Annotated in this window: 53 protein-coding genes, 1 tRNA gene and 2 pseudogenes (2 of these 56 cut by a window edge); 24 read left to right on the top strand and 32 right to left on the bottom strand. The window is 71.3% G+C overall.

Annotated features, from left to right (window positions below; all coding sequences use genetic code 11):
• A protein-coding gene (locus tag WAB14_RS11450; protein ID WP_340269901.1) for an MFS transporter crosses the window boundary here: on the bottom strand, positions 1-774 show its 5' portion. It extends 666 nt beyond the left edge of the window; 774 of the gene's 1440 nt are visible here — the first part of the coding sequence; it begins with the start codon at positions 772-774; its stop codon lies beyond the left edge, outside the window.
• Entirely contained in the window at positions 771-2168 is a 1398-nt protein-coding gene (locus WAB14_RS11445) for an MFS transporter (RefSeq protein ID WP_340269898.1), read from the bottom strand. Before WAB14_RS11445 ends, WAB14_RS11450 begins: the two co-directional genes overlap by 4 nt.
• Before the next feature lie 178 nt (positions 2169-2346).
• Between WAB14_RS11445 and WAB14_RS11440 the strand changes: the two genes are divergently transcribed.
• The gene (locus WAB14_RS11440) at positions 2347-2691 is read left to right on the top strand and encodes a cupin domain-containing protein (protein WP_340269896.1); all 345 of its coding nucleotides are present in this window, start codon (positions 2347-2349) and stop codon (positions 2689-2691) included.
• A 645-nt stretch (positions 2692-3336) separates the two neighbouring features.
• Positions 3337-4821, top strand: coding sequence for a mannitol dehydrogenase family protein (locus WAB14_RS11435; RefSeq protein ID WP_340269894.1), 1485 nt, complete (start codon positions 3337-3339; stop codon positions 4819-4821).
• On the opposite strand, the gene WAB14_RS11430 is transcribed toward WAB14_RS11435, so the two are convergent.
• The 4 genes from WAB14_RS11430 to uxaC are packed head-to-tail and all read right to left on the bottom strand — an operon-like array spanning position 4746 to position 10799.
• Entirely contained in the window at positions 4746-6299 is a 1554-nt protein-coding gene (locus WAB14_RS11430; protein WP_340269892.1) for a glycoside-pentoside-hexuronide (GPH):cation symporter, read from the bottom strand. The two genes, WAB14_RS11435 and WAB14_RS11430, sit on opposite strands and share 76 nt — an antisense overlap.
• Positions 6300-6349: 50 nt before the next feature.
• Positions 6350-7942, bottom strand: a complete 1593-nt coding sequence (locus tag WAB14_RS11425) for a gluconokinase (RefSeq protein ID WP_340269890.1) — start codon at positions 7940-7942, stop codon at positions 6350-6352.
• A complete protein-coding gene (locus WAB14_RS11420) occupies positions 7939-9339 on the bottom strand; it encodes a mannitol dehydrogenase family protein (RefSeq protein WP_340269888.1) in 1401 nt (466 codons plus the stop codon). Before WAB14_RS11420 ends, WAB14_RS11425 begins: the two co-directional genes overlap by 4 nt.
• Positions 9336-10799: a glucuronate isomerase gene (uxaC, locus tag WAB14_RS11415; protein WP_340269886.1), complete on the bottom strand. Its 1464-nt coding sequence runs from the start codon at positions 10797-10799 to the stop codon at positions 9336-9338. Before uxaC ends, WAB14_RS11420 begins: the two co-directional genes overlap by 4 nt.
• Positions 10800-10900: 101 nt before the next feature.
• On the opposite strand from uxaC, the gene WAB14_RS11410 reads away from it, so the two are divergent.
• A complete protein-coding gene (locus tag WAB14_RS11410; RefSeq protein ID WP_340269884.1) occupies positions 10901-12178 on the top strand; it encodes a lactate racemase domain-containing protein in 1278 nt (425 codons plus the stop codon).
• On the opposite strand, the gene WAB14_RS11405 is transcribed toward WAB14_RS11410, so the two are convergent.
• Entirely contained in the window at positions 12079-13182 is a 1104-nt protein-coding gene (locus WAB14_RS11405) for a LacI family DNA-binding transcriptional regulator (RefSeq protein ID WP_340269882.1), read from the bottom strand. The two genes, WAB14_RS11410 and WAB14_RS11405, sit on opposite strands and share 100 nt — an antisense overlap.
• Positions 13183-13293: 111 nt before the next feature.
• On the opposite strand from WAB14_RS11405, the gene uidA reads away from it, so the two are divergent.
• The gene (gene uidA / locus WAB14_RS11400) at positions 13294-15111 is read left to right on the top strand and encodes a beta-glucuronidase (RefSeq protein WP_340269880.1); all 1818 of its coding nucleotides are present in this window, start codon (positions 13294-13296) and stop codon (positions 15109-15111) included.
• 365 nt (positions 15112-15476) lie between these two features.
• Positions 15477-15905, top strand: coding sequence for a CBS domain-containing protein (locus tag WAB14_RS11395; protein WP_340269879.1), 429 nt, complete (start codon positions 15477-15479; stop codon positions 15903-15905).
• A gap of 108 nt (positions 15906-16013) precedes the next feature.
• On the opposite strand, the gene WAB14_RS11390 is transcribed toward WAB14_RS11395, so the two are convergent.
• The 4 genes from WAB14_RS11390 to WAB14_RS11375 form a co-directional block, all read right to left on the bottom strand.
• On the bottom strand, positions 16014-17300 hold the full coding sequence (locus WAB14_RS11390; protein WP_340269878.1) for an APC family permease: 1287 nt from the start codon (positions 17298-17300) through the stop codon (positions 16014-16016).
• 271 nt (positions 17301-17571) lie between these two features.
• On the bottom strand, positions 17572-18093 hold the full coding sequence (locus WAB14_RS11385) for an aldo/keto reductase (protein ID WP_340269877.1): 522 nt from the start codon (positions 18091-18093) through the stop codon (positions 17572-17574).
• 114 nt (positions 18094-18207) lie between these two features.
• Positions 18208-18600 carry a DUF302 domain-containing protein gene (locus WAB14_RS11380; protein WP_340269876.1) on the bottom strand — a complete coding sequence of 131 codons (393 nt, stop codon included), beginning with the start codon at positions 18598-18600 and terminating at the stop codon, positions 18208-18210.
• 323 nt (positions 18601-18923) lie between these two features.
• Positions 18924-20489 carry a methyl-accepting chemotaxis protein gene (locus WAB14_RS11375; RefSeq protein WP_340269874.1) on the bottom strand — a complete coding sequence of 522 codons (1566 nt, stop codon included), beginning with the start codon at positions 20487-20489 and terminating at the stop codon, positions 18924-18926.
• 342 nt (positions 20490-20831) lie between these two features.
• Between WAB14_RS11375 and WAB14_RS11370 the strand changes: the two genes are divergently transcribed.
• From WAB14_RS11370 to WAB14_RS11355, 5 genes are all read left to right on the top strand, one after another.
• Positions 20832-21593, top strand: a complete 762-nt coding sequence (locus tag WAB14_RS11370) for a helix-turn-helix domain-containing protein (RefSeq protein ID WP_340270114.1) — start codon at positions 20832-20834, stop codon at positions 21591-21593.
• Positions 21594-22008: 415 nt separating this feature from the next.
• Positions 22009-23277: a hypothetical protein gene (locus tag WAB14_RS11365; RefSeq protein WP_340269872.1), complete on the top strand. Its 1269-nt coding sequence runs from the start codon at positions 22009-22011 to the stop codon at positions 23275-23277.
• Positions 23274-23879: a hypothetical protein gene (locus tag WAB14_RS11360; RefSeq protein ID WP_340269871.1), complete on the top strand. Its 606-nt coding sequence runs from the start codon at positions 23274-23276 to the stop codon at positions 23877-23879. The genes WAB14_RS11365 and WAB14_RS11360 overlap by 4 nt, the downstream gene beginning before the upstream one ends.
• A complete protein-coding gene (locus WAB14_RS18250) occupies positions 23873-24751 on the top strand; it encodes a S1 family peptidase (RefSeq protein ID WP_422665462.1) in 879 nt (292 codons plus the stop codon). The genes WAB14_RS11360 and WAB14_RS18250 overlap by 7 nt, the downstream gene beginning before the upstream one ends.
• Positions 24752-25144: 393 nt before the next feature.
• Positions 25145-25786, top strand: coding sequence for a phosphotransferase (locus tag WAB14_RS11355; RefSeq protein WP_340269869.1), 642 nt, complete (start codon positions 25145-25147; stop codon positions 25784-25786).
• 41 nt (positions 25787-25827) lie between these two features.
• Here WAB14_RS11355 and WAB14_RS11350 read toward each other — a convergent pair whose 3' ends face one another.
• The 4 genes from WAB14_RS11350 to WAB14_RS11335 form a co-directional block, all read right to left on the bottom strand.
• On the bottom strand, positions 25828-26583 hold the full coding sequence (locus tag WAB14_RS11350; protein WP_340269867.1) for a class I SAM-dependent methyltransferase: 756 nt from the start codon (positions 26581-26583) through the stop codon (positions 25828-25830).
• A gap of 296 nt (positions 26584-26879) precedes the next feature.
• Positions 26880-27083, bottom strand: coding sequence for a hypothetical protein (locus tag WAB14_RS11345; RefSeq protein WP_340269866.1), 204 nt, complete (start codon positions 27081-27083; stop codon positions 26880-26882).
• 63 nt (positions 27084-27146) lie between these two features.
• On the bottom strand, positions 27147-27419 hold the full coding sequence (locus tag WAB14_RS11340; RefSeq protein WP_340269865.1) for a hypothetical protein: 273 nt from the start codon (positions 27417-27419) through the stop codon (positions 27147-27149).
• Positions 27420-27424: 5 nt separating this feature from the next.
• Complete coding sequence (locus tag WAB14_RS11335; protein ID WP_340269863.1) at positions 27425-27625, bottom strand: hypothetical protein; 201 nt, start codon at positions 27623-27625, stop codon at positions 27425-27427.
• Positions 27626-28040: 415 nt separating this feature from the next.
• On the opposite strand from WAB14_RS11335, the gene WAB14_RS11330 reads away from it, so the two are divergent.
• Positions 28041-29423: an ISL3 family transposase gene (locus WAB14_RS11330; RefSeq protein WP_422665461.1), complete on the top strand. Its 1383-nt coding sequence runs from the start codon at positions 28041-28043 to the stop codon at positions 29421-29423.
• 163 nt (positions 29424-29586) lie between these two features.
• On the opposite strand, the gene WAB14_RS11325 is transcribed toward WAB14_RS11330, so the two are convergent.
• Positions 29587-29670 (bottom strand) — tRNA-Ser (locus WAB14_RS11325).
• Positions 29671-30220: 550 nt separating this feature from the next.
• Here WAB14_RS11325 and WAB14_RS11320 point away from each other — a divergent pair.
• The 3 genes and pseudogenes from WAB14_RS11320 to WAB14_RS11310 all read left to right on the top strand — a co-directional run.
• Positions 30221-31288: pseudogene (locus tag WAB14_RS11320) on the top strand (IS256 family transposase); the annotation flags it as partial.
• A 171-nt stretch (positions 31289-31459) separates the two neighbouring features.
• Positions 31460-32587 carry an IS110 family RNA-guided transposase gene (locus WAB14_RS11315; protein ID WP_340270112.1) on the top strand — a complete coding sequence of 376 codons (1128 nt, stop codon included), beginning with the start codon at positions 31460-31462 and terminating at the stop codon, positions 32585-32587.
• A 12-nt stretch (positions 32588-32599) separates the two neighbouring features.
• Positions 32600-32806, top strand: a pseudogene (locus WAB14_RS11310) (hypothetical protein); the annotation flags it as partial.
• 134 nt (positions 32807-32940) lie between these two features.
• Here WAB14_RS11310 and WAB14_RS11305 read toward each other — a convergent pair.
• A complete protein-coding gene (locus WAB14_RS11305; RefSeq protein ID WP_340269859.1) occupies positions 32941-33543 on the bottom strand; it encodes a TetR/AcrR family transcriptional regulator in 603 nt (200 codons plus the stop codon).
• 85 nt (positions 33544-33628) lie between these two features.
• Here WAB14_RS11305 and WAB14_RS11300 point away from each other — a divergent pair, with 85 nt between their 5' ends.
• The 5 genes from WAB14_RS11300 (at position 33629) to lgt (ending at position 37432) form a co-directional block, all read left to right on the top strand.
• Positions 33629-34024, top strand: a complete 396-nt coding sequence (locus WAB14_RS11300; RefSeq protein WP_340269857.1) for an SRPBCC family protein — start codon at positions 33629-33631, stop codon at positions 34022-34024.
• Entirely contained in the window at positions 34021-34281 is a 261-nt protein-coding gene (locus tag WAB14_RS11295; RefSeq protein ID WP_340269855.1) for a YgaP family membrane protein, read from the top strand. Before WAB14_RS11300 ends, WAB14_RS11295 begins: the two co-directional genes overlap by 4 nt.
• A gap of 135 nt (positions 34282-34416) precedes the next feature.
• Entirely contained in the window at positions 34417-35796 is a 1380-nt protein-coding gene (locus WAB14_RS11290) for a dihydrolipoyl dehydrogenase family protein (RefSeq protein ID WP_340269853.1), read from the top strand.
• A gap of 81 nt (positions 35797-35877) precedes the next feature.
• On the top strand, positions 35878-36432 hold the full coding sequence (locus WAB14_RS11285; RefSeq protein ID WP_340269852.1) for an RNA polymerase sigma factor: 555 nt from the start codon (positions 35878-35880) through the stop codon (positions 36430-36432).
• Between the two features lie 115 nt (positions 36433-36547).
• Entirely contained in the window at positions 36548-37432 is an 885-nt protein-coding gene (gene lgt / locus WAB14_RS11280; RefSeq protein ID WP_340269850.1) for a prolipoprotein diacylglyceryl transferase, read from the top strand.
• A gap of 53 nt (positions 37433-37485) precedes the next feature.
• Here lgt and WAB14_RS11275 read toward each other — a convergent pair whose 3' ends face one another.
• From WAB14_RS11275 to WAB14_RS11255, 5 genes are all read right to left on the bottom strand, one after another.
• A complete protein-coding gene (locus WAB14_RS11275; protein WP_340269849.1) occupies positions 37486-38748 on the bottom strand; it encodes a DUF3179 domain-containing protein in 1263 nt (420 codons plus the stop codon).
• 23 nt (positions 38749-38771) lie between these two features.
• Positions 38772-39668 (bottom strand): cytochrome c biogenesis CcdA family protein, encoded by an 897-nt coding sequence (locus WAB14_RS11270; RefSeq protein ID WP_340269848.1) that lies wholly within the window; start codon positions 39666-39668, stop codon positions 38772-38774.
• A 3-nt stretch (positions 39669-39671) separates the two neighbouring features.
• Positions 39672-40058 (bottom strand): redoxin domain-containing protein, encoded by a 387-nt coding sequence (locus WAB14_RS11265; protein ID WP_340269846.1) that lies wholly within the window; start codon positions 40056-40058, stop codon positions 39672-39674.
• Positions 40059-40306: 248 nt separating this feature from the next.
• Entirely contained in the window at positions 40307-41023 is a 717-nt protein-coding gene (locus WAB14_RS11260) for a Crp/Fnr family transcriptional regulator (protein WP_340269844.1), read from the bottom strand.
• Positions 41024-41064: 41 nt separating this feature from the next.
• Positions 41065-41526 (bottom strand): hypothetical protein, encoded by a 462-nt coding sequence (locus tag WAB14_RS11255; RefSeq protein WP_340269842.1) that lies wholly within the window; start codon positions 41524-41526, stop codon positions 41065-41067.
• Between the two features lie 123 nt (positions 41527-41649).
• Here WAB14_RS11255 and WAB14_RS11250 point away from each other — a divergent pair, with 123 nt between their 5' ends.
• A complete protein-coding gene (locus WAB14_RS11250; RefSeq protein WP_340269840.1) occupies positions 41650-42507 on the top strand; it encodes an alpha/beta fold hydrolase in 858 nt (285 codons plus the stop codon).
• Here the strand turns inward: WAB14_RS11250 and WAB14_RS11245 are convergent.
• The 4 genes from WAB14_RS11245 to WAB14_RS11230 form a co-directional block, all read right to left on the bottom strand.
• Positions 42504-43988, bottom strand: coding sequence for a dihydrolipoyl dehydrogenase family protein (locus WAB14_RS11245; protein WP_340269839.1), 1485 nt, complete (start codon positions 43986-43988; stop codon positions 42504-42506). The two genes, WAB14_RS11250 and WAB14_RS11245, sit on opposite strands and share 4 nt — an antisense overlap.
• A 72-nt stretch (positions 43989-44060) precedes the next feature.
• Positions 44061-44600, bottom strand: coding sequence for a carboxymuconolactone decarboxylase family protein (locus WAB14_RS11240; protein WP_340269838.1), 540 nt, complete (start codon positions 44598-44600; stop codon positions 44061-44063).
• A 112-nt stretch (positions 44601-44712) separates the two neighbouring features.
• Positions 44713-45414 (bottom strand): Crp/Fnr family transcriptional regulator, encoded by a 702-nt coding sequence (locus WAB14_RS11235; protein WP_340269837.1) that lies wholly within the window; start codon positions 45412-45414, stop codon positions 44713-44715.
• Positions 45415-45458: 44 nt separating this feature from the next.
• Entirely contained in the window at positions 45459-46373 is a 915-nt protein-coding gene (locus tag WAB14_RS11230; RefSeq protein ID WP_340269835.1) for an SRPBCC family protein, read from the bottom strand.
• A gap of 113 nt (positions 46374-46486) precedes the next feature.
• On the opposite strand from WAB14_RS11230, the gene WAB14_RS11225 reads away from it, so the two are divergent.
• The gene (locus tag WAB14_RS11225) at positions 46487-47224 is read left to right on the top strand and encodes a helix-turn-helix domain-containing protein (RefSeq protein WP_340269834.1); all 738 of its coding nucleotides are present in this window, start codon (positions 46487-46489) and stop codon (positions 47222-47224) included.
• Here WAB14_RS11225 and WAB14_RS11220 read toward each other — a convergent pair.
• Complete coding sequence (locus WAB14_RS11220) at positions 47195-47695, bottom strand: SulP family inorganic anion transporter (protein ID WP_340269832.1); 501 nt, start codon at positions 47693-47695, stop codon at positions 47195-47197. The genes WAB14_RS11225 and WAB14_RS11220 overlap by 30 nt on opposite strands.
• A 682-nt stretch (positions 47696-48377) precedes the next feature.
• The gene (locus WAB14_RS11215) at positions 48378-48845 is read right to left on the bottom strand and encodes an NUDIX domain-containing protein (RefSeq protein WP_340269831.1); all 468 of its coding nucleotides are present in this window, start codon (positions 48843-48845) and stop codon (positions 48378-48380) included.
• A gap of 104 nt (positions 48846-48949) precedes the next feature.
• Here WAB14_RS11215 and WAB14_RS11210 point away from each other — a divergent pair, with 104 nt between their 5' ends.
• A complete protein-coding gene (locus WAB14_RS11210) occupies positions 48950-49747 on the top strand; it encodes an aminoglycoside adenylyltransferase domain-containing protein (protein WP_340269830.1) in 798 nt (265 codons plus the stop codon).
• Between the two features lie 151 nt (positions 49748-49898).
• Here WAB14_RS11210 and WAB14_RS11205 read toward each other — a convergent pair whose 3' ends face one another.
• The gene (locus tag WAB14_RS11205) at positions 49899-50351 is read right to left on the bottom strand and encodes an NUDIX hydrolase (RefSeq protein WP_340269828.1); all 453 of its coding nucleotides are present in this window, start codon (positions 50349-50351) and stop codon (positions 49899-49901) included.
• A 220-nt stretch (positions 50352-50571) separates the two neighbouring features.
• Here WAB14_RS11205 and WAB14_RS11200 point away from each other — a divergent pair, with 220 nt between their 5' ends.
• Positions 50572-51111 carry a GNAT family N-acetyltransferase gene (locus tag WAB14_RS11200; RefSeq protein WP_340269827.1) on the top strand — a complete coding sequence of 180 codons (540 nt, stop codon included), beginning with the start codon at positions 50572-50574 and terminating at the stop codon, positions 51109-51111.
• Positions 51112-51126: 15 nt separating this feature from the next.
• The gene (locus tag WAB14_RS11195; RefSeq protein ID WP_340269825.1) at positions 51127-51906 is read left to right on the top strand and encodes a 2-phosphosulfolactate phosphatase; all 780 of its coding nucleotides are present in this window, start codon (positions 51127-51129) and stop codon (positions 51904-51906) included.
• 170 nt (positions 51907-52076) lie between these two features.
• Here the strand turns inward: WAB14_RS11195 and WAB14_RS11190 are convergent, their stop codons facing one another.
• The 3 genes from WAB14_RS11190 to WAB14_RS11180 all read right to left on the bottom strand — a co-directional run.
• Complete coding sequence (locus WAB14_RS11190) at positions 52077-56417, bottom strand: hypothetical protein (protein WP_340269823.1); 4341 nt, start codon at positions 56415-56417, stop codon at positions 52077-52079.
• A 608-nt stretch (positions 56418-57025) separates the two neighbouring features.
• Entirely contained in the window at positions 57026-57526 is a 501-nt protein-coding gene (locus tag WAB14_RS11185) for a hypothetical protein (RefSeq protein WP_340269821.1), read from the bottom strand.
• A 130-nt stretch (positions 57527-57656) separates the two neighbouring features.
• A protein-coding gene (locus tag WAB14_RS11180) for a DUF805 domain-containing protein (protein WP_340269820.1) crosses the window boundary here: on the bottom strand, positions 57657-57671 show its final stretch. It continues 465 nt past the right edge of the window; only the last 15 of its 480 coding nucleotides appear in the window; its start codon lies off the right edge, out of view — the gene reads right to left on this strand; it ends in the stop codon at positions 57657-57659.

Genomic DNA, 57671 nt, shown 5'->3' with positions numbered 1-57671 from the left:
GAGCTGCTGGCGGACGTTGACCGACATGGGGACGCTCTTCAGCATCGTCCACGCGAGCGCCGCGCCCACGAGGACGAACGGCACGTAGACGAACGCGGCGTTCTGGTACCACACCTCCTGCGGCGCGCGGCCGGGGAACGTGAGGGTCTGCGAGGCGCCGAGGGCGCCCACCATCGCGATCCCGATGACCCACGGGGTGAGGAACTGCACGAGGGAGACGCCGAAGTTCCCGATGCCGGCCTGCAGGCCGAGCGCCGTGCCCTGCAGGCGGCGCGGGAAGAAGTACGACGTGCTCGGCATGAACCCGGAGAAGGCCCCGCCGCCGACACCGGACAGGAACGACAGCACGAGCAGCCACACGTACGGCGTGGTCGGGTCCTGCACCGCCACGCCCCACCCGAGCAGCGGGATGAGGAGAAGCAGCGTGGTGAGGCTGACGAGGCGGCGGGTCCCGACGATCGGGGGCAGGAACATCCACGTGAGCCTCAGCAGGCCGGCCGACAGACCGGGCATGGCGACGAGCCAGTAGAGCTGGTCGGTGCTGAGGTCGAAGCCGAGGTTGGTCAGCTTCGGCGCGAGCGCGCTCGCGATGAACCACGAGGCGAAGGCCAACGTGAGCGTGAAGGTCGTGATCGACAGCGTGCGCCAGGCGAGGCCCCGGTCCCACGTGGCCTCGTCCTCGGGGTCCCAGCCGTGCAGCCACTCCCGGCCCCGGCGGGCGGGCGGGGTGCGGTCCGTCGCGGCGGGCGTGGAGGGTCGGTGGTGGGTGTTCATCGGGAGGTGGCCTCCAGCTCGGCGGTGCGGGGGTGCTCGAAGTGATCGGACAGCTCCGGCGACTGCTCCTGGAGCATGTGGACGACCGTCCAGTGCATCCACAGCGCGCAGGCGCCCGTGAGCACGAAGAGGACGAAGAAGGTCGCCGTCGGCAGACCGGTCCAGCCGGTCGCGTAGGCGAACAGCGGCGGCAGGAAGAACCCGCCGAGGGCGCCGAGCATCCCCACGAGACCGCCGACCGAGCCGACCTGCCCGGGGAAGTACTCGGGGATGTGCTTGTACACGGCGGCCTTGCCGATGCCCATGGCGCAGCCGAGGAGGAACACCAGCGAGACGAAGGGGACGAGCCCCATGGAGTACGGCAGGACCTCGTTGACACCCGAGGGGTCGAAGGACTCCTGCACCTGCACGACGACGTGACCGTCGGGCATCATGAGCAGGCCCGTCGAGCCCAGCATGAGCCCGAAGGTCCAGTACATGACCCTGCGGGCGCCGAATCGGTCGGAGAACCAGCCGCCGACTGGGCGCAGCAGGCTCGCGGGGAAGATGAAGGTCGCCGTCAGCAGGGCCGCGGTACCGAGCGAGACGCCGAAGTTGTCGACGTAGTACTTCGGCAGCCACACCGACAGGGCGACGTAGGCGCCGAACACCGCGACGTAGTAGAGGCTGAAGCGCCACACCCGCAGCCGGCGCAGCGGCTGCAGCTGCTCACCCAGCGGCCGACCCGCACCGGGGCGGCGGTCCTGGCGCGGCGTGAGGACCCACAGCAGCACGGCCGTGACGAGGAGCAGCGCGGCGTACAGGACGGGCACGAGTCGCCAGCCGCCCTGCACGACGCCGAACCAGGTCCCTCCCGCCGTCGCCGCGATGAGCGCGGGGGCGATGAACTTCGTGACCGACGCGCCCACGTTGCCGGCCCCGAACACCCCGAGCGCGAACCCCTTGCGGTGCTGGGGCTGCCACGCGGAGTTCCACGCGATGCCGGCGGTGAAGGCGTTGCCCGCGAAGCCGACGCAGAAGGCGAGCACCAGCAGGACCGCGTAGCTGTCGGCCTGCGCGACGAGCCACGAGAACACCGCGGTGGAGACCAGCAGCACGAGGAAGACCGAGCGGCCGCCGAACCGGTCGGCGAGGATCCCCGCAGGCAGGCGCCACAGGGCACCGTTGAGGATCGCCACGGCGGACAGCCACGAGAGCTGGATGTCGCTGAGGCCGAACTCGTCGCGCACGGGCAGGCCGAGCACGCCGAACATGAGCCACGCGGCGAAGAGCAGCGTGAATGCGACGCTGGACAGCGCGAGCACGCGCCCCGCGCCGGGCGGCGAGGGCGGTCTGACGGTCGGGACGGCGTCCGGGGAGGTGGTGCCGGAGGGGGGCCGGGCGGCGGGCGTCACCGTCACGAGCGTTCCGATCTGTGGGTTGGAGTGCGACCTCGTGCGGCGCCGGGTCGCGCCGCACGACCATGGTCGGCGGCACTCGGACATGGCAGCGAGGACCAAGGTCCCGTCCTGGACCGGTCGCGCCCGGCAGTCTCGGTGCAGGGGGGTCCACACCGCGAGCAAGGAGCACCGAATGACGAGCACGTACCTGCCCGCCCTCGTCCGCGAGCACCTGGCCACCGCACGGGATGCGCCCGCCGGCCGCAGCGCGGCGACCGTCTACGGGGGGAGTGGCCACGTCCTGCGCCACACCCTCATCGCCCTCATCGGCGGACGGCGCCTCGACGAGCACGAGAACCCCGGTGAGGCCACGGTCCACGTCCTCCACGGCCGTGTCGTGCTCGCGAGCACCGGGTCAGCCGTCGACGGCGCGCACGGCGATCTGCTCGTCGTGCCGCAGGCGCGGCACAGTCTCGAGGCGCTCGAGGACTCCGTCGTGCTGCTCACGGTCACGAAGCGGCTCGCGCCGAGCGGCTGAGCACCCCACCGGGTCACGAGGGGCGGCACCGCCGTCGTGCCAGGCTCGAGTCACGATCACGGAGACCCCGGGACGCCGTCGAATTCCTCACCTGGACGGTGCTGCGTGCGACCTCGCCCCTCTCGACGACCCCGTGGGCACCGGTCGGGCGAGGTGGTGGCAGGCGGGGCACAGCACCGCGGGTCGGGCCGGCGCTGTCGCGCTCGTCACCGTCGCCGGCGGCAGCGCGGACGACGGGCGGCAACGGGAGTTCGTCCGACGCTTCAGGCACGTCAGCCGCGACGTCGACCGCGCACCGGGTCATCTCGTGTCGCTGGTCCACGCACCGGGCAGGAGCAGGGTCACGCGCCCCCGTCCGCATCCTCTCCGCGTGGCAGGACCTGACGTCGGGCCTGGCGTGGGCCTACACGCGCTCCCGGTCGCACTCCGCCGACCTCGCGCCGACGAGGTCGGACACGAGGTGAGTCGGACTCGCAGTCGGGCCGTGACGCCGGTCGACCGCTCGGCCGCCTCCGCCACGGCCGTGCCCGACGGCTCCGCCGGGTCGGGTGTCGACGGCCGGGAGGCTCCGGATACGACCGCTCGCGCTGCCAGCATGGACGTCGGCGCCCGATCCGGGCGGCCACATCCACGAGAGGACCACAGGTGACGCGACTGCACCGGACCGGTGTCGACCAGCTCGACCCCCGCGTCGGGGTCCCGACCTACTCCACGGCCGACGTCCGCACCGGGATCGTCCACCTCGGGGTCGGCGGCTTCCACCGCTCCCACATGGCCGTCTACCTCGACGACCTCTTCACCCTGGGGCTGTCACGCGACTGGGCCGTCACCGGCCTCGGCCTCCTGCCGCAGGACAGCACCATGCGAGACGCCTTGCTGCCCCAAGGCTGTGCCTACACCGTCATGACGAAGAGCGCCGACGGCGCCGTGTCGGCGCGCGTCGTCGGCTCCCTCGTCGACTACGTGTTCGTGCCCGAGCAGCCGGAGGCGGCCCGCGAGGTGCTGACCGATCCTCGGACCCGCATCGTCTCGCTCACCATCACGGAGGGCGGCTACCACGTCGACCAGAACAGCGGCGACCTCGTCGTCGACGAGGCACTGGCGAGGGACCTCGACGCGCTGCGGACCGGCGGACACCCGGCGACCGCGTTCGGGCTGATCGTCGACGCGCTCGCGCGCCGACGCGACGCGGGGACCGCTCCGTTCACGGTGATGTCGTGCGACAACATCCAGGGCAACGGTGCGCTGACGCGCCGCGCCGTCACCGCCTTCGCCCGCCTGCTCGACCCCGACCTCGCCGCCTGGGTCGACGCCGCCGTCGCGTTCCCCAGCTCGATGGTGGACCGGATCACGCCGGCCACGACCGACGCCGACCGGACCCGGCTCGCCGACGAGCTCGGTGTCGAGGACGCCTGGCCCGTCGTGTGCGAGCCGTTCCGGCAGTGGGTGCTGGAGGACCACTTCCCCACGGGGCGACCGCTCCTGGAGGAGGTCGGCGTCCAGCTGGTGCCCGACGTCCACCCCTACGAGCTCATGAAGCTGCGCCTGCTCAACGCCGGGCACCAGGCAGTGGCCTACCTGGGCCGCCTGAGCGGGTTCACGTACGTCCACGAAGTCGCGCAGGACCCGCTCTTCGCGCGGTTCCTCGCCGGGTTCATGGAGCACGAGGCGTCACCGACGCTCGCCCCGGTCCCCGGGGTCGATCTCCCGCGGTACCGGGAGGACCTGCTCGCCCGCTTCGCCAACGCCCACGTCCGCGACACCCTCGAACGGCTCTGCCTCGACACCTCCGACCGGATCCCCACGTTCCTGCTGCCGGTGGTCCGCGACCAGCTCGCCTCCGGCGGTCCGCTGCACCGCGCGGCCCTCGTCGTCGCCGCGTGGGCCCGCTACGCCGAGGGCGTGGGCGAGGACGGGGCACCGTTCGAGGTCGTCGACCAGCGGCGGGAGCAGGTGATGGCACGGGCCCGGCGCGCCCGCACCGACCCCCTCGCCTTCCTCGAGGACGCCCGCCTGTTCGGAGACCTCAGGGACAGCGAGCGCTTCACCACCGCCTACCGCGAGGCGCTCGCGTCCCTGCGCGAGGTCGGTGCCCGGGCGAGCGTCGAGGCCTGGGCCGACGCCGGATGAGGGGCAGGGGCCGGCTCCGCGGCCGCGCGCTCGGCCTCCCTGCGCTCGTGCAGGTCGGCGACGATGCTGCGGTACCGCTCTTCCGTCAGGGGGTGGAAGACCATGACGAGCAGGGACAGCAGCGCGAAGGCGGCGATGAGGCCGCCCGCCGCGAGCTGGATGTTCGCCGCCACGCCCGGCTCCTGCGTGCCGCCGGCGGCGGCGGTGGCGGCGCTGAAGCCGACGACGGTGAGGGCGGTGCCGCCGACGAACCCGCCGAGTGCCTGGCCCATCTTGCGGGTGAAGGAGAACACGGCGTAGGTGGTGCCTTCGGTGCGGTTGCCCGTGCGCCACTCGCCGTACTCGACGGTGTCCGCCTCGAGCGCCCACATGAGCGTGTTGACGAGGTTGATCCCGAGGCCGATGAGGAAGAAGGCGACGAGGCCGAGCTGCGGGGTCGCCTCCAGCGGGGCGAGGGCGAGGACCCCGGCGCCGACCGCGGTGACCGCGGCGCCGAGCACGAAGCCGGTCCGCTTGCCGATGGTCCGCACGAGGGTCGGGATGAGCGGGCCGACGACGAGCAGCGACGAGAACTGCGCGAGGACGTTCCACGCGATGTAGCCGGCGTCGCCCTGGGCGTAGATGGCGATGTAGGAGCCGAGGGTGCTGAGTGCGGTCATCCCGGTGAGGAACAGCACGGAGCCGCCGGACAGCACGAGCAGCGGGACGTTCGTCCACAGCGTGCGGAGGCTGTCGCGGAGGGAGACGGTCTCGACGCGCCGCTCGACCTGCTCCTTGGTACCGAGGACGAGGAAGGCGTAGAGGGCGGCGCCGACGACCACGAAGATCCCCGTGGTGGCGAAGAGGGTGCGCTGCAGCGCCTCCGGGTCGCCCACGCTCGCGCGGATCTGCGGGGCGATGACGAAGACGAGGGCGAGGATGCCGGCCATCGCGCCGTACATGCGGAAGGTGGCGAGCTTGCCGCGCTCGGCGGGAACCTGCGTGAGGGCGGGTGCCATCGAGCCGTAGGGGATGTTGACGAGGGTGTAGAAGACCGACGCCATGAGGATGTACGTGATGTACATGTAGGCGATCGCCCAGCCGCCGCTGATGTCGGGGAACACCGTCTTCGCGGAGTAGATGGCCCAGCTCGACAGCAGCAGAGGCAGCCCGAACCACAGGACGAACGGGCGGAACTTGCCGAGCGGGCCCTTCCGCTTCGCGTCGACGAGGCGCCCGGCGACGAGGTCGGTGACCGCGTCGAAGAACCGGACGACGAGGAACATGGACCCGACGACGGCGCCCTCGACGCCCACGACGTTCGTGTAGTAGAGGATGAGGAACATCCCGGCGAGGGTGAAGGTCAGGTTGTTCGCGGCGTCCCCGGCGGCGTACGCGAGGTAGTTGCGCAGCCGCAGTGGCGCGGCGCCCGCGCGTCCGGCGCGCGGGGCGACCGGGCCGGCGCCGACGCCGTCCGGTGCGGTGGTGGCGATCGCCATGGTGGTCTCCTTGTCGTGTGCGGCCCGGCCCCGCTGCCGGGTCCTGCCACTCATTCCCGCAGTCCGACCGGGGCCGTGGCCACCGGTTGCCACGTGTTGCCCGTCCCCGTGGTCACCGACGGCGTGAGCGCGTCGGCCGCGGTGGCGAACGTCGCGACGAGGGCGGGCAGCGCGGCCCGCAGACCCGCGTACGTCGCGACGTCGGCCGGGTCCACGGGCTCGCTCGTCCCGTGCGCACAGGCACCTGGGGGCGCCAGCAGACCCAGTCCCGTGAGGGGGTCGCTCGCTCTGCCGAGGGCGTGCAGCCCCAGAGCGGCAGCACCGGTGGCGGTCCCTTCCACGCCGCCGGACATCGTCAGCGGCCGGCCGAGGGCGGCGGCGACGACGTGCCGCCACAGCGGCGCGCGGAAGACCCCACCGGTGGCGCGGACCGCGTGCACCGGTGCGATCCCGGCGAGGGCGTCGACGACGGCGGCGAGCTGTAGCGCGACACCCTCGACGGCCGCCCGGACGACGTGCCCGCGGGTGTGCCCGGCGCGCAGCCCGAGAAGGGCGCCGGGCACGTCGGGGTCCCACAGCGGAGCTCGCTCCGGGAGCAGGTACGGCAGGAGCACGAGCCCGTCGCTGCCGACGGGCACGTCCTCCGCAAGACGCAGCAGCTCCGCGTCGCGCTCCCCCGGGCCGGGTCCGGCGTCGGGCAGCACGAGGTCGCGGACCCACCGCAGGACCGACCCGCCGTTGCTGACGGCACCGCCCACCACCCACGTGTCGTCGGTGAGGGCGTAGCAGAACAGCCGCCCGTCCGGGTCCGTCGTGGGGCCGGGGGCGAGGGTGCGGACGGCGCCGCTCGTGCCCACGGACAGCCCGACGACACCGGGCGCCGTCGCGCCGACGCCGAGGGTGGCGAGCGGTCCGTCACCGGCGCCCACCACGACGGGTGTACCGGCGGGCAGGCCGACGCGGGCGGCGACGTCCGGTGCCAGCGGCAGCACTGTCGTCGTCGCGACGACCTCCGGCAGCTGGTCGACGCGGATGCCGGCCAGGTCGACCGCGAGCGGGTCCCAGGCGCGCTCGCGCACGTCGAGCATGGCGGTGCCGGACGCGCTCGACAGCTCGGTGACGAGCCGACCGGTGAGGCCCGCGACAGCCCAGTCCTTGAGCCCGGCCCACCAGCGGGCTCGGGCCGCGAGCCCCGGGTCGTGGCGGGCGAGCCACATGAGCTTGGTGAGCGGCGTCATGGGGTGCACGGGCGTCCCGGTCCGCCGGTGGACGGCGGCCGCCAGCGCGCCGTCGCGCAGCTCGCGCGCCTGGGCGGCGGAGCGGCCGTCGGCCCACGTGAGGACCGGTGTCAGGGCGTCCAGGTCCGCGTCGAGACCGACGAGGCCGTGCATGGCCGTGCTGAGCGACAGCCCGACCACCCGGGTACCGAGCGGGGCTGCGGCCACGCACTCCGCGAGCGCGTGCTCGACTGCCCCCCGGACCCGCAGGGGGTCCTGCACGTGCCAGCCCGGATGGGGCCGCTCGAGCGGGTACTCCCGGACGGCGGTGTACCGCCACGGGTCGCCGAGGCCGAACCCGACGACCTTGGTCGCGGTGGTGCCGACGTCGACGCCGACGACGACCTCGCCCGGACCGCGGCTCACCCGGCACCGACCGGCGCCCCGGTGAGGCTGCTCAGGTGACTGCGGACGCGGGCCACGACGGCTGGGTCACGGGCGAGGGCGGTGTCGAGGTGGGCGAGCACGGTGCGGACGGCGGTGTCGTCGTCGCCCTGCACGGCCGGGGCGAGGGGCGCGGCGGCGTCGTCGGCCACGGGCGCACCGAGCCCCCGCAGGTGCGCGACCCACGCCGCGACGACCCGGAGGGCACCGTCGGGCAGGCGTCCGGCGGCCAGCTCGGCCCGCACGACGGGCAGGAGCCGGACGGGGAGCTTCTGGCTGCCGTCCGCGGCGATCTGGCCGAGGTGGTGGCGGATACGGGGGTTGGCGAAGCGGGCGACGAGCGCGGCGCGGTAGTCGCGCACCGCGGCCGGCGACAGGGACAGGCGGGGCGCGGCCTCGTCCCACCACTGCTCGACCCAGCCGCGGACGACGGGGTCGGCCATCGCCTCGTCGACGGTGGTGTGGCCGCGCAGCGGGCCGGCGTACGCGAGCAGGGAGTGCGCGCCGTTGAGCAGCCACAGCTTGCGTTCCTCGAAGGCGGCGACGTCGTCGACGAGCGTGACTCCGGCCTCGTGCCACGCGGGCCTGCCGCCGGGGAAGTCGGCGGCGACCACCCACTCGCTGAAGGGCTCGGTCGGCACGGGTGCGGCGTCGTGGAGACCGGCGGCGGCGAGGACGGCGTAACGGTCGTCGTCCGTGGTGGCCGGGGTGATCCGGTCGACCATCGTCGTGCCGAACAGCACGGTGCCGCGGATCCAGCGCGCGAGGGCCGGGTCGACGGCGCGGGCGAGGTCGTCGACGACGGTCGCGGCGACCCGGCCGTTGGCCGGAAGGTTGTCGCACGGCAGGAGCGTGAGAGGCCCGCTGCCGGCCGCGCGGCGGGCGGCCAGCCCAGCGACGAGCCGGCCGGGGACGGTGCCGACCGGGGCGCCGATGTCCGCACGGAGGGCCTGCACGTCGTCGCGCACGTCGGCGCGCCCGATGTCGAGGTGACCGTCCGGACCCCGCCGGTACCCCGCCTCGGTCACGGTCAGCGTGACGACGGCCGTGTCCGCGGCCGCCGCCACCCCCAGCCAGGCGGTGTGGTCGGTCGCCGCGTGCACCTGCGACAGGCTGGAGACGACCTCGACGTCGTCCCGGTCCGGCTGCCGCACGAGGAGCGTGTAGAGGCCGCCCTGAGGGCGCAGCGCCCGGGCGAGGTCCGGTGAGCGGCCGGTGAAGGAGGCGATGCCCCACTGGGCCGCGTCGGGCGCCCGGTCGGTGTACCAGGCCTGGTGGGCGCGGGAGAAGCTGCCGAGGCCGAGGTGCGCGATGCGGACGGGCGCGGCCGGACGGCCGTGACCGGCTGAGCGCGACAGGCGTGTCGCTGTGCCGCTCACAGCCGGAACGCCTCCCGCGGGTTCACGACGGTGAGGTCGTGCGCGACCTCGTGCGCCTCGTCGAGGTCGAGCCGGTGCTCGGCGACGAGGCGGGCGAGGTAGGCGGCGTCGACCCGGCGGGCCGTGTCGTGGCGGGCCGGGATGGAGAGGAACGCCCGCGTGTCGTCGACGAAGCCGGCGGTGCGGGTGAAACCTGTGGTCTCGGTGACGGCCGAGCGGAACCGGGTCATCGCCTCGGGCGCGTCGAGGAACCACCACGGCGCCCCCACGTACAGCGACGGGTAGAACCCGGCGAGGGGGGCGAGCTCTCGGGAGTACACGGTCTCGTCGATGGTGAACACGACGAGCTGGAAGCGGGGGTTCGTGCCGAACGCGCCGAGCACCGGACGCAGGGCGTCGGTGAACTCCACCCCGACGGGGATGTCCGCGCCGACGTCGGCGCCGTACCTGTCGCGGGTGCCGGGGTGGTGGTCACGGGCGACCGCCGGGTGCAGCGTCATGACGAGGCCGTCCTCGCTCGCCATGCGCGCCATCTGGAACAGCAGGTCGCGTCGGAGCGCGTCGGCCTCGTCCGGCGTGACGGCGCCGGCGACCGCCCTCGCGTACAGCCGTTCGGCGACGGACCGCTCGAGCGGCTCGGCGCGGGCGTCGCGGTGGGAGTGGTCGGTCGAGGTCGCCCCGTGCTCCTGGAAGTACGACCGGCGGGCCTCCATCGCGGCGATCCAGCCCGCATACGTGGCGGTGTCGACGTCGGCCACGGCCCCGAGGCGGGTCACGGCGTCGGGCCAGTCGCTCCGTCGGACCTCGACGTAGGCGTCGGGGCGGAAGGTGGGGACGACCCGCCCTCGCCACGACGGGTCCGCCGCGAGCGCGCGGTGGTGGCGGAGGTCGTCGGTGGGGTCGTCGGTCGTCGCGAGGACCGACAGGCCGAAGCGGTCGTAGAGCGCGCGTGGCCGGAGGTCGGGAGCGGCGATGCGGTCCGCGACCTGGTCGTAGACGGCGTCGGCGGTCGCGGCGGACGGCTCGACGTCGACGTCGAGCACGTGGGCGAGGGTGTGCTCGAGCCAGTGCCGCACCGCGGTGCCGCGGTAGGTGCGCCACCCGGCGCACAGCAGCCGGAACGCCTCCCGCGACTCCGCCTCCGACAACGGGCCACGGCCGACGCCGAGCCGGTCCAGGGGGACCCCCTGGGCGTGCATGAGCCGGGTCACGTAGTGGTCGGGCGTCACGAGGAGCGACGTGGGGTCCCGGAAGGCGGCGTCCTCGGCGAGCCAGGCCGCCGGCACGTGCCCGTGCGGGGACACGATCGGCAGGTCACGGATACCGTCGTACAGCTCGCGCGCCACGGCGCGGGTCGCGGGGTCCGCGGGCAGCAGCCGGTCCGGGTGGGGTCGCAGCCGACGCGGGCCGCCGGTCGGGGTCACGAGGTGCGCCGTCGTCTGCGCCGTCGTCGTCGCCATGGCGTGGACTGTGCGGGCACCCGGAGCCGGTCGGCAACGGGTTGCCACCGGTTGCCGCCGACCCTGGCCGAGCCGTCGGCGCCGGGTGCATGGTGAGGCGCATGACGACGACGGACCTCTCCGTGCACGCACCCACCGGCGCCGCCCTGCTCGGTGACGCGGGGACGGTGCTCGACGCGGACGCCGTCCGCGCGTTCGTCGGGCAGCAGCTGGCTGCGTGCGACGTCGACGGCCGCAGCGTGTGCGTCCTCGTGCCCGACGCCACCCGCAGCCTGCCGCTGCCGCTGCTCGTCGGCGCCGTCCGGGCCGCCCTCGCCGGACGTGCGAGCCGGGTGACGGTCCTCGTCGCCCTCGGCACGCACCAGCCGATGGGCGAGGCTCAGCTCGCGCGGCACCTGACGGGCGACCCGGCACCTCGGTGGCCGGACGTCGAGGTCCGCAACCACGAGTGGTGGGAACCGGACGCGCTCGTGACGATCGGCCGGATCGAGGCGGACCGGGTCCACGAGCTGTCGGGCGGTCGGCTGCGCACCGCCGTGGACGTGCGACTCAACCGGGCGGTCGTCGAGCACGACGTCGCCCTCGTCGTCGGACCCGTGTTCCCGCACGAGGTCGTCGGGTTCTCCGGCGGCAACAAGTACTTCTTCCCCGGTGTCGCGGGTCAGGAGATCATCGACCTCACGCACTGGGTGGGCGCGCTCATCACGAGCCGCGACACCATCGGCACCCGCGGCACGACGCCCGTCCGGGCGCTCATCGACGAGGCGGCCGCACTGATCCCCACGCAGCGGCTCGCCCTGTGCGTCGTCGCGCGCTCGGGCACCGACGACCTGCACGCGGTTGCGTTCGGCTCGCCCGAGGCGGCGTGGGCCGCGGCCGCCGACGTCTCCGCCGAGACCCACGTCCGCTACCTCGACCGCCCGGTCCGCCGCGTCGTGTCGCTGGTCCCCACCAAGTACGAGGACATGTGGACGGCCGCGAAGGGGTTCTACAAGGTCGAGCCCGTCGTCGCCGACGGCGGTGAGGTGCTCCTCGTCGCCCCCCACGTGAGGAGCGTCGCCGAGACGCACCCGGAGATCCTCGAGGTCGGCTACCACTGCCGCGACTACTTCCTCGGCCAGTGGGAGCGGTTCCGTCACCTGCCGTGGGGCGTCCTCGCCCACAGCACGCACCTTCGCGGGGCCGGGACGTGGGACCCGGTCGCCGGCGAGCAGGGCCGGGTCCAGGTGACCCTCGCGACCGGCATCGACAGGGCGACCGTCGAGAGCATCGGCCTCGGCTACCGCTCTCCGGACGACGTCGACCTCGACGCGCTCTCCGCCGACCCCGACACCCTCGTGGTGCCCAACGCCGGCGAGGTCCTCTTCCGCCTGCGGTGAGCGGTCGAGCCCCGCACCACGAGACGAGCCGGCAGCACGAAGGCGCGCTCGGCGTGGGGCTGCGCGCCCCGGACGACGGCGAGCAGGTTCTGCACCGCGGTCTCCCCCATCGCCCGCAAAGGCGCCGCGACCGTGGTGAGCGGCGGGGACACGAGCTGGGAGACGAGGATGTCGTCGAACCCGACGACGCTCACGTCGTCCGCAACGGCCACGCCCGCGTCCTGCAGGGCACGCATCACCCCGATCGCCATGAGGTCGTTGTAGGCGACGACGGCCGTCGGCGGTCCCGTCGCGGCGTCGAGCATCTCGCGGGCGGCGGCGACACCGCCCGCGACGGTCGGCGCGTGGTGACGCGTGGCGCGGGTCGCGAGCTGGAGCTCGTGACCGGCCTCGCGGAACGCGCGCACCCGCGCGCCGTCCGCCCACGACGCCTCGGGGCCGCTGACGTACACGAGCGAGTCGTGACCGAGACCCCCGAGGTGCTCCACCGCCCGGCGCATGCCGCGCGCGTTGTCGGTGACGACGCTGAGCACGCCGGCGACGTCGCGGTTGAGCACGATGAGCGGAACCTGCTTGGCGAGCGTGCGGATCGTCGAGTCCGGCATGCGTGAGCCGCCGAGCACGATCCCCTCGACGACCGGCAGGACCCGCTCGAGCGCCTCCCGCTCCACTGCACCGGACTCCCGGGCGTCCTCGAGCAGGACCACGAACCCGTCCTCGGCGGCCTGCGCCTGTGCGCCGCGGATCATGGCCGCGAAGACGGGGTTCGTGACGTCGGCGACCATGAGAGCGACCATCCGGCTCTGCGACGTCGACAGCGCCCGCGCCATCGGGTTGGCCCGGTAGCCGAGCCGGTCCGCGACCTCACGGATCCGGGCGGCGGTCTCCGCGCTCACCCGGCCCGGGCGGGCGAACGTCCGGGACACGGTGGACGGCGCGACGCCCGCCTCGGCGGCGACGTCGTAGATGGTCGGCGGCCCGCGCCGTGTCCCACGGTCTGCCACCTCGGCACGGTAGGAGCGCGTGGCAAGCCGTGGCAACCGATTGCCCCCGACCTGCCGGGAGTGGCGTCATGAACGGAGCCCGACGCGACCACCCCGACGAGAGGACCCGCCATGCTCCGCCCCCAGGACGGCCCCACCCGCGAACGCCGCCGCCTCGACGGCATCTGGGACTTCCGCCTCGACCCGGACGGCGTGGGCCGGCGCGACGGCTGGTCGTCCGGCCGCCTGCCCGACGCCCACGCCATGCCGGTCCCCGCCAGCTACAACGACGTCGTGCCGGACCTCGCGGTCCGCGACCACGTCGGCGACGCCTGGTACTCGACCACGGTGCGCGTGCCGAGAGGCTGGGACGGTCAGCGGATCGTGCTGCGCTTCGACGCCGCCACCCACCGCGCGACCGTCTGGGTCGACGGCACCGAGGTGGCCCGGCACGAGGGGGGGTACACGCCGTTCGAGGCCGACGTCACCGCCCTCGTCACCCCGGGCGAGGAGGCGCGCATCAGCGTCGTCGTCAACAACGAGCTGACGTGGCAGTCGATCCCCGTCGGCGTCGTCGAGGACACCCCGCACGGCCGTCGACAGCGCTACTTCCACGACTTCTTCAACTACGCCGGGCTCCACCGCTCCGTCTGGCTCCACGCGACCCCTCGCACCCACGTCGACGACGTGACGCTCGTGCCAGGACTCGACGGCACCACCGGCAGCCTCGCCTGGGACGTCTCCGTCGCCGGACCGGACGGCGCGGGCGCCGGCGGGTCGGGCGTCGGCGGGTCGGGCGTCGACGTGAGGGTCCGGCTCACCGACGCCGACGGCACCGAGGTCGCCGCCGGCACCGGAGCGAGCGGCACCCTCACGGTGCCCGACGTGCACCCGTGGGCCCCGGGCGACGGGTACCTCTACGAGCTCGCCGTCGACGTGGTCGACGGCGACGGGGACCTGTTCGACCGGTACTCGCTGCCCGTGGGGATCCGGACCGTCCGGGTGGACGGGACGCGGTTCCTCATCAACGACGAGCCCTTCTACTTCACCGGCTTCGGAAAGCACGAGGACGCGCCCGTGCGCGGCAAGGGCCACGACGACGTCATGCTCGTCCACGACTTCGAGCTGCTCGACTGGGTGGGCGCGAACTCGTTCCGCACCTCGCACTACCCGTACGCCGACGAGGTCTACGACTACGCGGACCGCCGCGGCATCGTCGTCATCGACGAGACCGCCGCGGTCGGGCTCAACACCGGCATCGCGAGCGGGATCTTCGGGGGCGAGGCCGTCCCGACCTTCTCCCCCGACACCGTCGACGAGCGCACGCAGGCCGTGCACGCCCAGGCGATCCGCGAGCTCGTCGCCCGCGACAAGAACCACCCGAGCGTCGTGCTGTGGAGCATCGCGAACGAGCCGGAGTCCGACACCGATGCGGCCCGGGAGTACTTCGAGCCTCTCTTCGCGCTCACCCGCGAGCTGGACCCGACCCGTCCGGTCGGGTTCGTCAACGTCATGCTCGCGCCGCACGGCACGTGCCGCGTCAGCGAGCTCGGCGACGTCGTCATGCTCAACCGCTACTACGGCTGGTACGTGCAGACCGGTGACCTCGCCGCGGCCGAGGAGGCGTGGCGTGCCGAGCTGCAGGGGTGGGCCGGCGAGGGCAAGCCGATCATCATCACCGAGTACGGCGCCGACACGATGCCCGGGGTCCACTCGACGACCCCCGTGCCGTGGACCGAGGAGTACCAGGTCGACTACCTCGACATGAACCACCGGGTGTTCGACAGCGTCGAGGCCGTCGTGGGCGAGCACGTGTGGAACTTCGCCGACTTCCAGACCGCGCCCGGGATCTTCAGGGTCGACGGCAACAAGAAGGGCGCCTTCACCCGGGACCGCAAGCCCAAGGCCGCAGCGCACGCCCTGCGTCGGCGGTGGCACCGGACACGCTGACGGTGCGCCACCCGGGCTCGGGAGCGGACTCGTGCCAGGTCCGTGCGCTGCAGCATCGTCTCCAGCCGCGGCTCGCTCGGCGACATGGGCGACCCCCTCGCCGACGTCGCGACAGCGAGGTCCGGCAACAGGTGAGCGTGGGCACGACGTCGCGCCGTGACGTGCGCCCGGCGGCTCCGCGTGCCTGATGCCGGGGTGGCGTACGGGGAGGCCACGCCTCCGTCGAGAAGCGCCCCGTTCGCATGGGACGTCGGCGGGTCTCGCTCAGCCCGACGCGGTACCCCGGTCCGGGACTACGGTTGCTCATCCGGAGCCTGTGTCGGCGGACGGGCCGCCGACGCCTGCGGCGCCGGTGGAGGTGGATCGTGACGATCTCCGACATCCTGCGGCGCAAGGGCCACGACGTCGCCACCATCGCACCGGGCGAGTCCGTGCGCGTGCTGGTCGACCGACTGGCCGAGATGAGGATCGGCGCCCTCGTCGTCAGCACGGACGGGAACCGGGTCGAGGGAATGGCGAGCGAGCGAGACGTCATGCGGGGTCTGCACACCTCCGGGGCGTCGCTCCTCGACCGGCCGGTGTCGTCGATCATGACGGCCGAGGTCGAGACCTGCGGACCGACCACGTCGGTCGACGACCTGATGCGCCTCATGACGGAGCGACGCTTCCGCCACGTCCCCGTGGTCGACGACGGCCGACTCGTCGGCATCGTCAGCATCGGCGACGTCGTGAAGCGGCGGATCGACGACCTCCAGGACGAGCGCGACCAGCTCGTGGGCTACATCAGGAGCTGACGCAGCGGGATCGTGGATGTCACCGGTCGGCCGAGGGAGCCCTGTCAGCGGGTGTGCTGGAGGCGGAGTGACGTGACGTGCTCGCCGATGCCGCCGTGACCGCCTGGCTCAGCCGCCGACGAACGGCTGGCCCACCAGCAGCGCGAGGGTGAGCACCAGCCCGACCCACGGCACCCAGGCGGGCAGGTCGAACGGCGCGTCGGGCCGGCGCCGCTCGAGGACGATCAGCGACACGTTGGCGAACGCGAAGACCACCAGCAGGACGTACGTCGTGATGGCCGCCAGCGTTGCCAGCGGGAGGAACAGGGCGAGTGCGACCGCGACCAGCGCGCACGCGAAGGTCGCCCGCACCGGGGTCCCCGTGCGCTCGTTGACGGCGGCGAGCCATCCCGGCGCCCCCTGCACGTCGCCGGCGGCTCCGCCGTCCGGGCGGCCGAGGGAGTAGATGACCCGCGAGCCCATGATCAGCTGGGCGAGGACGCCGGAGGAGATGATGACGAGCGACAGGACGGTGACCGGCCACGTCGGGATGCCGGTCGCCGCCACCACCTCGACCAGCGGGGCCGTCGCACCGCCCAGAGCGTCGGGATCGAGCACCGACAGCGCCGCGACGGCCGTCACCGTGTAGAGCACCGCGCAGACGCCGATGGCCGCGCCGATCCCGAACGGCAGGGAGAAGCCGGGCCGCTTCACCTCCTCGGCCACGTGGCTCATGTCCTCGAACCCGATGAACGCGTAGATGGCGAGGAAGACGGCGGACAGGACGCCGGTCGCCAGCGCCGCGTCGGCGAGCCCGCCCGCCTCGGACACCAGCCGGCCGGGGTCGGCCTGGCCGCTGAGGAAGCCGGCCCACCACACGAACAGCAGCCCGATGACGCCCGCGGTCGCCGTGACGGCCATGAACCACGTCGACTGCTCGACCCCGCCGGCGGCGACCGCCGCGAGGACGAGGATGAGGACCGCCCGCGGGATCCACTCCGGCATGTCGATGAAGGCGACGAGGTAGCCGGAGAACCCACTGGCGATGGTCGCCGACGAGACGACACCGGTGGCGACGATCAGCCACGCGATGATGACGGCGAGCCAGCGCCGGCGCAGCGCCTCGCGGACGTACGCCGCCGGGCCCCCGGCCTTGGGCTGCCGGGTGCCGAGCTCGGCGTAGACCATGCCGTTGACGCCCGCGACGAACGCCGCGACCACGAAGGCGATCGGCGTCCAGTACCCGGCGCGCCCGGCGATCTCCCCGATGAGGACGAAGATCCCCGCCCCGAGGATCGTCCCGGCGCCGTACAGGGCGAACGCTGTGGGCCCGACGGTCCGCCTGAGCTCGCCCTGGGTCTCCTCACCCGCGACGTCGGTCGTGCGTGCGTTGCCGTCCCCCGGTTCCGCGGCCATGCGGTGACCGTATGGAGGTTTGATCCGCCTCACATCTTCCGACGGACTCACGATTCGCGCGACGGTGCCGCCGCCGGCCATGAGCGAGCGCGACGTCGCCGCCGCACCGGGCCGACAGCGCACCAGGGCGATCCCGTCGGTGACGTGCAGGACCTGCCCGAGCGGGTGCACGTGCCAGTACGTGCGGGCGCCCGGGGTGCGGTGGGGGCCGCAGTGGCGGCGGGGGTGACAGGGGCGGCCGTCGCGCCCGCCGAGCGGGCGCGGTCGCCGCTCAGCGGCGCAGGGAGCGCACGAGCATGGTCGCCATCGTGCGGAGGTTCATGGCGCCGCCGTACACCGGCATGAGGCTGGCGTCCCCGTAGTCCTCGATCTGCGCGACGCCGAGGAGCCGGTCCATGTCCGCGGCGGAGATCTCGAAGTCGACGGCGGCGTTCTCGCGCATGTGGTCGGAATCGGTCGTCTTCGGCAGCGGCAGCAGACCGAGCTGCAGGCAGTAGCGGATGGACAGCTGAGGCACCGACACGCCGTACTGCTGCGCGATGCCGGCCACCTCGGTGTTCTTCAGGAGCTCGCCGTGCGCCACGGGCGAGTACGCCTGCACGAGCAGGCCCTCCGCCTGGCACCACGAGATGAGGTCGGCCGGGGTGTTCGAGATGTGCGCGAGCACCTGGTTGACCATCGGCCTGACCGTCGCCGAGCCGAGGATGTTCTCGACGTCGGGCCGCTCGACGTTGGACAGCCCGATCGCGCGGACCTTCCCGGCCGCGTAGGCCTCCTCCAGCGCCCGCCACACCTCGCGGTTCTCGTCGAGGGAGCGCTCCTCGCCGCGGAACCGCGTCCACGCCTGCGGGCTGGACGGGCGGCACGCATTACACGTCCTGATTGGCCGCAGACGATGCCTGCGAGGTTATGAACCGGCCACGGCGGCCAACGCGGCGCTGAGCCGCGCGGCGGCGTCATCGGCGACCGGCTGCAGCTCCGGTCGGTCCGGCAGGCTGACCATGACCTGGGGGTCGAGGGCCTGCACGAGAGTCTCGTCGCCGCTGCGGCGGATCAAAACGTTGCACGGCAGCAGCAAGCCGATCCCGCGCTCGACCTCCAGCGCCTGGTGTGCGAGTGCGGGGTTGCACGCCCCGAGGATCAGGTACTGCTCCATGTCCAGGTCCAGCTTGTTCTTCAGCGTGGCCTGCACGTCGATCTCGGTCAGGACCCCGAACCCCTGCTCCTGCAGGGCCTCCCGGGTGCGTGCCACTGCGTCGTCGAAGCTCAGGTCGGTGGTGACGGTGGTGCCGTAGTCCATGGTCGTCTCCTCGTCAGTCGTGCTCAGGCTCCTTCATCTTCGTGTCGTCACCGTCGCGCCTCCAGGCGCGTCGGGCGACTTCTCGCTCCGGGGGCGGGGGACGACGGCCAGGACGACCGTCACCACGGCCACGGCTGCAGCGAAGCGGACCCCCTGGCGACGGGTGAGGGGCGCCTCGCAGCGTCGTCGAGCTTCGCCGCCGTGCGCTCCACGTCACCCATCAAGCGCCTGGGTCCTCAGCCCGCGCCGCAGGTCGGTGTCCACGATCGTGCCGTGCCCGGCGCAAACCCCGCCCGTACGGCGGGAGAACGCTTGGGCTGCGGTCAGATGGTGAAGCGTTCCACGGTCGCGGTCAGGCCCGCGCTCAGTCGCGACAAGGACTTCGTGTGCGAGGCGCTCGTCTGCGCCTGCGCGCTCGACTGCTCCGCCGCGGTCGCGACGGCGCTGATGCCGGACCCGATCTCCGAGGAGCCGGCCGCGGCCTCCGACAGCGACCGGCCCATCTCCCCCGTCGTCGCGGTCTGCTCCTCGACGGCGGAGGCGATGGTGGTCTGGATGTCGTGGATGCGGCCGATGGTCGACTCGATCCGCTCGATCGCGGAGACGACGTCGGCGGAGTCGGACTGGATCGCGGTGACGCGCTTGGCGATGTCGTCGGTCGCCTTGCCGGTCTGGGTGGCGAGCTCCTTGACCTCGGTCGCGACGACGGCGAAGCCCTTGCCCGCCTCACCGGCCCGCGCGGCCTCGATCGTCGCGTTGAGGGCGAGCAGGTTGGTCTGCTCCGCGATCGACGTGATGACCCGGACGACCTCACCGATGAGCTGGCTCGACTCACCGAGCCGGGCGACGATCTGACCGGCCTCACCCGCGACGCTCACGGCGTCCCCGGCGACCGAGGCGGCCTCCTGAGCGTTCTGCGCGATCTCCCGGATGGACTGACCCATCTCCTCGACGCCCGCAGCGACGGTCTGCACGTTGCGGGTCACCTGCTCCGCGGCCGCGGCGACGACGTTCGCCTGCTGCGAGGACTCCTCGGCCGCGGCGGCGACCTCCGTGGAGACCCCGTCGAGGTCTCGGGCTGCCTCCTCGACCGACGCTGCGCCTGTTCGGACCTCTCCGAGGGAGCTGCGGAAGCTGGCGGCGACCGTGTCGACGGCAGTGGCGATCCTACCGACCTCGTCCGTGCGGCCGAGCTCAGCGCTCACCCGCAGGTCTCCGGTGGCGAGGGTCTCCAGCGACCGGACGGTCCGGGCGAGTGCGGGTCCGGTCGTGCGGTACAGCACGAGGGCTGCGGTCGCGGCGAGCAGCAGCCCGATCAGGGACGACACCCAGAGACTGAGCGTGGCCCGGTCGCCGGACGCCTTCGCCGTGGCGGTAGCGGCCTCCGACCGCTCGTCGACCGACGCCATGGCCGTCTCGATGACGCCGGAGAGGTCCTGCTCCGCCTCCTCCATGACCATGTACGCGGCGAACGACGCGTCGTCGTCGACGTTGGCGAGGTCGACGTAGTCGTCCGCGACCTGGCGGAAGGCGGCCAGTCCCTCGTCGAGGTCCGCGACGACGTCGTCTACCCCTGCCTCACCAGCGTCCGCGCCGATGCGCGCGAGTGTGTCGTCGGCGTCCTGCAGCGCCTGCTCGTAGTTGCGGGTCGCGCGCGCCGGCTCAGGGTCGAAGACGGCCTGGTAGGCCACGGCCTGCAGCTTGGAGCCGTTCTCGTTGAGCGCGCGCATCTCACCGGCAACGCGCGCGACGGCACGCTGTTCAGCGTTGGCGGCGGTCCGCTCGGCGTTGATGACGGTGTTGCTCACGATGATGACGGCGAAGGCGACGGCAGTGACACCGACCTGCACAGCCATCTTCGCGAGCAGCGGCCAGCTCGCGACGGACATGGTGCGTCGGCGCGGTGGGGAGGAAGAGAGGGGAGGAGTCACCGGGTATCTCCGTAGCGGGGTCAGGACCATCAAGGTGAAGGGAGCGTCTTCGGAGGGGACAGGGTCGGCCCTACAAGACGCTGGCCCTGCGGTTGATCGGCTGGTAGGCCGTGGACCTGAGCCGCCACGGGGCGTTGCCGCCGCATCCGCAAGGGATGGTCTCTCGAGGTTCCGCCCGCGATGGCTCGCGCTCGTCCGCGCGAACGAGTTGCGGGCAGCACCCGTCGGTGGCGCTCGAAAACCGAGCAGTAACGGCGCTCGGAACGTGAGCACTCCCTCAACGATCGGACTGTGATCACCATGGAGGACTGGGCGCTGATCCGGAGGCTCGCCGCGGAGGGTCTGCCGAAGGCCGCGATCGCCAGGCGGCTCGGAGTGGCGAGGAACACGGTGAGCAACGCCGTGGCCTCCGACGCCCCACCGAAGTACGAGAGGAAGCCGGCGCCGACGTCGTTCACGCCGTTCGAGGCGCGGGTCCGGCTGCTGCTGGCGGAGACCCCGGACATGCCCCCGACGGTGGTCGCGGAGCGCGTCGGGTGGACGGGATCGATTCGCTGGTTCCGTGACAACGTCAACCGCGTCCGGACCGACCACCGACCCATCGACCCCGCCGACCGGCTGAGCTGGGCCGCCGGTGACGTCGCGCAGTGCGACTGGGGGTACCCCCGCTTGCGGGGGAGGGTTCCCGCCGAAGAAGATCCTGCTCAGGACGGCTCACGGACGTTGCTGCCGGTGCTGGTGATGACGTGCGGGCACTCCCGCTTCACGCTCGGGCGGATGCTGCCGACCCGGAAGACACCGGACCTGCTGCTGGGCACGTGGCCGCTGCTGAAGCAGTTCGGACGGGTGCCGCGGCGGCTGATCTGGGACAACGAGCCCGGCATCGGCCGCGGTCGAGCGACGGAGCCGGTGGTCGTGTTCGCGGGCACCCTGGCGACGAAGCTGGTGCTGCTGCCGCCACGGGGCCCTGAGTCCAGTCCTCTTTCATGCCCGGGCGCAGCTTCACCTGCCCGTGTGGGCGGTCGCCTCCGCCTCCACGAGCGCCCGCAGCATCGGCTCTAACGCCGAGCGCATCAGGCTCGCGCCGTCACCGGCCTTCAACGCCTCGACGAGCTCGAGCAGGGCAGACTGGTCCAGCGCCATCGCGTGGTGTCCTTCTGTGAGTTTCCTTGGCGGGGTACTCACAGAGCCTCACGCTACGGTCCTCTCCGTCCGTCAACCACACGAATCAGGCTGGCCGGAGACCATGTCAGCGGACTCCGCGGAGCGGAAGACGACCGTCGGCGTTGATCAGCACGAGCGGCGTCACGAGGAATCTTTGATGCAAAAGGGACGCATCAGGACTAGTGCAATCAGCAACAATGCGCGATCCATCGTGTGACTACTCGAACTGACTCATGTTCTGCCCACTCTGTTGCGATCAGCGGGCGCACCTACGGCGAGGGAGCCGAGGGCGTCGTAGGAGGGGACTCCCCAGATGAGAACACGACTATGTGCGCGCCTGCGCACCGGCGGAGCAGCCGCCGGGCTCGCTGTGGCTATGGCGGCAGGATTGGCTCTTGTCGCATTGCCAGCCAACGCTGCCGAGTCCTCGGACTCCGAGGGCGGCTCGGACGAGCGTCACGCGCTGATCGACGGTCTGCCGGCGAGTGACGACCTCACGACAGACTCGCTCTCCACCGGGGTTGTGACCTCTCCGGAGGGCCGTCCCGTGCCGGGAGCCGCTGTCGTCGTCTTTGCGTGGCCGAGCGCCGAGGTGGAGTCCGCCACCGCAGTAGGAGAGACCATCTCCCTGGAGCCGGTCGCGCAGGACGTCACGGACGGTGCCGGTCGCTACGACGTCCGACTGGACTCGGTTCAGCGCCTGAACCGCTCGGCATCGAAGGGCGGCATCGTCAATTTCGAGGTGAGGGTCTTCAGCGAGGAGGGCCTCGCCTCCTACCACTTCCCGCGCATCGTCAAGAACCGCTCGGGAAAGGCTTCTCTGCACATGCTCGAGCAGGGCCGGGGCGGCGAGAACCTGCCTGCCGTCGCGGAGGAGCTCGAGCTGCAGACTGACGAAAGTGCTCTCGCGCCGCGCGACGGCACGGTCGACACGGCTGTCGACAAGCACGACTGCTCAGCGTCCGGTGGCACGAAGGTGGTCGGGTACGGGCAGCGGTGGGTCACGGTAGGCGCCACACATAGTGCCACCACCGGTGTCTCGCACGACTTCGTGTACACCGAGGGCGCCAACTCGAGCCTCGGAGTCGGTGTTTCCGCCTCCGGCAAGTACGGCAGCTTCAGCTCCAAGGGCACGATAGGTCGCGGATCCACCGCCGAGATCGCCTTCGCTGCTGGAGGCAACAACATCGGCCGCAGCTACCGGACCACGTACGACTACAACCAGTGGAAGGTGACCTGTGGCAGCTACTTCTACGGCACGCAGCACAGTGAGTACCAGGTTCGTGCGGGGACGTTCGGGGCAGGACGCGACATCGTCTCCGTGACCATCCCGTCGACGTCCTCCAGCTACTGCGCGCCGCAACGCGTGACGGGAACCGTCACGGTCGCGAGCAGCTCGGCGATCACCTGGTCCAACGGGGCGAAGCTCGGCAGCAACATCGGCATGGACCTGTCGGCGCAGACCGGCTACACCTCGAACGCGAAGGTGACATTCACCTTCAACTCGGTTCCCAGGCGACTGTGCGGTACCCACGGCCTGCCTGGCGGCACGCCACGCCAACTCGTCGCGCGGAACGCATGACCAATCCAACCGTCGTCGTCGGCCAGTGGGTTCGCCCGCTGGCCGGCGCGGCCGTGGGGGCACTGGGCCTCCTCGCTGCCCTGGCCCTCGGTGGGTGTGCCGGGCAGGAGGAGTCGGAGTCAGGCGGGGGGACGGTTGCAGGGTCGTTGCGCACAGGAGCCGACGAGACCGACTGGTGCCTCGAGATCGCTGTCGGGTCCGACGTCACGTTCTCGGCCACAGTGCTGCAGAACACCGGGGAGGACGACCTCGTGCTGACCGGGGTGGAGCTCGTGGACCCAGCCGGACTCGAGCTCCTCGACGGCGTCGTCGTACCCGGGTCGGACCGCGGTGGCATAGGGAACCTGCCCGGCTGGCCGCCTGCGGACAGCGTGTTGGCGGCGGACGGCTTGCTGGACTCCTGGGAGCAGAGGATGTCAGCGGACGACGCGCTCCTTCGAAGGGCGGGCGACAGTCCGGAGCACGTCCTCGTCCTGGGTCTGCGGCGGACGGCAGACGACGGCCCTGCGTCGTTCGGCTCCCTCGTCATGCGGTACTCCCAGGACGGCGAGGAGTACCGGACGTCGGTCCCGACCTCGTTGAGGCTCGCCGACACGTGTTGAATCGGCGGTTGCCACGTCTCGCCGCGGCGGTTGCGGTGGTCCTGGCGAGCTGGTTGATCGGGGGGTGCGTGGACCGGAGCGACCTGGTCCCTACCGGTTCCCACACAGAGTCGGAGCCCCCAGGCGCCCAGGCCGCCCTGATCCCGAGTGGGTCGCTGAGGTCTGCCGCGGTCCTGGTGAACGCCTCGGCACCCGCCGACGACCTGCTCGCGTCCGCCTTCTGCTCGGGCGTGCTGGTGGCCGAGCGGGCGCTCGCCACCGCCCGCCACTGCCTGGACGGTCGCACCGCCGAGAGCGTTCACGTGGTCGTGGGTGCCGACAACATCTGCTCCGACGCACCTGTCGTCGGACGGCGACTTGGTGTCGTCGACATCGTCGGGTACCCCGGTGGCGCTTCCTACGATGTCGCAGTGCTCCACTTGGACAGCCCCGTGTCGGTCCGACCCGTCGAGGTGGGGGATGCTCGCGTCGGTGATGAGCTCATCGCCGTGGGGTGGGGCCGCTCCGGCCTCGGCGGACCCCGGGACTGCTCCCGGAGCAGCATCCCGCTGCAGGTGGTGCCCGTGACCGAGTGCCGGCCCGCGGCTGACGCTTCAAATCGGCCGGTGGATACCCTGCGGCACCTGTGCACACGACCGATGCCCGAGGCCCGTCGCAACACGTGCTCGGGAGACTCTGGAGGTCCGTTGCTGCGGCCGGGCGCAGACGGCGTGCCCGTCGTGGTGGCCCTCACGGCATGGGGGCCCGGGTGCGAAACGGACGACGTCGGCGTCGCGATGTCGCTCGCGTCCGAGCTGGCGTGGCTGCGGAGTGCGGCCACGGGCTCAGCGGCCCCGGCGACCGCAGGTCCGAGGGCGTCGACAAACCGGTGACGACCGGGTGTGCAGTATCGCTGACGACCAGGGCGCTTCACGAGGTCGACGAGCCGTCGTCCTCGTTGCCGTCACCACGGTTTCGTCACATGGGTGGGCACGCGGGCAGGTGAGGCAACCTCTCGGCAGCCCTGCGGCTTGAGCAGGTGACGGGCCGCCTGAGTCCCAGGAGCGGGGGACGGCCGGATGGCGTCGAGCAGGCGGTGAGGGGGGTAGTGGGCGCCTTCCGGCGATTATCCGCCGTGAACGACGCGTCAGTGATACGAGAAGGGTCGGCGGGTGATGCAGGACCGAGACGCCGCGCCACCGCCGTGGGTGCTACTGGCGTGGGACGTGTCCGATCCGGTGCGCCTGGCCGGGGGTCAGGGGCTGAGTTACACGGCCGGAGGTCTCGTGCTCAAGCCAGCCGGCGACCCGGCGTTGGCAGGCTGGCTCGCCGAGGTGCTCGACACGGTGCGCGCGGAGGACGTCCGGATCATCCGACCGGTGCGGTCACGGTCCGGGAGCTGGGTCGTCGACGGCTGGTCGGCGTGGCAGTGGCTGGACGGTGAGCACCGCTCGGACGCCTGGCAGGAGGTCCTCGAGGTGTCTGCCCGCTTCCACCGGGCCGTCGCCGGCGTCTCCTGGTCGCCGGCGCTCGTGGCGTCGCACCGGTGGGCGGTCGCCGATCGGGTCGCCTGGGGTGAAGTCGGCGGCGAGCTCCCGGAGTCCGTCATGCCGCTCCTTTCCCTTCGGCGCCCGGTGGACCTGCCCTGCCAGCTCATCCACGGTGACCTCGGCGGCAACGTCCTCTTCCGCGACGGCCTACCGCCCGCCGTCATCGACGTGAGCCCGTACTGGCGCCCGGCCGGTTACGCCGACGCGATCATCGTGGCCGATGCTGTCGCCTGGTCCGGGGCGGGCCCTGACCTCGTCGAGCACCTCCTGCGCCAGCAAGGGGAGCAGCTCCTGCTCAGGGCCGTCCTGTTCCGGGTGGCCACCGACCCCCACTTCGCGCCCGCCTACGAGAGCCTCGCACCCCTGATCACGACGTGAGCGGCAGCGGCCAGCAGCGGTCCAGCCGTCTAGGGGAATGCTCACCGCTCAGCGGGGAGCCGGTACACCGAGACGTGGGACGGGGACTCGGCGGTGAACGGTGCACCGCTCCAGTCGGCGTGACGGGACTCCAGCTCGAAGCCGGCGAGCTGGGCCATGAGGTCGAGCTCGGCGGGCCAGACGTAGCGGTGGGGACTGCGGAACAGCCGCCCGTCACGCCCGTCGCCATCCGCGGGACCGTAGGTGACGTGGTGGGAGACGACGTGCTGGTGGAGCACGTCGTAGGTGTCGATGAGCAGGTAGCCGGGCTCGACCGTCCCGACCGTCGCTCCCCGCCCGGGTGGGAGTGCGCGCAGCTCGGGCACCCACAGCTCGATGACGAACCTGCCGCCGGCATCGAGGTGGCGGGCGGCGTTGCGGAAGCACGCGACCTGCTCGGCCTGCGTCAGCAGGTTGGAGATGGTGTTGAACACCAGGTACAGGAGGGTGAACGTCCCCGGCGCGCGAGCGGTGGCCATGTCGCCGACGACGACGGGGATGGTCTGCTCGTCGACCTTGGTGCGCAGCTGCTCGAGCATCGGGCGGGACAGCTCGATCCCGGTGACGGGGACGCCCGCTTCGGCGAGCGGGACGGCGACGCGTCCGGTGCCGATGGCGAACTCCAGAGCGCGTCCGCCTGCGGCGAGCTCGGTGAGGCGAGCGACGGTCGGCTTCAGCACCGCATCGGCGAACATGCCGGTGCCGGGGGTGTCGTAGGACTGTGCCGCCTCGGTGTCCCACAGGTCGTCCTGGCGCACACGCGGAACTCTGCCGAGGGCCTCGCCGCTCGTCCACCGGTTAACGACGCCCATGCGAGACACCGGGGGACGCAGGGCTCCCAGGGTGAGCGTCGGTGGTCAGCTGTCGTCGACCACCAGTTCGGCCTCGTAGCCGTCGCTTGTCGCTGAGGTAGGCGGCGTAGTGCTGGGGTCCCCGGCGTGTGGGTGCCTGTCGGGGAACAGCAGTGTCCCGCCGTGGGCCGGGGCGGCGAGGACGAGGCCGTCCACCTGCTCGCGGGTGCCACCCGCTGCAGCTGCCCGCGGGTGTCGTAGTTCTAGTGGATGGTCTCCGCCGGCATCCCCGGCACCGCGGGCAGGGTGCGGGAGTCGATGTTCCCGAGGGCGTCGTAGGTCACCGACTGCTTGTACGTACCGGCCAGGGCGGCGGGCAGCCGCCCGCTGGTCCCGGCGTTCACCGTGAGACTGGTCAGGGTCGGCCGGGCGAGGTCGTCGAAGACCTCCACCTTCTCGGTGCACATGGCGCCGCCTTCCACGCGCGTCGCGGGAACCGGTCAGTACCGTCCGCGGTCGACCTACCCGATCTACGCCTGCTGCTTGGCGCCGTAGCGCTGGCGGGCGGCCTCACCGGAGGTGCCGAGCATCGCGCCGATGCTGGCCCAGGAGCAGCCGTCTGCCCGGGCGTCGGCCACCGCCGCGGCGATGGACCGTTCGGCTTCGGCTCGGGCCATCGCCGCGTCGCGCAGCGCCTTGTAGGTCTGCGGGTCCCGCTCGTCGGCGGCGGTGGGCTCGTAGGTCTCGAAGCGTCGAGCGAGCTCGTCGGCGTGGTCGAGGATGTCTTGCACGGTGCGCGGCATGGTCATCACCTCAGGAACTTCTCTCGTGCCCTCATAGCGTGGACGATGACGGGAGCAAGCGCCCCGTCGATGACGCCGAGCTCGTAGACGATCGCGGCGCGGTTGGCGCCGATCACCATCGTGAAGCCGTCGTCGAGGTCGAAGACGCGGATCGGGTGCTCGTAGGCGCAGCATGTCCTCCTCGCTGACGCCGTGCTTGCGGGCACTGTCGGCGATGATCGGCCGAACACCCACGTCACAAAGTAACTTGCCGCCCCCGGGAGTGTCCAGAACGAGGATGACGTCGACGGCGTCGCGCCGGACCGACTCCGACTCGGTGCGTCGGCCCCCGTCTCGCGCACCCGCGAGGGGCACTCGCGCCGTCCCTGAAGGGACCCTCGAGCACCGCGCAGGTGCCACCTTCTCGGCGGTTCCTCTCGGGCACAGGTCAGGCACACCGGGGGCACGTATGGGGCACACGCTCTTGATCAAGCCCCCCGTGAAGCCCGCCCTCGCGGGGTAAACAGGCTCTTCCGACTTGAGGTGGGGCGGCCGGGACACGCGGGCGTGAGCTGAGGCGGGGGAAGGGTCGAGGCCTTCCAAGATCGGCGGTAACCACACACACCGTCGGAAGGCCTCGACATGTCGAAGGCTACGGCGTGCGATGACGCGCGCTCTGGCTCCTGTCCGTGCTCGTCGCTGGAGTCCTCGTTCGCCGGCTACTGCGACCGCTGCGACCTGCTCCTTGGCTTGGACGGCGTGCACGTCATCGCCGTCGAGAGTCGCGGTGACGGCAGCCTGCGGGTCGTCGTGGAGACACCGGCGGCGCCGATGGGCTGCCGGCAGTGCGGCGTCGTCGCCCGCGCCCGCGGTCGCCGCGACGTCGCTCTGGTCGACGTCCCCAGCGCCGGGCGTGCGGTGCAGCTGGTGTGGCGCAAGCGGACCTGGCGGTGCCTGGAGCCGGCGTGCCCGACCGGGTCCTTTACCGAGATCCACGACGACATCGCCCGGCCCCGGGCGCTGCTGTCGACCCGGGCGGCGTGGTGGTCGATCGCCCAGCTGCGCCGGGAGCACGCCTCGATCCAGGGCCTCGCTCGGCAGCTCGGCACGACCTGGACGACGGTGTGGCGGGCTGTCGAGCCGCTGCTGGAGGCGATGGCCGCCGACCCGGCCCGCTTCGAGGACGTGACCGCACTTGGCGTCGACGAGCACATCTGGCACCACGTCTCCACCAAGCCCGTTGAGGACGGCGGGCGAGGGCCGAAGGAGCTCACCGGGATGGTGGATCTGTCCCGTGACCAGCATGGACGTGTCCGCGCCCGCCTCCTCGACCTGGTGCCCGGCCGCTCCGGTCGCGCCTACGGCGACTGGTTGAAGGAGCGCGGGGAGGCCTTCACCAGCGGGGTCGAGGTCGCCACCCTGGACCCGTTCCACGGCTACAAGAACGCCATCGACGACGAGCTCGAGGACGCCACCGCCGTCCTGGACGCATTCCACGTCATAAAGCTCGGCACCGCCGTCGTCGACGAGGTACGCCGACGCGTGCAGCAGGACATCCTCGGGCACCGAGGTCACCGCGACGACCCGCTGTACCGGATCCGCAACATCCTCCGCGCCGGCGCCGAGAAGCTCACCGACCGGCAGTGGGCGCGGCTGTCCACCGCCCTCGACGCCCGCGTCGAGCACGAGGAGGTCGGCCTCGCGTGGGGCGTCGCGCAACGGCTCCGACTGGCCTACCGCCACCCCCGCCCGGCCGAGGGCCGCAAGATCGCAGAACAGTTCATCACGTCGCTGCCATCGTGTCCTGTTCCCGAGCTCGCCCGCCTCGGCCGCACCCTCCGCAAGTGGCGCGAGGCGCTGCTCGCGTACTTCGACACCGACCGCTCCAGCAACGGCGGCACCGAAGCCATCAACGGCCTCATCGAACTGCACCGCCGCATCGCCCGCGGCTTCCGCAACCTCAAGAACTACCGCCTGCGGATGCTCCTGATCGGCGGCGGACTCACCGACCCCCGACTGCCGTGACCCACCTCAAGTCGGAAGAGCCGGTAAACATGCTGGTCAACGGTCCGTTCACGGCGTCGGCGACGGTGCGTCACACCGTCGACAGGATGTGTGACGCTGCGGCCATGCGACCCGACGCCCGTCGGCATGTTCGCGCTGGTCAGAGCCATGATCGGCAACGCGGAGGGCGTGGGATTCGAACCCACGAAACGGGGATGGGTACCCGTTCAACGGTTTTCAAGAACGTCTGCTGTACGGCCCCTGACCTGCAGGTTCGTGGGTCGTCTGCCGCCCGGGGGCACGGGACGGGCACAGCCACTTTGGTGACGGCCGACGCTGGCCGGTGACCGCCGTGTACGGACGGGCGCGTAGAGGCCTGCCTCGTCGGTGAGACCCCTCAGGTACGCGACAGCCGGTTCGAGCTTCACGGATGCTCCCAACCGAGTGAAGAGCCCTCGTGGGGATCGCGGACACGACCCGTACACCCCGAACGCGGAGGTTCCGCCGCGGCACTTCGCGGGTCGTGCCGCTGAGGTCGAGGACCTCCGGGTGCTGCTGCAGCGCCTCGCGGCGGGCTACACCGAGCAGTCGGTGGTGGTCACGGGGCTGCGGGGTCGCAGTTCAACGGCCGGCGCGCCTTAACAATCACCGATATGGCCGCCTCGCCCTGTGAAGGGGCGTTGCACCGTGACCCCGGAGTGGAGTCCACGACAGTGGTGTACGAGGCCAGAGCGGTGAGCGTGCCTACGTGAACGAAGGCGGCCACCGCGTGATCCTTCGAGTGATCTCTCACAACCGACTCGAAGAGGAATCCCGCGATGACCGCTCCGTCCAGTATCGACCCTGCCCGCTTCCTCGAGGAGCACCTGCAGCAAGCCAGTCCCGATCTGCTCCGTCAGATGCTCACCACCTTCGTCAACACACTCCTGTCCGCCGACGCCGACTCGGTGTGCGGCGCCGAGTACGGCGCCCGCAGCGAGGACCGCGTGAACCGCCGTAACGGCTACCGGCACCGGGAGTGGGACACCCGCGCCGGCACGATCGACGTCGCGATCCCGAAGCTGCGGCGGGAGACGTACTTCCCGGACTGGCTGCTGGAGCGACGCCGCCGCGCTGAACGAGCTCTCACCTCGGTCGTGGCGACGTGCTACCTCCTCGGCGTCAGCACGCGCCGGATGGAGAAGCTCGTCGAGGCCCTCGGCATCACCCGCCTGTCCAAGAGCCAAGTCAGCGTCATGGCGGCGGAGCTGGACGAGCAGGTCGCGGCCTTCCGCACCCGGCCGCTGGACGCCGGCCCGTACACGTTCGTCGCCGCGGACGCGCTGGTGATGAAGGTCCGCGAGGGCGGACGAGTCGTCAACGTCCACGCCCTGCTCGCCACGGGCGTGAACGCCGACGGGCACCGGGAGATCCTCGGCCTGCAGGTCACCAGCGCCGAGGACGGCGCCGGCTGGTTGGGGTTCTTCCGCGACCTGGTCGCCCGCGGCCTGAACGGCGTCCAGCTCGTCACCTCCGACGCCCACGCCGGCCTCGTCGCGGCCATCGGCGCGACCATGCCTGGCGCTGCCTGGCAGCGGTGCCGGACCCACTACGCGGCGAACCTGATGGCTGCGACACCGAAGAGCTCGTGGGGGTGGGTGAAGGCGCTGCTGCACTCCGTCTACGACCAGCCCGACGCCGCCAGCGTGAACGCGCAGTTCGACCGGGTCCTCGACACCGTCCACGACAAGCTGCCGCGGGTCGCGGAGCACCTGGAAGCCGCGCGCGCCGACGTCCTCGCCTTCACCGCGTTCCCCAAGGAGATCTGGCGGCAGATCTGGTCCAACAACCCCCAGGAGCGGCTCAACCGGGAGATCCGCCGCCGCACCGACGTCGTCGGGATCTTCCTGTGTGTTCCTGTTGGCCCCTGGCGGCCCCGGCGACAGCCGACTGCCAGGCTCAACGAGGTGCCGAGGATGACCCGGAATCTTTCCGTCGACCCGCGCCACGGGTCTGACCCCGTTAGGGCCAGTCTCCTCGGCACCTCACGGGTGGCTGCGTGACCTGATAGCGGCGTGATGGACCGGACGACAGGAGTGTCCACAGCCACCCGGCCTCGACCCTACGGCCGGAAGGAAAACCCCATGACATCCCTTGTGATCGGGATCGACCCGCACAGTCGTGTCCACGTGGCGGCAGCCGTCGATGAGCTCGGTCGGTGCCTGGCACGACACGAAGTAGGAGCCGCACCGAAACAGCTCGCACGCCTCGTCGAGTGGGTGGCCAGCATGGGCGCCGCGAAGGTCGCCCTCGAAGGCAGCAAGGGCTACGGGCTCCCACTTGCCCGGCTGCTCCTCGCCGCCGGCCACACCGTCGTGGACGTCTCCTCCAACTTGACCGCGGAGGAACGGAAGCGTTCGCGTCGACGCGGTAAGGACGACGAGGGAGACGCGGTCGCCATCGCCCGGGTCGCCCTGCGAGAGCCGGACCTTCCGGTGATGGACGAGGCCCACCTGGACGCCGATCTGAAGCTGCTGGTCGACGCCCGCGACCAGCTGGTGCAGGAAGAGGCCCGCCTCCGCAACCGGCTGCACGCACTGCTACTCGTCATGTCACCGGGCTACCAGCAGATCACCGGGCCGCTGAACAGCAGGCCCGCCTTCGCCCGCGCACGCAGCCTGACCCTGCGCGCCCGCAGGAGCGACCCCACGCGAGCCAGGCTGGCACTGGCCCACCTACGACGCCTCAACGCACTACGTGACGAGCAAGCCGACCTGGAGCGCGACATCAACGCCGAACTCGAACGCCGGCGCCCGACACGACTGCTGGCCATCCCCGGCGTCGGCCCGCTAGTTGCCGCCAAGCTCCTCGGCGAGGCGCGCGACGTCCGGCACTACGCCTCTGCCGCGGCCTTCGCGGCCCACGCCGGCGTCGCCCCGGTGCCTGCCTCGAGCGGCAACACCCAGCGACACAGGCTCGCCCGCGGCGGCAACCGTCAACTCAACCGCGCCCTCTTCACCATCGCCATGGTCCAGGCCCGCTGGCACCCCCCAGCTCGCGAGTTCCTCGCCAGGAAGCGAACAGAAGGCAAGACCGCCGCCGAGGCTCGCCGCTGCCTCAAGAGACACCTCGCCAACGTCGTCTACCGAGCCATGACCGCCGACCTCCACCAGCCCGACGATCAAGGACTGGCCCCGGCCGCTTGACGATAGCGGCGCCCCGACCGCGTCTCCCTGATTCGCCTCGTCGGGGCGGTCCTGGCCGAGCAGCACGACGAGTGGACCGAGGGCCGCCGCTACCTCGGCCTGGACGTCCTCGCCCGCTCCCGCATGACCCTCGTCACCGAGCCCGACGCAACCCCCGACGCCACGACGTCGACCGGCTCACCCGCCATCACCGTCGGCAAGGAGGTGACCGCCGCCTGACGACACGCCCGACGAAGGATCGACTTCGTACACCACCGCCGTGGACTTGACCGACCCCGGGCAGGGCCGAGCGATGAGTCAACTTCACCATGAGCGCGTTCGAACGGCCGACCCGAGCCGCCGCCCGCCGCGACTCAGCAGCCAGCCCACTCGCGGGGAAGCGCCGCGGCCGAGCGAGCGAGCCGCTGCGCCTCCTGCGCGGAGACTGACCGGGCCGTCCAGTTCACTGCCACGGCGATGCCCAGGAGGAGGTCGGCACGTTGGGCTCGGGAGCCAGGAGTGATCTCACCCAGCCGCTCGGCCCGCCCCAACGCCGCCACGAACCCGTCACGAAGGTGGCTCCGGTAGCGCTCGACCCGCTGCGCCATGCCCTCCAGCCTGGCCGGGGCCTCGGCCGAGAGGTTGACCACCAGGCAACCGCTGGATCCCGGTGGCGACTCCTTCAAGGACGCCAGCACGTCGAAGAACCGCTCGAGGTCCGCCACCCCCTCCTCGCCGCTGGCCATCGGGGCCACCAGCCACGCGTCCATCCGCTCCTGGTACCGGTCCACCGCCGCGAGGCACAGCCGGTCCTTGGGGCCGAAGGTGTTGAGCAGGCTCGACCGCGCCAGGCCGGTCGAGGCTTCCAGCAGGGACGTGGTCGCGCCGGCGTAGCCGTGCGTCCAGAAGGCGTCCACCACCGCATCAAGCGCAGCGTCGCGTTCGAAGCCCAACGGCCTGCCAACACTCGGTGCCATGCGGCTCCTCCTTTCTGTTGCGAGCGTATCAGTTCGTGCTACGGTTCCCGCGTTCTGTAACGAGCAGAACAGAAGGAGGCCCGTCATGAGCTCCATCGTCCGCACCATCCCCGTGACCGTCCCAGCCGAGGCTGCGTGGCTCCGACTGGCCGACGTCGGCGCGGTCAACCGCCTGCTGACGTTCCTCGGCGACGTCACCGTCGACGGCGACACCCGCACCTGCGCCCTTGGGGACCTCGGCACGCTCCGGGAAATCATCCTGAGCGTCGACGAGGAGAACCGACGCGTCGCGTACACGATCGTCGAGGCGCCCCTGCCCTTCACGCACCACTCGGCGGCCTTCCACCTGCAGGCCGACGGTGCCGGCGGCACCGTCCTGTCCTGGACGACCGACTTCCTGCCCGCTGAGCTGCGCCCCCAGGTGGAGGCGTTGGTGGATCAGGGCGTGCAGTCCCTGACCGAGGCGCTGGGACGAGCATGACCGTCAAGGAGCGGATCATCGCCGCCAACACGACCCGTAACGTGGGGCGCACCGACCGGGCCGTTCGAGCACTGCTGCCGTTCGTCGTTCTCCTCCTGTGGTGGGCTGAGGTTCTGCCGACGTGGGCGGCGCTGCCACTCGGCCTGTTCACGCTCATGCTGTTCCCCACCGCTTTCACCGCGGCCTGCAGCATCTACTACGCCCTCGGGTGGTCGACCTGCCCCGTGCGCCCCGACCGTCAGGACCGGGCCGCGTGACATCCTCGGCGCCGGTCGCGCAAGCAGGCCCGCCAGGTGTGAGACGGCCCGGACGGATGACGGAATGCCCGGCGGCGGGCAGCGGGTTCCCGAGGAGCCCGGCCGCGTCCGGCCGGAAGATGGGAGAGGGCAGCCATGGGTACGTTCGACATCGCCGTGATCGGTCTGGGCCCGGGCGGGGAGCACGTCGCCGGCACGCTGGCCGAGCGTGGCCTGCGGGTGCTGGGGATCGAGGACCGCCTGGTCGGAGGGGAGTGCCCGTACTGGGGCTGCGTGCCCTCGAAGATGATGATCCGGGCCGCCAACGCCCTGGCAGAGGCCCGTCGTGTCGACGGCCTGGCCGGCTCGATCGGCGCAGTCCGGCCGAACTGGGCGCCCGTCGCCGACCGGATCCGAGCCGACGCCACGGACAGCTGGGACGACGCGGTCGCCGTCGACCGGTTCGTCGGCAAGGGCGGCACGTTCGTGCGCGGCACCGGCCGGATAACAGGTCCGGGTCGCGTGGAGGTCGACGGGCTCGAGCACACCCTCGAGCGCGGCGTCGTCGTCGCGACCGGGACCCGTCCGGCTGTCCCACCGGTCGACGGCCTCGCTGACGTGCCGTACTGGACGAACCACGAGGCGATCGAGGTCGAGGAGCTGCCCGCCTCCCTCGTCGTGCTGGGCGGGGGCGCCGTGGGCTGTGAGCTGGCTCAGGTGTTCGCTCGCTTCGGCGTCGACGTCAGCATCGTCGAGGCCGGCGACCGGCTCCTGCCCCAGGAGGAGCCGCGAGCAGGCGACCTGCTCGCCGACGTCTTCCGCGCGGAGGGCATCACCGTCCGGACCGGCCGGTCCGCGCGCCGGGTCGACGTCGATCCCGCCGCCGGCCCCGACGGTCGCGACGGCGTGGCGGTCGAGTTGTCGTCGTCGGAGACGGTGCGGGGCGAGAAGCTCCTCGTGGCTACGGGCCGGACGGTCGACGTCGCCGCGACCGGGCTGGAGTCCGTCGGCGTCGCGGCGGGCGCACTGACCGTCCCCGTCGACGAGCGCTGCCGGGTCACCGACGGCGTGTGGGCGGTCGGCGACGTGACGGGCGAGGGTGCCTTCACCCATGTGGCGATGTACCAGGCCGGCATCGTGATCAGGGACGTGCTCGGCGAGGACGGTCCTGCCGCGGACTACCGCGCCCTTCCGCGGGTCACCTTCACCGATCCCGAGGTCGCTTCGGTCGGGCTGAGCGAGCGAGCCGCCAGGGCGTCCCTGACGCGGGTGCGGGTCGGCACGGCGCAGGTGCCCTCGACCGCGCGGGGCTGGATCCACAAGGCCGGGAACGAGGGGTTCGTCACCGTCGTCGAGGACGCCGACCGCGGGGTCCTGGTGGGAGCCACAGCCGTCGGTCCGAGCGGCGGGGAGGTGCTCGGGGCCCTGGCGGTGGCGGTCCACGCGCAGGTGCCGGTGCCCACGCTCAGGTCGATGATGTACGCCTACCCCACCTTCCACCGAGGCATCGAGGACGCGCTGCGCGATCTTGCGTGACCGCCGTGCACCACGGCGGCCTGTCGCGGTGTGTGTGCCCGGGCACAGAAGCCTCACCGGTCCCGGCGCGAGCATGCCGTCGTGCGCGCTTCCGCTGTCGAGTCCGCCTTCGACCGCTACGTGGTCCCCGAGCTGCCCGTCCTCTACCGGGTCGCACGGGGCCTGACGACGCAGCCGGCGGACGCGGAGGACCTCGTGCAGGACACCCTGCTGCGGGCGTTCCGGGCCCTCGACTCCTTCGACGGCCGCCACCCGAGAGCGTGGCTGCTCACCATCCTGCGCCGGGCGCACCTGAACCGGCTGCGTCGACGGCTGCCGCGCCTGATGGACTCTGCCGACGCCCTCGACGGGACGGCCCGCGACGACCCGCGGGCGCCGACCAGCTGCTCCAGCGAGGAGGTCGTGCTGCGCCACCGGATCATCGGGGAGCTCGAGGCCGCGGTGCGGGCGCTGTCGCCCCCTCACCGTCGGGTCGTGCTGCTCGTCGACGTCGCGGGGCTCGGCTACGCCGAGGCAGCCCGGGTCCTCGGCGTACCCGAGGGAACGGTGATGAGCCGGCTGTACCGGGCGCGCCGCCGGCTCCGCACCCAGCTGGCGACGGCCCCTCCTCACGTCAGCGCGAGGGATGCGGCATGACGTTGACCACCTGGCGGCAACGGGAGGCTCGGGAGAGGACGAACCGATTCGCGGCAAGGCTCTGGAGCAGCGGGGCCGCGTCGGACCACGACCCCGGCTCCCCGAGCATGGGTGCATGACCCCGACGGACCTGCTGGCGCTGAGCACCGGTATCCCCAGCCCGGCACAGGGCACGTGGGACCTGTGGGTGCTCCCGGTGCGGGCGTACGCCTTGCTCGTCATCACGGGGATCGTGGTCGGGGGCTACGTGGGCGAGCGTCGCTGGACCGCCCGTGGCGGGCGGCCGGGGACGGTGGTCGACGTGCTGACGTGGGCGGTCCCCGCCGGGCTCGTCGGTGCACGGCTCTACCACGTGGTGTCCCGCTGGCAGGACTACGTCGGGCCGGGGCAGGACCCCTGGGACGTGCTCCGGGTGTGGGAGGGCGGGCTCGCCATCTTCGGCGGCCTGATCGGCGGAGCGCTCGGCGCGTGGTTCGGGGCCCGCCGCCACGGTGTCCGGCTGCCGGCATTCGCCGACGCGCTGGCCCCGGGGCTGGCCGTCGGCCAGGCCATCGGACGCTGGGGCAACTGGTTCAACCAGGAGCTGTTCGGCACGCCGACGTCGCTGCCGTGGGGACTGCGCATCGACCCGGAGAACCGGCCCGAGCAGTTCGCGGACGCCGAGACGTTCCACCCCACTTTCCTGTACGAGTCTCTGTGGAACCTAGGGGTCGCCGGGGTGGTCGTCTGGGCGGACCGCCGGTTCCGGCTGGGCCACGGCCGGGCCTTCGCGTTGTACCTGGCGCTGTACGCCTTCGGACGGTTCTGGCTGGAGATGCTGCGCACCGACGTCGCCAACGTCGTGCTCGGGCTGCGCGTCAACCAGCTGACCGCGCTGGTGGTCGTGCTGGCGGCGAGCGCCTACGTCATCATCAGTGCGCGGCTGCGCCCCGGGCGCGAGGACGTCGTCCAGGACCTACCCGGGCCCGCCGTTCAGGAGGGCCGCGTGACGAGTCCCTGACTGGCAAGAAGAGCGCGGCCGTGGCCGGGACTCCGGCAGGGCCGCGGTCGGTGTCACGGCACCAGGAGGGTGTCCGGCCAGAAGGACTGCCACGAGAACCAGAAGGTGTCGGTGCTGGCCAGCCGCTGCAGCTGGCGCCCGGCCTCAGCTCCGGCGACGGCGCGACCCTGCACGTCCCACGTCGAGCCGGTGACGTCGTCCACGAACTGCCCGGGGGCCGCTCCCGGCCGCAGCGTCAGCGTCCTTCCGTCGAGCGTGGCGGCGAACGCGCCCGTCGTGCCGACGTCGGCCCCGTCGGCGATCTCCGGGGTGTCCAGCGCCGAGGCCTGCCCGGGTGCCCCGAGGACGAGGACCGGCTCGCCGGACACCTGCAGCTCCACGACGCCGCGCGCCAGCAGCTCGTCGGTGACCACGGCCACCGGGTCCGAGGGGTCCCCCAGCCCGACCACACGGGCCATCGCCGGCAGTCGCGGGTCGACCTCGCCGCGGAACAGGAACGGTGACGCCTCGACGTCGTCGTAGCCCTGGTAGGGGTTGCGGCCGTAGTCGCGCAAGGCCCCGGTGTCCCTCGACAGCACCAGGGCGTCGGGGAACGCGTCCCGGAACTGCTCCCAGGGCAGCAGCGCGACGGGCAGCCGGTCGAGCTCGGTCCCGGTGAGCACTCCCGCGACGGCACGGCCCTCCGCCTGCGGCCACAGCGACTCCGTCTGCCGGTCGTACATCAGGAGGTTGGACAGGTACAGCCGTCCCGACGTGCCGAAGCCGAGCACCTTCTCGCCTACTGTCCGCTCGAAGGCCAGTGCGGTGTTGCACAGCGGGCAGTACGTAACCACGACCGGCCGCCCGGCCACGACGTCGTTGACGACCTCGTGCCAGGTGAGGACCTGCACGGGGTAGGCGCGGGTGTCACCGTCCACACTCAGCACGACCACCGGCTCGTCGTCGGCGAGGAAGTCGACCTCGGCGACGGCCAGGAACCGCGGCTCGTCGATCGGAGGGATGCCGTCCGGGGGCGGGCCGCCGGACATCACGGCGGCAGGGTCTACGAGCGGGGACGGGAGCGCCGCGTCGGTCATGTCGTCCAGCGCGGACGGCACGTCCTCGCGCGGGCTCTCCTCCACCACGGCGTCCACCGGGCGCTCCGCCGAGCCGCCGCCCGGGGCGGGGCCGGCTGGAGCGGCCTCCTGGACCCCGGCGCCTGCGCCGGGGGCGGACCGCGACCCGGGCCCCAGGCCGAGCCCGATGGTCACGACGACCGCTGCGACCGCGACGACCAGCACCGCGATGGGCCCCACCCGACGGGGGCGGGGGCGCATTCGGTCGGGGTGCGGATCCGCGGTCACAGGACGGGTTCTGCCCGTCGGGAGCCGCGGGTCCGGCGCGACCGACGGGTCAGGACGGTGACGGCGGCCAGGACCACGACACCGGCCGCCACGGCGTAGACCGCAGTGGGGCCCGCGCCCTGCAGCAGCCGGGTGAGGGCGCCCTGCACGGCGAGGGCACGGTCGACCACCGGATCAGATGTCGTGGTGCCGGCCAGGACCCGCAACTCGAACCAGCCATACCAGGCCACGTAGAGCCCGGCCAGCAGGACCAGCCCGCCGGCCACCCGCGGCAGCACTCGTCCGGCGCGTCGCACCGCGCGGACGACCTGGGCCTGCGCCAGCGCCACCGACAGCGCGAGCACGCCGACGACCGCCCCCATCCCAGCGGCGTAGACGACGAACGACACCACGACGCCGGCGTACCCGCCGACGGACAGCGAGGAGAACACCACCGCCAGGAAGGGTCCGATCGTGCAGGACAGGCTGACGAGGGCGAAGGTGACGCCGTAGCCGACGACGGAGCCGAACCCGCGCCCCGGCGCGCCGCCCAGCCGGCCACCGGCGACCCTCGGTAGCCCCGGCAGCGCGCGACCGGCCATCAGCCACACGCCGACGCCCACCAGGGCGACGCCCATCAGGACCGTCAGGTACGGCAGGACCTGCTGCAGCGCCGAGCTGACGCCGGCGAGGAGTAGGGCGAACGCGGCGAAGACCAGGACGAAGCCGACCGTCATCCCCGCGGTGAAGCGGAGCGCGCGCCCGATGGCCCGGCTGCGGCTGACGGCCCCGTCGTCGTCACCGGTCACCGCGAGGGTCACGTAGGCCGGCAGCAGGGCGAACCCGCAGGGGTTGACCGCCGCCACTGCGCCGGCGGCCAGGGCCAGGGAGAGGGCGGCGACATCGATCCCCATCGCTCAGCCCGCCAGGGAGGCCGTGACGTCGTCGAGCTGCTGTTCCCCGAGGCCGCCGAGCCAGCCGGTTGCCACGCCCTCACGGTCGACGAACACGAACGCCGGCTGGGCGGACACCCCGAGCTGCGCCCAGATGGAGCCGTCGAGGTCGGCGATGTGGCGGATGCCGCCGGTGCCGGTCTCGACGACGAAGGCGTCCATGTCGTCCTGAGGGCCGCGGGACGCCACCCCGAGGAAGGTCACCTCGCCCTCCCAGCGCTTGGCGACCTCCGCGACCGTAGGGGCCTCGGCCCGGCACACGGTGCACCACGGGGCCCAGAACCAGTACACGACAGGCCCGTCGAGCTCGGTGGCGGAGATCGTGTCGCCGTCCAGGGTGGTGCCCTGCACGGTGGTGGCGTCGTAGCGGACCGGTGCGGAGCCGACGAGGGTCCGGCGAAGAGCGGTGGTGGCGGCGGACAGCGGCGGCGGCCCGCCAGCAGGGACCTCGCTCGCAGCGGCACCGTCACCGTCGCGCCCGGCGGCTACGTCGTCTGCAGCACCGTCTCCGCCGCAAGCGGCCACCAACAGCGCCGCCGCGACCAGGAGCGCGGCGCTGCCCGAGCGCCGGCGTCGCGGGCCAGGTGCCCCGCCGGTCCTCACAGCGGCTCCTCGCTGAGGAGCTGCAGGCGCTCGACGTCCAGCACGACGACCTTGCCGCGGCGCAGGGCCACGAGACCGCGGGACTGGAGGTCACCGAGCACCTTCGTCGTGGTCTCTCGCGTCGTCCCCACGAGGTCGGCCAGCTGGGCGTGGGTGAGTCGGACCTCCTGCCCGCGCGGCCCCGTCAGACGCGACGACGAGGGTCCGGCGCCGGCAAGGGTGGCCACCGTCGCGGCGACCCGCTGCGGGGCCGACTTCAGCAGCGCGTCGGCGAGCCGCTGCTCGACCTCGGCCAGCCGACGACCAAGGCCCTCCGTGATCCGGGCCGCGATCCGCGGGTCAGCCAGCAGCAGCGAGCGCACGTCGGCCTCGGTCATCTGGCAGAGCACGACGTCCTCGAACGCCTCCGCGCTGCTGGTGCGCATGTCCTGCCCGAGCAGGCGCATCTGCCCGAACAGCGCGCCGGGCCCGAGCACCGCCAGGGTCATGGTGCGGCCGTCCGCGGTCGAGCGCAGCAGGCGTACCCGGCCCGACTTCACGATGTAGAGGACCTCGCGGCCGTCAATGGGTGACCAGACGAGGCTCCCCCGCTCCAAGACACGCATGGCGGCGCGGGCCGCGATGGACTCCATCTCCTGCTGGTCGAGGTCGCGGAGGATCTCGACCTCGTTCAGGCAGAACACGGGCTGACGCGTGCCGGGTTCTGGGGTCACGCCCTCAACGGTACGAGGCCGCACGCCCACCGAGGCCAGGCTCATGCGTGGGCAGGGCTCCCTGCGCGGCGCCGAGCAAGGGCCACGACGACACCGAGCACGAGGCCAAAGACCAGGTGGCCCAGCAGGCTCTGCCCCGCGGTCGCGTCGACGGTGAGCACCGGCATTCCCATGGCCGCGGGCATGAGCAGCAGCGGACCGAGGGCCCACCACAGCAGGCCGTACGCGGCGCCGAGGCCGAGCCCGGTGGCCAGGCCGTTCACCCGGGGCGCCAGCACCAGGCCGAAGCCGGCCCCGATGGCCGCCGAGATCAGCAGGTGCACGACCCACGCGACGGCGAGGGACTCCGAACCGACGAGCATGCCGACCATTCCCAGCATGCCCATCAGCTGCATCATCAGCCCGAACACGATTCCGCCCGCCAGCCCCCCGACGACACCGATCGGGACGGAGCGGAACGACACGAGCGGACGCGAGCCGGTCGCTGCCGTGGTTGCGGTCATGGCCCTCACCTCTTCCGAGGGCGGCGCTCGCGCCCTCCGCCTGCGAGGCTAGGAACACCGGTGTCGTGCCCTCTGTGTGCTCCTTCACACAAGCGGCCGTCCGACCTGAGGAGAGCCAGGATCATGCCCGAGCGTCGACCCGAGTCCCGCACGACGACCATCGAGGGCACGCCCCTGCGCTGGCTGGAGCAGCCGGCGAGCGAGGACCGCAGCGGCGTGCCGGTCGTGCTGGTGCACGGCATCCCGACCTCGTCCGCACTGTGGCGGCACGTCGTGCCGCTGCTGCCGGGCCTGGGGGTGCTGGTCCCGGAGATGACCGGCTACGGCGACAGCATCCCGGCCGGCGCCGGGCGCGACATCGGCCTGGCCGCGCAGGCCGACCGCCTGCTCGCCTGGCTCGACGGGCGGGGCGTGCGGGAGGCGGTCCTCGTGGGCCACGACCTCGGCGGCGGTGTCGTGCAGATCATGGCCGTCCGGCGTCCCGAGCTGTGCGCCGGCCTGCTCCTCACCAACGCCGTCGGGTACGACTCCTGGCCGGTCCCGTCGGTCAAGGTGCTCGCGGCCGCGCGCGGGCTGGTGGCCCGGCTGCCCGGTCGTGTCGTCACGTCGTCGTTGGCGGGGCTGTTCGTCCGCGGCCACGACAACGCGGCAACGGCGGCGGAGTCCCGGCGGACCCACATGCGTCCCTACCTCGAGCACGGGGCCGGACCGGCCCTCGCCCGGCAGGTGGCCTCGCTCGACGTCCGCGACACCCTGGAGGTCTCGCCCCGGCTCGCGGAGCTGCGTGTGCCGGCTCGCGTGATGTGGGGTGATGCGGACCCCTTCCAGAAGGTCGAGTACGGCGAGCGGTTCGCCGACGACCTCCGGGTGCCGCTGCACCGGATCGAGGGCGGTCGGCACTTCACCCCGGAGGACCATCCAGACGTGCTCGCCGCCCACGTGCTCGACCTGCACCGCGAGGTGGTTCAGCGGCGGCGCTAGGCGTTCTCGCCGTCCTCCGAGGCCCGGGCGGGGCGCCACGTCTGCCCGGCGAACGTGCTGAACAGGCGGGCAGCTGCGATGCGCAGGGCGAGGGAGTACGTCGGGTACGGCGCGACCGTCTGGGCGAGCCGCGCCGCCAGCATCCGGGTGCGCATGGCCAGGGCCGCGGTGTGGGCGAGCTCGCCAGCGTGCGGGCTGACGGCGGTCATCCCGACGACCTCGTCGAGCAGCCGGTGCGGAGCGAGACGACGGGGGCCTGCGACGAGCTTGACGTAGCCGTCGGTGGCCGACTGCGTCCGCGACCGGTCGGTCTCGGCCATCGTCACGACCGCGACCCGGGCCCGGGCGCCGTAGCGCTCGAACGCCTCCGCCTCGGTGAGGCCGACCCGGCCGACCTCCGGGGCCGTAAACGTCACCCACGGCACGACCCGCGGGTCGAAGCGTCCGGGGCCGCCGAGCAGCTCGGGAAGCCGGCTGCTGCGGGCGAAGGCGTTGTGGGCGGCGAGCCGGCCCTGGGCGTCGCCGACGTGGGTGAACTGCAGCGGCGTCGTGCAGTCACCGGCGGCCCACACCCCGGGGGCGCTCGTCCGCAGCTGCTCGTCGGTGACGACGGCCCCGCCCTGACCGGTCTCGATGTCCACCCGGTCCAGGTCCATCCCGGCGGTGGCAGGTCGGCGTCCGACGGCCACGAGCAGGTGGGAGCCGGCGACCTCGCTACCTTCGTCCAGGGTGAGCACGACACCTCCGCCGGGTCCGCGCCTGACCGACGCGACCTGGGACCCGGTTCGGACGTCGACTCCCTGGCGCGTGAGGACGCCCGCCATGACCGCCGCCGCCTGCGGCTCCTCCTTGCCGAGCAGGCGAGGGGCGCCCTCGACCAGCGTGACATTGGTGCCGAGACCGGCGAAGGCCTGGGCGAGCTCGACCCCGATCGCGCCGCCGCCCATGACGAGCAGGTGCTGCGGCTGCTCGGTGAGGCCGAACACCGTCGCGTTGGTGAGGTAGGGGACGTCGGCGAGACCCTCGACCGGCGGGACGGCGGCGTTGGCCCCGGAGGCGATGACGACCCGTGCGGCACGCACCCGCGTGCCGTCGACGTCGACGGTCGTCCCGCGTTCGGACACCTCGACGAAGCGGGCCCAGCCCGTCAGGAGGTCGATGCCCTCCCGACGGAGGAGCTCCGGGCTCTCGTCCTGCTCGATCCGGTCGATGACGTCGTGCACGTGTCGCATGACGGCCGGGAAGTCGACCTTGCCCATCTCACCGACTCCGAGGCGACGGCCCTCGCGGGCGGCAGAGGCCCGGTGGGCGACGTCGAGCAGGGTCTTGCTCGGCACGCACCCGTAGTGGGTGCAGTCACCACCGGGCCGCGCCGCCTCGACCACTACCACCCGGCGCCCGGCCGAACTAGCCGTCCGTGCCGCCGCCAGGCCGGTGGCACCGGCGCCGATGACGAGGAGGTCGCAGTCGCGGGCACTCATGTGTCCTCCGGATCCGTCGCCTGGGCGCTCATGTCGACGCAGGGTTTCATCAGTGTGGGTGAAGTCGTGACCTCAGGCCGCGGGAGCCGCCGGCAGGTCGAGGTCCGTGCGCACCAGGTGGTTGAAGTAGTTCGTAAAGAGGTTGAGCGCCACGTGCGCCGACGTCTCGGTCAGCTCGGCGTCCGTCCAGCCCTGGTCCAGGGCCGCCTGCCAGGTGCTGTCCTGCACGTGACCGACCCGGGCGGTCTGCTCCCGCACGATCGCGAGCAGGGCGGCGAGTTTCGGGTCCTCGACGTCGCCCCGGCGGATGTCGATCGTCTCCTGCTCGGTGAGGCCGGCGGCCTTCCCACCGGCGGTGTGCGCGGCCTGGCAGTACGCGCAGTCGTCGACGTTCGCCACGGCCAGCGCGATGGCCTCGCGTGTGGCGCCGTCGAAGGTGCCGACCTCCGTCATGACCCGCTGGATCGCGGCGTAGGTCTCGAGGACGGCTGGCGAGTGCGCCATCGCGCCGTGGATGTTCATGACCTTGCCGAAGCGGGCCTCGAGCGTCTTGAGGGAGTCCCGGCTGCCCTCGGGAGCGGAGGCGACGGTGTGGACGGGGATGCGGGTCATGGGTTCACCTTTCGTCGAACGGCCGACGGTGTGCCGGCCTCCAGGTGTCCCAACGGATACGGCCGCCCGTTCTGCCGTCTCTGTCACCTGGGTGACAGAGAGGGTCTCCTGCTCACGGCAGGGGGTCACCCCCTGCGAGGTGCCGGAGGCCGTCGAGGTCCAGCAGCTCGGTCCGCCCGTACCGGGCGCGGACGAGGCCGGTCGCGCGCAGCTCCGCGAGCACCCGCGACACCGACGGGCGCCTCACGCCGAGCAGGTGGGCGAGGGTCGTGTGGCTGAGGTGGACGACCGATCGGCCGCCGGGGGCCTGCTCGGCGAAGTCGAGCAGGACGTAGGCCACCTGACCGACCAGGGGCCTGGACGCCATGACGACCAGGCGTCGACGGTCGTCGTCGAGTCGCCGGGCTATCGACGTCATCCAGCGCAGGGCGAGGTCCGGCGAACCCTGCAGCACCTCGGTCCACCGTTCGCGGGTGAGCGTCACGCACTCGGTGTCCCGGCTCGCGACGGCGTCGAACGGCATGGGATGACCCAGGAGCAGGGGGATGTCGCCGACGACCCCGCCGGCGCGGACGAGGGCCGTTGTCGCCCGGCCCTTCTCCAGCCGGGCCCGCAGCTCGATCTCCCCCGAGGCGACCACGTGGACCTGCGTCACCACGCTCCCGGACGCCGCCACCACCGTGCCGACCGGGGCGTGGCGGGTGGTGCCGAAACGTCTCAGGCGCTCAAGCTCCGCCGACCCCAGGAGCCCGAGGCCTCGCGTGGCCGCTCCGGCCCGTCGCCCTGCGGACGACGCTGTCCTCGCGCTCGGCACGTCGACATCGTGCCCCACCGCGCTGGCGCCGGGCGGGACGGCTGTCACGGCGCCGGCGTCGCCTCGCCCACTGCGGCCGCGGTACGCGGGGGACGCGCGGTCGCGGCCCGCCACTGCGACACCCCCAGCAGCGCCACGACCGTGGCGGTGCCCAGCAGGGTCAGCGTCCCGGTCGTCGTCGTCGACTCCGCCGTGAGCAGGACGACGGTCGAGGCCAGTACCCACGCGGCGTCGAGGCCTGCAAGGGTCAGCCCGAGCCCAGCAGGCACGGTTCCGCGCCGGACGACGAGGCCGAGTCCGGCGCCGTAGCCGAGCAGTCCCAGCCCTGTGGCGGCGACGAGGGCCGTCGGTGCGTCCGACAGCTGCGCGGACCACCACGTCGGAGCCAGGAGGAGGACAGCACCGCAGGTCGCGCTGAAGGCACCGTTGAGCCCGACGACCCGTCGCAGTGAGCGCCGGGACGTCGGGCGGACGAGGTCCAACAGGGCGCGCGTGACCCCGCCTCGTCGGGGTCGGCCCGTCTCGACGACCACCTGCAGGTCACGCGCCGTCAGACGGCCTACGCCCCACAAGTAGGCGGCGAACACGGGGGAGAGCGCGCGAGCGGCGCCCGCGAGCTCGAGGTCCGCCGCCATGTCGAACCGGCTGCCTCCGTCAGGGCGGGGGCCGACCCTCCAGGTGTTGGTGGCCGACCGGACGAAGCGGGGCATGCCCGCGCTCGCCCGGTACGAGAGCGACCGGGCCGCCTCGTCGTACGTGATCAGCTCCTCGGTCAGCGCGTCGAAGCCGGGAGCCGCCACTTCGCAGCGGCGGCCGCTGCCGGGCTCGCCGATGTCACCCACCGGCGTCGAGGCCTCGACGGCTCGGGCCCACCGCCCGACGTCGCCGAACTGCGGGCCGACCACCTCCCACACCGCGGCCACGGGGGCGTCGATGTCGATGCCGGTCGAGATCCTCATGCTCATCACCTCTCGGTCGTGGGGCGTGGGTGAAGGGCACCAGCGAAGACGCTCCGGGTCGATTCCCCTCGAGGGAATGGCGACGTGACACGGGGGTGGCTGACCATGAGCGGGTGAGCGCACGCGTGAGCGCACTTCCACTGGTGGAGACCGTGACCCCGTTCGGGGCCGCCCTTCGACGGCGACGACGACTCCGCGGCCTCAGCCAGCTGCAGCTGGCCCTGGCAGCGCGGACCACGTCCCGGCACCTGTCGTTCCTCGAGACCGGCCGCTCGAGGCCGAGTCGCGACATGGTGCAACGGCTGTCGGTCGCGCTCGACCTGCCGCTGCGCGAGACCAACCGGCTGCTCACTGACGCAGGCCTGGCTCCGGCCTACCCGGAGACACGCCTCGACGACCCCGACCTCGGCGCCTTCTCCGACGCGATCGAGCAGATGCTCGCCCGGCACGAGCCGTACCCCGCCTACGTCATCGACCGGCACTGGGACATCGTCAGAGCGAACGCCGCCGCCGACCGGCTCCTGCCGGCCGAGGCTGACCGCAACGTCGTCCGCCTCGTCTACGGCGGGGCCTGGCGGGACGCGATCGACAACTGGGCCGAGGTCGCCGTCGCCGGGCTCGCTCGGCTGACGGCTGAGGCGGCCCGCCACCCCGGAGACGAGGTCCTGGCCGGCCTGGTCGATCTCGCCTCGGACGCCGTCCGCCACCTGTCCCCTCGCCCACGACGCCGGCCGGTCGGGTGCTGTGCCCGCACTTCCGAGTCGGTAACGACGTCGTGCGGACCATCTCCGTGGTCGCCCATTTCGGAGGAGCCGCGGACGTCACGCTCGACGAGCTGCGGGTCGAGCTGATCTTCCCCGCCGACGACGCCGCGCGCCGCCTGCTCGGCACGTAGCGCACCCGCCGACCGTGCCGCAGGCCTCGCTCAGCGGCTGCCGACAGCTCCCCGGCGGCCGGCTGTGCATTGTGGCGCTGCGCTCGGTGAGGTCGGTGGTGACGATCTTGCCGCGTCGTGCGAACGTGCTGGTGACCGCGTCGAGCGCGGCGACCGAGGAGGCGTAACGCACGTGCGTCTGCGACAGGTCGATGACGACGTCGTCGGGGTCGCATGCGTAGTCGAACCGGTAGACGAGGTCGTTGCTGGAGGCGAAGGAGAGCTCACCGTGGACGCTGAACACGACGTGGTTGCCGTCAGGGTCGGTGACGGAGGTGACCTCGGCGAGGTGGGCGACGCGGCGGGCGAACAGGACCATCGCGGTCAGGACGCCGGCGACGACGCCGTAGGCGAGGTTGTGGGTGACGACGGCGACGGCGACGATCATGACGGTGATCTCGCACTTCGGTACCACCGCAGTGGCCGGGGTGACGCTGTGCCCGTCGAAGGTCGACAGGCCGAGGGCTGTCGGTGCGGTGCTGCAGCCACCACAGAAATTGGCTTCTCTGCCTCGACTCGTCATAGGCCGTCCCGTGGGCAACCCAGGCGACCTTCGGCAGGGCCGCGGCAGCGTGACGTGGGCCCCGGCCAGCTCGTGGTGCAGTCTTCGCCATCATCGCGGCTACACCGCCACGCCCGACAAGATCGTTCTCGGGGGCACGCATGGGGCACAGCGTGAAGATCCGAGGCTCGGACCGCACAATCAACTGCCAACGGCCATTGACTGTCGGACGGGGCGAACGGTCCCGCGGACCGTCGGCAAGGGACCCCGTACCCCGACGTACCGAAGAACCCGCAGGTCATGACGTTCGCCCAGGTCAGAGCTGGCATGACTCAGTCAGCGGAGGGCGTGGGATTCGAACCCACGAAACGTCCTGGTTGAGCGTTTAACGGTTTTCAAGAGCGTCTGCGATACCGCCGCTGACCTGCAGCTTTGCGGGCCTCTTACCGCTCGGGGGCACGGGACGGGCACAACCGACCGGATCACGGTCGCCGCTGGTCGGTGACCGCCGGACACAACGTGTACGGGTGGCCGCCGCGACTGCCTTCCCAGGCGTCGAACTCGAGCTTCACTGAGGTCCAGGAGACAGGCGCGAGGGGCGCCCCTGCGTTGAGCGCGGTTGTTGCAGGGCTGCCCGCACCAGGCGCGGCCGGCGAGCATCGGCCAGGCGGAGCGCGCTCATCTCGTCACTGGTGAGCCATGCCAGGGCGTCGTGCTCCTCGACGTCCTGGTTGGCCGCTTCCCCGCGCCACTGGTCCAGCACCCACACATCCATCACGAAGTCGTCGCCGCGCAGCCGAGCGAACGGTTCGCCGGTCACGATGGCCGTGATGCCGAGCTCCTCGGCGAGCTCCTGCTCCAGCGCGCGCTGCGGGGCCTCGCCGGGCTCGACGTGCCCGCCGGGAAGGTCCCAGACGTCGGGGTACCAGCGTCGGGACGGCGAGCGGTGCACCAGCAGCGCCCGGCCGGCTCGGCACAGGACACCGGCGACCACGATGTGCTCGTCCTTGCCACTGTCGGCCACCGTCTCGGACACCCGCCTCACCCTGTCAGGCATGGCGCGCCTGCTTGTGCCGGCCTGCCGCGGACCCATCGCGGAAATGAATGGCACGGTCGCCGACTTCTGGGGACGCTGCCGGGGTGAGTGACACGGAGAGCAACTCCCTCCGCTCGATACCCGGAGACGTGCGGACGCTGCTCACGACGACCGTCGACCTGCTCTCAGAAGGCCTCGGCCCTGCTCTCGCGGGCGTGTACCTGCACGGCTCCCTCGCGGTCGGTGACTTCTGCCAGGGACGCAGCGACGTCGACCTTCTCGCGGTACTGACCCAGCAACCCGATGAGGAGCTGCTCGTCCGCTTGCGGGTCGTCCACGACACTGTGGACGCACGGTTCCCGATGTGGCGGAGCCGCGTGGAGGTCGAGTACGTGGCTCTCGACACGCTGCAACGGCAGGCGACCGACGACGATCTCGCTGCGCCTGGCGTTATCGCGCGGGTCAGCCCGGGCGAGCACCTGCACCTGCTCGCAGCGACCCAGCACCGAGTGCTGGGCTGGTCGTTGGCGCACCGGCACGGCGTCACGCTGACCGGACCGCCGGTGCAGACCGTGATCCCCGCGATCGACGACGAGCAGGCCAGGGACTCGCTGCTGCACCATGTCCGGGACTGGCCGACATGGGTGCGCGGCATGACCACCCCCGGCGGACAGGCCTACGCAGTCCTCAGCGTGTGCCGCGCCGCAGTCGCACTAGATGCCGGGGACCAGGTCTCAAAGAAGGTCGCGGCAACGATCATCGCTGAGGCCGTGCCCGCGCACAGGGACGTGGTGCTGTGGGCGCGGGACTGGTGGTACCAGGGCGGGAGCGACGACGAGCCGCCACGAACAGCCGCGGTCCGCAGATTCGTCGACGAGACGAGCACTCAGCTCCTCCACTGACCGGTGCCGGTACGCCGTCCAGTCCCCCGTTGCCGGCGACGTCTGCGACGGCGGCCGGCCCCACGCGCGCGAGTTCGCGAAGAAGGCGTTCCGCAGAGCCATCCTCAGGCGGCGAAACTTAGGAGCCAGTCCGGGAAGTCGCCGGCGTCCCTCACGGCCTCCAGCCGTGCAGTGCCATTGGCTGCCGGGCGTCGATGGATCGGAGAGCCGCAGCAACGTAGTCGACGACATCCCAGGGAAGCTGGTGGCGGTCGACCCAGATCAGCTCTTCGCACTTGTGCGGCTCTGCGATCGTCGGAACCCCTCTCCAGCGTTCGACCAGGAAGAACAGATCGACGTACTCCCTGTCTCCTGCTCCTTCGGGCGCGCGGTGCATGGTCAACGCCAACTTGCACGAGGCCGGATCCGCCACGATGTCGAGCTCCTCCCTCAGTTCGCGAATCATCCCCGAAACGGCGTCCTCGCCACCGTCGAGGTGCCCTGCGGGAAGAGACAGTTGGCCATCGCGATAGCCGCTGCCCGCCCGGCGCATCAACAGCAGCCGCCCGCCGTCAACGAGCACCCCGTACACGGCCACGGCCACGGCAGAGCGCTGCGACGACACGAGAGAAACGTAGGCGAAGCGGGCCAGGGGTATAGGGGCGCAGTGACCCGTGCGCCGCGAGTTCCGGACCCCGCGCGAAAATCGCCGACCGATGGCACCTCCGCCCCCGCTTTCCCACCGGGAGGTGTCGTCCAGCGTCGGCGTGCCGGCGACCGATCGGGCAAAGGGACGGCGACCTCAGAAGCCACGTCCTCCGAAGCCAGGGGAAAGGATGGGCCTCATGGACACGAGCAGCGATACCAGGGTGCGCGCTGCCGGGCCCGGCGACGTCGAGGCCTTGGTCGAGCTCCGCGCGTTGATGTTCGCGGCGATGGATGTGCCTGGCGTGGACGATCCGCAGTGGAGGATCGAGGCGCTCCAGTGGTTCGGTACTCGCGTGTCCTCGGACGACGTCCACGTCCAGGTCGTCGACGTCGATGGCGCTGTCGTGGCCATGGCGATGGGGTGCCTCAGAGATTCCGCGCCGAGTCCCACATCACCGAGCGGTGGCGACGTCCTGGTCAGCAACGTCGTGGTCCGCCCGGAGCACCGGCGCAGGGGGCACGCTCGCCGGGTGCTGCGCGGCGTGCTCTCGTGGGCGGCTGACCGGGGCATTGCCCGCGTCGAGCTCGTGGCGACCGGACAGGGGCGCTCGTTGTACGAGGCGCTGGGCTTCCGGGAGTCACGCTTCCCGCTCATGCGTCTGCACCCGCGAGCCGAGCAAGTGATCGTGGGACGTGTGTCCCCCGCGGAGCATCGGCTGCCGAGACAGCCGACCTAGTCTCGACGTCTGGACGTGCCGACCTTCAAGCCGGCGCACCGCCAGGACGGCCACCGCGTCCGCCACGACTGGGGCCTGACCGGCGCCCGCGCCATCGCCCTCGACGTCGACATCGCAGTAGTGGTCGACGTCCTGTCCTTCACCACCACGCTCAGCGTGGCCACCGACGCCGGCGTCCACGTTCTGCCCTACCGGTGGGACGACCATGACGCCGACCCAGACGCCGAGCAGTTCGCCGCCGAGCACAGGGCAGTTCTCGCTGTCGGTCGCCGCGTCGCTCAGCCCGGACAGGTCAGCCTGTCCCCGGCGACGGTCCACGCTGCAGACCCGTCGCCGGCGCGGTTGGTGCTGCCGTCCCCGAACGGCTCGACCATCGCCCACCACCTCGCGGGCGTCGCGGACGTGGTCGTGGGTGCCTGCCTGCGCAACGCCACCGCCGTCGCCGAGTGGGTCGACCAGCATTACGACCACCGCAGCGCGAGGGTGGCGGTCATCTCCGCCGGAGAGCGCTGGCCCGACGGGTCGCTGCGTCCCGCCGTAGAGGACCTGTGGGGAGCAGGCGCCATGCTGCGAGCTCTAGCCGATCGCGAATGGCACGACCTGTCCCCAGAGGCGAATCTGGCGGCAGCGGCTAGTCAGGCGGTGGCCCCCGACCTTGCTGCCCAGCTCACTGCATGTGCCAGTGGACGAGAACTCCACCATGGCGGCTTCGGCGCCGATGTCGACATCGCCGCCGAGGTCGATCACAGCACCTCTGTGCCCGTCCTCCGAGGACATGCCTTCGTACCCGCCTGAAGTCGACTCAGGACGGACACGGTCCGGTTCCTCCCACTCGTCAAATTGTCATGAGTGCCGCCTGCCAGACCTATTGAGCACCCTGTAGACAACGGGCTCTTCCGACTTGAGGTGGGGCGGGCTGCCATATCCAACAGGCCGTCATGCCAGAAGTGGAGTGGACAGAGACGTCACCGTTCAGACTCGGCGACTAGGTCATCGATGCCATAGGCGCCAACACGCAACAGGTCGTCAATCACGTCCAATAGCGCAGCCCGTTTATCTGACTTTCTCGTCTGAGCCAAACCGCGGATTACAAGCTGCCCAACCTCGGGCGCATCACCGGCGGCACTTGTGCTGATGTCAGCCGCCTCGGCACCCAAGGCTTGGATGAAGCGCTGGGCGGTCAGTAGGATCAGGGGGTCGACCTTGTCCGGTGCTCGCTCTAAGGTGATCAGTAGCTGCGGAAGCGCTTCGCGGAACGTCGGTGAATTGATCAGTTCTACCAGGAGTCCGTAGAAGGGACTGAGAGCCAGACCCCGCAGCTCACCGGCTACGCCGGCCACCTCGCGGCGCACCGTATCGTTGTCATCCCCGAACAGGGCGACCAGAGTCGCGCTCGCGATCTCGACGTCTGAGGCATGTCCCACCTGCTGCACCATCGCCCCAGCGACACCCTTCCGGACTTCGGCCATCTCCGAACCAAGGGCTGTTTCCAGCGGCTCCCGCATTTCCCATTTCATTGCGGCGTAGGCTGCAACTTCGCCGCCTGTCTCCCGAGCGGCGGCCACGTCGGACGCCAGCATGCGATCGATGACAGGGCGTACGGCCTCTGGGTCCTCGGCACCGATGTAAGCGATACAGCGCACGACGAACCGTGAGGCAAGTAGCGAATCATCTGACCCGATCAGGGCCCAGAAGGCAGTAATTGCCTCTTCGCGGGCGTGCCGCATCGCCATCGCCAACAGATGAGCCACACAGGTGCGCACGGGTATGGACGGGTCCTGAGCGAAGCGCTCAAGGGCCGGAACGACGACCGCTGTTCGCTGCCCGTCGACGTCGTAGCAGAGCAAATTGCCGAGCGTGATTGCCAGGCTGCCGCGCGCCGTGTTGATGCCAGATCCCTCAATGTCAGCGACCCTCTCGTCAGTCTCGGCGTCCTGAGACCAAATCCGGATGCCGTCGTCCTCTGGGTCCCGCGTGCTCAGCGCCCGGGCACAGACAAGTTCAACCACGTCGAGTGGTACATCCGCTAGGTAAGGGCGCAGAGCCGACTGCAGCCATCGATCGACATTTGCGCTCTGGAAGCCGGCTAGATGCCGTATCGCCGGCAGCGCCACGTCGATATCCGCTGGCTCAGGTGCTGCACCAAGGCCCCTGAGAACTGCGGCAGCGTAAGCAGGATTGAGCTGGGGAGTAAGCTGCAAGGCGAGTCGCGCAAAGCGCTCCGGCTCCTGTCTCACTTCCTCCTCTAGGACCCGAGAGAGCTCCTCGGCCCCACCAGTCATAACACGGTAGTCACGTTCCTCGCCTATGTACTTCCCCATAGCCTTGAGCCAGTTGGCATCATCCATCTGGCGTGCCGATTCCGCCATAATTGGGGATTCGACGACACCTCCGGTGATGCCTAAGGAATCTTGGGGAGGCTGATCCATGCCGTACTTTCGGCGAAGCTCGGCAAGGCGACCCTGGCCCTGTTCCGACAAGCGGCCCTCGTCAAGTGCTGACAGCAAATAGAATGCCGGATAACCAAAGGGCAGATTTTCCCAAGGGAAGCGGATTGTCCTCAGCTTATCCTCGAGGCGCTGAAAGTTCAGATTGGACACGCACGGAGTGATGGCCTGCAACAACTTGCGCGTCATGGATAGCGGCTCGCGGGCATCACCGCACATCAGGCGTCGATCGTCCGCCAGCAGCAGTTCTGCTCCCCAGTCGGCGAAGATATGACCACCCGCTGCCAGGGCGTTGTAGAGGAGCCACTGCGCCGAGTCGTGCTGGTCGGCAGCTAGGACGTCCAGCGTCGGACGTAAGGCTTCCCCTTCGGTCGCCACCACGCTAGCTAACGCCGCCGCCATACCGTCCAACAGCAGATCGTCAAGATCGCTATTCGCCCGCGACTCCGGATAGCGGAACGAGAACTGCTTATCACGCCGGGCCGAGAGGGGAGGGCTGTCATAGGACGTTTCCGCCATCACCCGTAGCAGATACGGCAGAAGGCCATCGACGAACGCTTGCGGAGCCTTGGCGGCCGCTGCGCGGGCCAGTTCAGCCGCGGAGTGTTCGCGGTTTTTCAAGGCTGCCACTTCGCCACGGGCATCTGGGGCAAGTGCACCCGGCCGGTCAACGAGATAAGCCACCAATACCTCGACGGCCCACTCGGGCCGTCGATCACCCAAGCGATGTACGGCGAGCCACATCTCCTGCTCAAAGCCGTCATATAGGCCGGAACGCACCGCGTCCAAGTACGTGTCGAAGAGGCCGCGGTGCTGCTCGAGCTGCGCGAAGCGCATCGCCCACCGCACCCAGCCGCCATATGCTGGTGTCTGACGATGCTCCGCAAGGTGGGCGGCAACTCGATCGGGGACATCGGCGATCGCCCCGGGCATCAAGTTCAGAACACGGCGTTGCTGCTCATCGTCGCCATCCAGCCAGCGGCCTATGTACCCCTCGTCATCCAGACGTCCGAACCACGCCCGCGTTCGGAGGCGTGTCCATAGACGGGTCGCTAGAGCGGCGTCACCGTCCGCTACCAGGACGACGAGCTCCGCCTCCGCTGTGGTTGGGTCAGGAAGCACACTCAGGACACCGACGGCTGCATCTTTGATATGGAAGCGGACAGCATCCGACTCCAACAAACCCCGCACCTCATCGACGTAACGGTCTGGATCGAGCGCTCGCAGGTGAGCCATGATTTGACGTACCTGTCCCCGGACGAAGAGTTCTTGCTCGCCAGCTGCCAGAAACTGAACAAGCGTCTCGCCACTACTGACCCACTGACGTGCGAACGCATAGTCAAAGATTGACTCGTGGAAGAAGGCGACCTGCCGTCCATCGCGCACCAGCAAATGCTCTGACACGAGCACCATGGCGTCATCAAGCAAATCATCCACATCAAGGACGCTGATCGGCACGGCCAGCGCTTGTCGTTCGCTGATTGCGCGAGCTATGCGGCTAGCCACCTGATTAAAGCGAACAGACTCGCGCTTTTGACGAACAGCGCGCAGTTTGTATTCCCAATACTCATCAAAGAGTCGCTGGCTGTTGGCGAAGTCAAGCGCTGCCGGCTCATCGGCGATGGTCGCCAGTAGAGACAAATGGAGCGGCAAGCGCAGGATGTCCAACTGCTGGTCGGTGAGCGCGGCTGCTGACAGGCCTAAGCCCCCTACGACTTCGGTCACCTGGTCCACGCTTAGAAGTGCAACCGACTGGACGCCAGCCTTCACCCGGTCGCGGAGGGTCCTGATCCGATGGTCGTTGTCGACATCAAAGTGACGGCAGCCCAGCACCACCCGCATGTCTGGGATGGCCATCGCTTCGGACACGAGGTCGGCTATGACGTCAAAGTTCTCGGGAAGTCGGCCGGATGCCAGGCTGACGGCATCCAGCTGATCAAGGACGAGCATCGACGGCCGGCCATCAGAAGCCGCAGCCAGCGCCACCACCGGCGATACGTCGAGCTCCAACTGCTGCCCTAGATCGTTTGTGCTGTCCAAGCGATCGAACCGGTCCAGGCGAAGAACCAGGGTTGGCACGTCATCGGCTACTAGCTGCTCGACTGCCTGATGGAGGACCGCCGTCTTGCCGCCGCCAGCTGCACCCACCAAGAAGTGCACTGCCTCGTCCGAGCTGGTCAAGAGGTCACGCAGCGCCCCAGCCTCAGCTCGCGGAATGACCGGCTGCATCATCTGCCGCTCGACCCGTCTAAGCCAAGTTGCGGTGGCTACCCGCACCCGCTCCGCCAAGCCCTGCCGGCTGGCAAGCAGTCGGCGCTGTATCCCATAAGGCCGGAGCTTTTCAAGCAGCCGATCAGCCGTTAGCTGGACGTCAATATTGTCATCGATAATCTCTCCGAGAGCAGCTCTGGCCTGTAAGCCGGTCCCGCCCTCAAGCAGTAGTTCAGCAATGACAGTGTTGTTGTGGCGCAGCTCGGCCTCGTCAACGAGCCGCACGAAGAAGCGGCGCAAGACGCCATAAGCGCTCTCCACGCCACCGTAGAGTTCGCCCAGTTCAGTGAGTAGGTCGTTAAGGTCATTCGGCAAGCCGCCCAGGACGAACGAGGAATAGTCGTTTGAGTTTCGCGCGCGATCAGCCAACTCCTGTAGCGGCCGGAAGGGCACCGTCGAGACGAAGTGATAATTACGACCGGCGCCGGCGTTCCGCTTTGCGGTCTCGAACACCTTCAACTTCTTCAGGCCAGCAACAGTCCACTCGTTGGCGTTGCCAACCTGACGCTTGACCTGGTGCGACTCATCCGACGTGACCTTATGAAGGACGAACTCGGCGCCCCGTCCCAGATCACCGAGCGGTTCCAAGCGGATCCACTCGGCATGGCCGCCGAGGATCCCCAACAGTCGCGCGACCGTCCAGGAACCTTCATAGCGATTGCCGATCTTATCGGCCTCACCTCCTGGTCGCGGCGACATAACTTAAGCGGCTCCTTCAATGTATTGGAACGAGAACTCTTGCCATTCATCCATCGTATCATGCTGAATATCGCCAATCGCCGCGAAGGAGGCGCGGGGTCATGCCTCTGTCGAGATTGCAGTAGCTCCAGGCGATCTTCGCTTGATGCCGTGCTTGTCAAGGATTTTCGGCTCTTCCGACCTGAGGTGGGTCACGGCAGTCGGGGGTCGGTGAGCCCGCCGCCGATGACGAGCATGCGGAGCCGACTCTCGACGTCTCGACAACCGCCACGTCACAGGCAACGGCCCCGGCAGCGACACGGGGGCGACCGCACCGGGCACGGGCCGACCGGCCGCGGCGGAACCAGGGTCCTCCGGTCCACGCGGCTCGTCCGTCATGTGCTGATGGTGCCGTGCGGTCGACCCGACGCACCCGGCTTCCGTCGCACACCACCGGATCGACCGAGCCACAGTCGGGCCCTGCTCCCCCGACTGGAACCGTCAGCGGGAGCAGGCCGCTACGGGCGCCTCCGCCATAAGGGGCGGCGCAGCACGAGGGAAGCGGAGAGACCGGCGGGTAGGTCCCGCAGCGCCTGGCGCACGCGGTCGGCCTGTTCGTCGCGCAACCGAAGGCGCAGGGAGTCGACGCCTCCAAATGAGGCGAGCAGGTCGGTGAAGGTGGTCTCGAGGCGTAGGTCTTTGGAGTACGGCGCCACCTTCAGGAGCGCTCGCCACTGCGCGTGGTCGCCGGGGTCGATGGTGACCGACTGGAACGGGTTGCGGTCGTAGGTGGCGAGCAGGACAGGCCGTGTGCACTGGTGCAGCTCGAGGGCGGCGGCTCTGGCGTGCGATGGGAGTGGCGCGTCGCGGGCGAAGAGGTCGGCCACGACGCGTTCGGCGTCGCCGCGCAGGGCGGTCAGCACGGCGGCGAAAACGAGCCTTGCCCCCTCCGCGCCAGCCACGCCAGCCGTGTCAGTCGTGTCGGACGGGTCGAGCCGGCCCTGCACGGCGCTGTTCACGCGGTACCTGCGTCGCCGGCGGCTCACGAGCAGCGGTCCCGCCAGCGGGCGGCGCCGTGGGACGACATGCTTCGGGGTGACGCGCTCTGGGGCGACGTGCTCTGGGGCGAGAGGCACCGGGAGAAGTGCGTCACCGCGGACCCGC

The sequence above is a fragment of the Aquipuribacter nitratireducens genome (genome assembly GCF_037860835.1).
In the GTDB taxonomy this organism is placed as follows: Bacteria; Actinomycetota; Actinomycetes; order Actinomycetales; family JBBAYJ01; genus Aquipuribacter; species Aquipuribacter nitratireducens.
The sequence above is the reverse complement of the archived record's forward strand: the minus strand, read 5'-3'. Positions and strand labels throughout refer to the sequence as shown.

Coding starts and splice junctions, on each gene's coding strand:
- WAB14_RS11440 (WP_340269896.1), top strand. CDS start 2,347: ATGACGAGCACGTACCTGCCCGCCCTCGTCCGCGAGCACCTGGCCACC.
- WAB14_RS11430 (WP_340269892.1), bottom strand. CDS start 6,299: ATGGCGATCGCCACCACCGCACCGGACGGCGTCGGCGCCGGCCCGGTC.
- uxaC (WP_340269886.1), bottom strand. CDS start 10,799: ATGGCGACGACGACGGCGCAGACGACGGCGCACCTCGTGACCCCGACC.
- WAB14_RS11410 (WP_340269884.1), top strand. CDS start 10,901: ATGACGACGACGGACCTCTCCGTGCACGCACCCACCGGCGCCGCCCTG.
- uidA (WP_340269880.1), top strand. CDS start 13,294: ATGCTCCGCCCCCAGGACGGCCCCACCCGCGAACGCCGCCGCCTCGAC.
- WAB14_RS11390 (WP_340269878.1), bottom strand. CDS start 17,300: ATGGCCGCGGAACCGGGGGACGGCAACGCACGCACGACCGACGTCGCG.
- WAB14_RS11380 (WP_340269876.1), bottom strand. CDS start 18,600: ATGGACTACGGCACCACCGTCACCACCGACCTGAGCTTCGACGACGCA.
- WAB14_RS11375 (WP_340269874.1), bottom strand. CDS start 20,489: ATGTCCGTCGCGAGCTGGCCGCTGCTCGCGAAGATGGCTGTGCAGGTC.
- WAB14_RS11370 (WP_340270114.1), top strand. CDS start 20,832: ATGGAGGACTGGGCGCTGATCCGGAGGCTCGCCGCGGAGGGTCTGCCG.
- WAB14_RS11365 (WP_340269872.1), top strand. CDS start 22,009: ATGAGAACACGACTATGTGCGCGCCTGCGCACCGGCGGAGCAGCCGCC.
- WAB14_RS11360 (WP_340269871.1), top strand. CDS start 23,274: ATGACCAATCCAACCGTCGTCGTCGGCCAGTGGGTTCGCCCGCTGGCC.
- WAB14_RS11345 (WP_340269866.1), bottom strand. CDS start 27,083: ATGTGCACCGAGAAGGTGGAGGTCTTCGACGACCTCGCCCGGCCGACC.
- WAB14_RS11340 (WP_340269865.1), bottom strand. CDS start 27,419: ATGCCGCGCACCGTGCAAGACATCCTCGACCACGCCGACGAGCTCGCT.
- WAB14_RS11330 (WP_422665461.1), top strand. CDS start 28,041: ATGTCGAAGGCTACGGCGTGCGATGACGCGCGCTCTGGCTCCTGTCCG.
- WAB14_RS11315 (WP_340270112.1), top strand. CDS start 31,460: ATGGACCGGACGACAGGAGTGTCCACAGCCACCCGGCCTCGACCCTAC.
- WAB14_RS11305 (WP_340269859.1), bottom strand. CDS start 33,543: ATGGCACCGAGTGTTGGCAGGCCGTTGGGCTTCGAACGCGACGCTGCG.
- WAB14_RS11300 (WP_340269857.1), top strand. CDS start 33,629: ATGAGCTCCATCGTCCGCACCATCCCCGTGACCGTCCCAGCCGAGGCT.
- WAB14_RS11295 (WP_340269855.1), top strand. CDS start 34,021: ATGACCGTCAAGGAGCGGATCATCGCCGCCAACACGACCCGTAACGTG.
- WAB14_RS11290 (WP_340269853.1), top strand. CDS start 34,417: ATGGGTACGTTCGACATCGCCGTGATCGGTCTGGGCCCGGGCGGGGAG.
- lgt (WP_340269850.1), top strand. CDS start 36,548: ATGACCCCGACGGACCTGCTGGCGCTGAGCACCGGTATCCCCAGCCCG.
- WAB14_RS11275 (WP_340269849.1), bottom strand. CDS start 38,748: ATGCGCCCCCGCCCCCGTCGGGTGGGGCCCATCGCGGTGCTGGTCGTC.
- WAB14_RS11270 (WP_340269848.1), bottom strand. CDS start 39,668: ATGGGGATCGATGTCGCCGCCCTCTCCCTGGCCCTGGCCGCCGGCGCA.
- WAB14_RS11255 (WP_340269842.1), bottom strand. CDS start 41,526: ATGACCGCAACCACGGCAGCGACCGGCTCGCGTCCGCTCGTGTCGTTC.
- WAB14_RS11250 (WP_340269840.1), top strand. CDS start 41,650: ATGCCCGAGCGTCGACCCGAGTCCCGCACGACGACCATCGAGGGCACG.
- WAB14_RS11245 (WP_340269839.1), bottom strand. CDS start 43,988: ATGAGTGCCCGCGACTGCGACCTCCTCGTCATCGGCGCCGGTGCCACC.
- WAB14_RS11240 (WP_340269838.1), bottom strand. CDS start 44,600: ATGACCCGCATCCCCGTCCACACCGTCGCCTCCGCTCCCGAGGGCAGC.
- WAB14_RS11230 (WP_340269835.1), bottom strand. CDS start 46,373: ATGAGGATCTCGACCGGCATCGACATCGACGCCCCCGTGGCCGCGGTG.
- WAB14_RS11220 (WP_340269832.1), bottom strand. CDS start 47,695: ATGATCGTCGCCGTCGCCGTCGTCACCCACAACCTCGCCTACGGCGTC.
- WAB14_RS11200 (WP_340269827.1), top strand. CDS start 50,572: ATGGACACGAGCAGCGATACCAGGGTGCGCGCTGCCGGGCCCGGCGAC.